56 protein-coding genes, 1 tRNA gene and 4 pseudogenes (1 of these 61 cut by a window edge) are annotated in these 54782 nt (G+C 63.5%); 37 read left to right on the forward strand and 24 right to left on the reverse strand.

What is annotated here, in order from left to right; genetic code table 11:
* Positions 1-44 precede the first annotated feature (44 nt).
* Together P6U27_RS14610 and P6U27_RS14615 are read left to right on the forward strand one after the other, a co-directional pair.
* On the forward strand, positions 45-389 hold the full coding sequence (locus tag P6U27_RS14610; protein WP_122402724.1) for a hypothetical protein: 345 nt from the start codon (positions 45-47) through the stop codon (positions 387-389).
* A gap of 120 nt (positions 390-509) precedes the next feature.
* Positions 510-797 (forward strand): twin-arginine translocation (Tat), encoded by a 288-nt coding sequence (locus P6U27_RS14615; protein ID WP_122406605.1) that lies wholly within the window; start codon positions 510-512, stop codon positions 795-797.
* A gap of 164 nt (positions 798-961) precedes the next feature.
* Here P6U27_RS14615 and P6U27_RS14620 read toward each other — a convergent pair whose 3' ends face one another.
* The 3 genes from P6U27_RS14620 to P6U27_RS14630 all read right to left on the reverse strand — a co-directional run bounded on the left by P6U27_RS14620 (position 962) and on the right by P6U27_RS14630 (position 3326).
* The gene (locus P6U27_RS14620; RefSeq protein WP_122402725.1) at positions 962-1216 is read right to left on the reverse strand and encodes a GCG_CRPN prefix-to-repeats domain-containing protein; all 255 of its coding nucleotides are present in this window, start codon (positions 1214-1216) and stop codon (positions 962-964) included.
* Positions 1217-1402: 186 nt separating this feature from the next.
* Entirely contained in the window at positions 1403-2410 is a 1008-nt protein-coding gene (locus P6U27_RS14625) for an alpha/beta fold hydrolase (RefSeq protein ID WP_122402726.1), read from the reverse strand.
* Between the two features lie 217 nt (positions 2411-2627).
* Positions 2628-3326 carry a helix-turn-helix transcriptional regulator gene (locus tag P6U27_RS14630; RefSeq protein WP_122402727.1) on the reverse strand — a complete coding sequence of 233 codons (699 nt, stop codon included), beginning with the start codon at positions 3324-3326 and terminating at the stop codon, positions 2628-2630.
* Between the two features lie 162 nt (positions 3327-3488).
* Here P6U27_RS14630 and P6U27_RS14635 point away from each other — a divergent pair.
* From P6U27_RS14635 to P6U27_RS14650, 4 genes and pseudogenes are all read left to right on the forward strand, one after another.
* A pseudogene (locus P6U27_RS14635) lies at positions 3489-4653 on the forward strand (IS110 family transposase).
* A gap of 541 nt (positions 4654-5194) precedes the next feature.
* Entirely contained in the window at positions 5195-5503 is a 309-nt protein-coding gene (locus tag P6U27_RS14640; protein WP_122402728.1) for an NIPSNAP family protein, read from the forward strand.
* A gap of 23 nt (positions 5504-5526) precedes the next feature.
* Positions 5527-5877, forward strand: coding sequence for an antibiotic biosynthesis monooxygenase (locus P6U27_RS14645; protein WP_122402729.1), 351 nt, complete (start codon positions 5527-5529; stop codon positions 5875-5877).
* 51 nt (positions 5878-5928) lie between these two features.
* Positions 5929-6738 (forward strand): oxaloacetate decarboxylase, encoded by an 810-nt coding sequence (locus tag P6U27_RS14650; RefSeq protein WP_407194259.1) that lies wholly within the window; start codon positions 5929-5931, stop codon positions 6736-6738.
* Between the two features lie 168 nt (positions 6739-6906).
* Here P6U27_RS14650 and P6U27_RS14655 read toward each other — a convergent pair whose 3' ends face one another.
* The gene (locus P6U27_RS14655; protein WP_122402731.1) at positions 6907-7299 is read right to left on the reverse strand and encodes a hypothetical protein; all 393 of its coding nucleotides are present in this window, start codon (positions 7297-7299) and stop codon (positions 6907-6909) included.
* A gap of 166 nt (positions 7300-7465) precedes the next feature.
* Here P6U27_RS14655 and P6U27_RS14660 point away from each other — a divergent pair, with 166 nt between their 5' ends.
* Positions 7466-8110, forward strand: a complete 645-nt coding sequence (locus P6U27_RS14660; protein WP_122402732.1) for a trimeric intracellular cation channel family protein — start codon at positions 7466-7468, stop codon at positions 8108-8110.
* A 33-nt stretch (positions 8111-8143) separates the two neighbouring features.
* Here the strand turns inward: P6U27_RS14660 and P6U27_RS14665 are convergent, their stop codons facing one another.
* Positions 8144-9364, reverse strand: a complete 1221-nt coding sequence (locus P6U27_RS14665) for a cytochrome c (RefSeq protein ID WP_122402733.1) — start codon at positions 9362-9364, stop codon at positions 8144-8146.
* A gap of 293 nt (positions 9365-9657) precedes the next feature.
* Between P6U27_RS14665 and P6U27_RS14670 the strand changes: the two genes are divergently transcribed.
* Positions 9658-13149, forward strand: coding sequence for an indolepyruvate ferredoxin oxidoreductase family protein (locus tag P6U27_RS14670; protein WP_129146122.1), 3492 nt, complete (start codon positions 9658-9660; stop codon positions 13147-13149).
* 531 nt (positions 13150-13680) lie between these two features.
* Here the strand turns inward: P6U27_RS14670 and P6U27_RS14675 are convergent.
* Positions 13681-14679 (reverse strand): IS110 family transposase, encoded by a 999-nt coding sequence (locus tag P6U27_RS14675; RefSeq protein ID WP_122402735.1) that lies wholly within the window; start codon positions 14677-14679, stop codon positions 13681-13683.
* The gene (locus P6U27_RS14680) at positions 14676-14957 is read right to left on the reverse strand and encodes a hypothetical protein (RefSeq protein WP_145987013.1); all 282 of its coding nucleotides are present in this window, start codon (positions 14955-14957) and stop codon (positions 14676-14678) included. Before P6U27_RS14680 ends, P6U27_RS14675 begins: the two co-directional genes overlap by 4 nt.
* Positions 14958-15058: 101 nt before the next feature.
* Here P6U27_RS14680 and P6U27_RS14685 point away from each other — a divergent pair, with 101 nt between their 5' ends.
* Complete coding sequence (locus P6U27_RS14685; RefSeq protein WP_407194260.1) at positions 15059-15643, forward strand: hypothetical protein; 585 nt, start codon at positions 15059-15061, stop codon at positions 15641-15643.
* Complete coding sequence (locus P6U27_RS14690) at positions 15640-16158, forward strand: transposase (RefSeq protein WP_407194261.1); 519 nt, start codon at positions 15640-15642, stop codon at positions 16156-16158. The genes P6U27_RS14685 and P6U27_RS14690 overlap by 4 nt, the downstream gene beginning before the upstream one ends.
* 182 nt (positions 16159-16340) lie before the next feature.
* Here the strand turns inward: P6U27_RS14690 and P6U27_RS14695 are convergent, their stop codons facing one another.
* The 4 genes from P6U27_RS14695 to P6U27_RS14710 all read right to left on the reverse strand — a co-directional run bounded on the left by P6U27_RS14695 (position 16341) and on the right by P6U27_RS14710 (position 19031).
* A complete protein-coding gene (locus P6U27_RS14695) occupies positions 16341-16583 on the reverse strand; it encodes a hypothetical protein (RefSeq protein ID WP_209296668.1) in 243 nt (80 codons plus the stop codon).
* Positions 16584-16585: 2 nt separating this feature from the next.
* Positions 16586-18235, reverse strand: a complete 1650-nt coding sequence (tnpC, locus tag P6U27_RS14700) for an IS66 family transposase (RefSeq protein WP_407121193.1) — start codon at positions 18233-18235, stop codon at positions 16586-16588.
* A gap of 45 nt (positions 18236-18280) precedes the next feature.
* A complete protein-coding gene (gene tnpB / locus P6U27_RS14705; RefSeq protein ID WP_209296670.1) occupies positions 18281-18628 on the reverse strand; it encodes an IS66 family insertion sequence element accessory protein TnpB in 348 nt (115 codons plus the stop codon).
* A gap of 79 nt (positions 18629-18707) precedes the next feature.
* Positions 18708-19031, reverse strand: coding sequence for a transposase (locus P6U27_RS14710; RefSeq protein WP_407121615.1), 324 nt, complete (start codon positions 19029-19031; stop codon positions 18708-18710).
* Positions 19032-19534: 503 nt separating this feature from the next.
* Here P6U27_RS14710 and P6U27_RS14715 point away from each other — a divergent pair.
* The 8 genes and pseudogenes from P6U27_RS14715 to P6U27_RS14750 all read left to right on the forward strand — a co-directional run bounded on the left by P6U27_RS14715 (position 19535) and on the right by P6U27_RS14750 (position 28151).
* Positions 19535-20692, forward strand: coding sequence for a thiolase domain-containing protein (locus P6U27_RS14715; protein WP_122402739.1), 1158 nt, complete (start codon positions 19535-19537; stop codon positions 20690-20692).
* Complete coding sequence (locus P6U27_RS14720; RefSeq protein ID WP_122402740.1) at positions 20692-21081, forward strand: Zn-ribbon domain-containing OB-fold protein; 390 nt, start codon at positions 20692-20694, stop codon at positions 21079-21081. Before P6U27_RS14715 ends, P6U27_RS14720 begins: the two co-directional genes overlap by 1 nt.
* Positions 21082-21227: 146 nt before the next feature.
* Complete coding sequence (locus tag P6U27_RS14725; protein WP_407194262.1) at positions 21228-22088, forward strand: MaoC/PaaZ C-terminal domain-containing protein; 861 nt, start codon at positions 21228-21230, stop codon at positions 22086-22088.
* Positions 22089-22249: 161 nt separating this feature from the next.
* Positions 22250-23128: an SDR family oxidoreductase gene (locus P6U27_RS14730; protein ID WP_122402742.1), complete on the forward strand. Its 879-nt coding sequence runs from the start codon at positions 22250-22252 to the stop codon at positions 23126-23128.
* Between the two features lie 110 nt (positions 23129-23238).
* A complete protein-coding gene (locus P6U27_RS14735) occupies positions 23239-24192 on the forward strand; it encodes a dihydrodipicolinate synthase family protein (RefSeq protein WP_122402743.1) in 954 nt (317 codons plus the stop codon).
* 4 nt (positions 24193-24196) lie between these two features.
* A complete protein-coding gene (locus P6U27_RS14740) occupies positions 24197-24994 on the forward strand; it encodes an NUDIX hydrolase (protein WP_122402744.1) in 798 nt (265 codons plus the stop codon).
* Positions 24995-25032: 38 nt separating this feature from the next.
* A pseudogene (locus P6U27_RS14745) lies at positions 25033-25341 on the forward strand (EamA family transporter); the annotation flags it as partial.
* A gap of 122 nt (positions 25342-25463) precedes the next feature.
* Positions 25464-28151: a PAS domain S-box protein gene (locus P6U27_RS14750; RefSeq protein ID WP_122402745.1), complete on the forward strand. Its 2688-nt coding sequence runs from the start codon at positions 25464-25466 to the stop codon at positions 28149-28151.
* Here the strand turns inward: P6U27_RS14750 and P6U27_RS14755 are convergent, their stop codons facing one another.
* Entirely contained in the window at positions 28152-28505 is a 354-nt protein-coding gene (locus P6U27_RS14755) for a GrlR family regulatory protein (RefSeq protein WP_162500233.1), read from the reverse strand.
* 260 nt (positions 28506-28765) lie between these two features.
* Here P6U27_RS14755 and P6U27_RS14760 point away from each other — a divergent pair, with 260 nt between their 5' ends.
* Positions 28766-29263: a hypothetical protein gene (locus P6U27_RS14760; protein ID WP_122402747.1), complete on the forward strand. Its 498-nt coding sequence runs from the start codon at positions 28766-28768 to the stop codon at positions 29261-29263.
* A gap of 58 nt (positions 29264-29321) precedes the next feature.
* Here P6U27_RS14760 and P6U27_RS14765 read toward each other — a convergent pair whose 3' ends face one another.
* Positions 29322-29708, reverse strand: a complete 387-nt coding sequence (locus P6U27_RS14765) for a VOC family protein (RefSeq protein ID WP_122402748.1) — start codon at positions 29706-29708, stop codon at positions 29322-29324.
* Between the two features lie 180 nt (positions 29709-29888).
* On the opposite strand from P6U27_RS14765, the gene P6U27_RS14770 reads away from it, so the two are divergent.
* The 3 genes from P6U27_RS14770 to P6U27_RS14780 all read left to right on the forward strand — a co-directional run bounded on the left by P6U27_RS14770 (position 29889) and on the right by P6U27_RS14780 (position 31288).
* Entirely contained in the window at positions 29889-30461 is a 573-nt protein-coding gene (locus tag P6U27_RS14770; protein WP_122402749.1) for a hypothetical protein, read from the forward strand.
* Between the two features lie 162 nt (positions 30462-30623).
* Positions 30624-31061: a hypothetical protein gene (locus P6U27_RS14775; RefSeq protein ID WP_129146377.1), complete on the forward strand. Its 438-nt coding sequence runs from the start codon at positions 30624-30626 to the stop codon at positions 31059-31061.
* Positions 31062-31211: 150 nt separating this feature from the next.
* Positions 31212-31288, forward strand: a tRNA-Arg gene (locus tag P6U27_RS14780).
* A gap of 306 nt (positions 31289-31594) precedes the next feature.
* On the opposite strand, the gene P6U27_RS14785 is transcribed toward P6U27_RS14780, so the two are convergent.
* The 3 genes and pseudogenes from P6U27_RS14785 to P6U27_RS14795 all read right to left on the reverse strand — a co-directional run bounded on the left by P6U27_RS14785 (position 31595) and on the right by P6U27_RS14795 (position 33445).
* Positions 31595-32800 (reverse strand): integrase core domain-containing protein, encoded by a 1206-nt coding sequence (locus P6U27_RS14785; protein WP_122400437.1) that lies wholly within the window; start codon positions 32798-32800, stop codon positions 31595-31597.
* Positions 32801-32908: 108 nt separating this feature from the next.
* Positions 32909-33037: pseudogene (locus P6U27_RS14790) on the reverse strand (AraC family transcriptional regulator); the annotation flags it as partial.
* 132 nt (positions 33038-33169) lie between these two features.
* Positions 33170-33445, reverse strand: a complete 276-nt coding sequence (locus P6U27_RS14795) for a hypothetical protein (RefSeq protein ID WP_122406606.1) — start codon at positions 33443-33445, stop codon at positions 33170-33172.
* Between the two features lie 227 nt (positions 33446-33672).
* Between P6U27_RS14795 and P6U27_RS14800 the strand changes: the two genes are divergently transcribed.
* Both P6U27_RS14800 and P6U27_RS14805 read left to right on the forward strand, forming a co-directional pair.
* Positions 33673-33891: a DUF3775 domain-containing protein gene (locus P6U27_RS14800; protein ID WP_376707320.1), complete on the forward strand. Its 219-nt coding sequence runs from the start codon at positions 33673-33675 to the stop codon at positions 33889-33891.
* Positions 33892-33931: 40 nt separating this feature from the next.
* Positions 33932-34393 carry a host attachment protein gene (locus P6U27_RS14805; protein ID WP_122402752.1) on the forward strand — a complete coding sequence of 154 codons (462 nt, stop codon included), beginning with the start codon at positions 33932-33934 and terminating at the stop codon, positions 34391-34393.
* A gap of 29 nt (positions 34394-34422) precedes the next feature.
* Here the strand turns inward: P6U27_RS14805 and P6U27_RS14810 are convergent, their stop codons facing one another.
* Positions 34423-34686 carry a hypothetical protein gene (locus tag P6U27_RS14810; RefSeq protein WP_407194263.1) on the reverse strand — a complete coding sequence of 88 codons (264 nt, stop codon included), beginning with the start codon at positions 34684-34686 and terminating at the stop codon, positions 34423-34425.
* Between the two features lie 305 nt (positions 34687-34991).
* Here P6U27_RS14810 and P6U27_RS14815 point away from each other — a divergent pair, with 305 nt between their 5' ends.
* From P6U27_RS14815 to P6U27_RS14825, 3 genes are all read left to right on the forward strand, one after another.
* On the forward strand, positions 34992-35438 hold the full coding sequence (locus P6U27_RS14815) for a hypothetical protein (RefSeq protein WP_122402754.1): 447 nt from the start codon (positions 34992-34994) through the stop codon (positions 35436-35438).
* Between the two features lie 97 nt (positions 35439-35535).
* Positions 35536-36408, forward strand: coding sequence for a DMT family transporter (locus tag P6U27_RS14820; RefSeq protein WP_122402755.1), 873 nt, complete (start codon positions 35536-35538; stop codon positions 36406-36408).
* Between the two features lie 91 nt (positions 36409-36499).
* The gene (locus P6U27_RS14825; RefSeq protein WP_162500234.1) at positions 36500-37246 is read left to right on the forward strand and encodes a hypothetical protein; all 747 of its coding nucleotides are present in this window, start codon (positions 36500-36502) and stop codon (positions 37244-37246) included.
* A gap of 369 nt (positions 37247-37615) precedes the next feature.
* On the opposite strand, the gene P6U27_RS14830 is transcribed toward P6U27_RS14825, so the two are convergent.
* Complete coding sequence (locus P6U27_RS14830; protein ID WP_122402757.1) at positions 37616-38275, reverse strand: peroxiredoxin; 660 nt, start codon at positions 38273-38275, stop codon at positions 37616-37618.
* A 393-nt stretch (positions 38276-38668) separates the two neighbouring features.
* On the opposite strand from P6U27_RS14830, the gene P6U27_RS14835 reads away from it, so the two are divergent.
* Positions 38669-39241, forward strand: a complete 573-nt coding sequence (locus P6U27_RS14835) for a hypothetical protein (protein WP_122402758.1) — start codon at positions 38669-38671, stop codon at positions 39239-39241.
* Between the two features lie 56 nt (positions 39242-39297).
* Here P6U27_RS14835 and P6U27_RS14840 read toward each other — a convergent pair whose 3' ends face one another.
* The gene (locus tag P6U27_RS14840) at positions 39298-41151 is read right to left on the reverse strand and encodes an alkaline phosphatase family protein (RefSeq protein ID WP_122402759.1); all 1854 of its coding nucleotides are present in this window, start codon (positions 41149-41151) and stop codon (positions 39298-39300) included.
* 563 nt (positions 41152-41714) lie between these two features.
* Between P6U27_RS14840 and P6U27_RS14845 the strand changes: the two genes are divergently transcribed.
* The gene (locus P6U27_RS14845; RefSeq protein ID WP_407194264.1) at positions 41715-43250 is read left to right on the forward strand and encodes a DDE-type integrase/transposase/recombinase; all 1536 of its coding nucleotides are present in this window, start codon (positions 41715-41717) and stop codon (positions 43248-43250) included.
* 329 nt (positions 43251-43579) lie between these two features.
* On the opposite strand, the gene P6U27_RS14850 is transcribed toward P6U27_RS14845, so the two are convergent.
* Positions 43580-44542: an IS110 family transposase gene (locus P6U27_RS14850; RefSeq protein WP_244607735.1), complete on the reverse strand. Its 963-nt coding sequence runs from the start codon at positions 44540-44542 to the stop codon at positions 43580-43582.
* A 259-nt stretch (positions 44543-44801) separates the two neighbouring features.
* On the opposite strand from P6U27_RS14850, the gene P6U27_RS14855 reads away from it, so the two are divergent.
* Both P6U27_RS14855 and P6U27_RS14860 read left to right on the forward strand, forming a co-directional pair.
* A complete protein-coding gene (locus P6U27_RS14855; RefSeq protein ID WP_122402213.1) occupies positions 44802-45902 on the forward strand; it encodes an IS4 family transposase in 1101 nt (366 codons plus the stop codon).
* A 508-nt stretch (positions 45903-46410) separates the two neighbouring features.
* The gene (locus P6U27_RS14860; protein WP_122402735.1) at positions 46411-47409 is read left to right on the forward strand and encodes an IS110 family transposase; all 999 of its coding nucleotides are present in this window, start codon (positions 46411-46413) and stop codon (positions 47407-47409) included.
* Positions 47410-48007: 598 nt separating this feature from the next.
* On the opposite strand, the gene P6U27_RS14865 is transcribed toward P6U27_RS14860, so the two are convergent.
* On the reverse strand, positions 48008-48286 hold the full coding sequence (locus tag P6U27_RS14865) for a hypothetical protein (RefSeq protein WP_122402761.1): 279 nt from the start codon (positions 48284-48286) through the stop codon (positions 48008-48010).
* 285 nt (positions 48287-48571) lie between these two features.
* On the opposite strand from P6U27_RS14865, the gene P6U27_RS14870 reads away from it, so the two are divergent.
* Positions 48572-49021, forward strand: coding sequence for a hypothetical protein (locus P6U27_RS14870; RefSeq protein ID WP_162500235.1), 450 nt, complete (start codon positions 48572-48574; stop codon positions 49019-49021).
* Positions 49022-49140: 119 nt separating this feature from the next.
* Here the strand turns inward: P6U27_RS14870 and P6U27_RS14875 are convergent, their stop codons facing one another.
* Complete coding sequence (locus tag P6U27_RS14875) at positions 49141-49983, reverse strand: GNAT family N-acetyltransferase (protein WP_122402762.1); 843 nt, start codon at positions 49981-49983, stop codon at positions 49141-49143.
* Between the two features lie 100 nt (positions 49984-50083).
* Between P6U27_RS14875 and P6U27_RS14880 the strand changes: the two genes are divergently transcribed.
* On the forward strand, positions 50084-50788 hold the full coding sequence (locus P6U27_RS14880; protein WP_122402763.1) for an SDR family oxidoreductase: 705 nt from the start codon (positions 50084-50086) through the stop codon (positions 50786-50788).
* Positions 50785-51133 (forward strand): annotated as a pseudogene (locus P6U27_RS14885) (outer membrane protein); the annotation flags it as partial. The gene P6U27_RS14880 and the pseudogene P6U27_RS14885, both read left to right, overlap by 4 nt.
* A gap of 64 nt (positions 51134-51197) precedes the next feature.
* Here the strand turns inward: P6U27_RS14885 and P6U27_RS14890 are convergent.
* Complete coding sequence (locus P6U27_RS14890) at positions 51198-52259, reverse strand: serine hydrolase (RefSeq protein ID WP_162500236.1); 1062 nt, start codon at positions 52257-52259, stop codon at positions 51198-51200.
* 283 nt (positions 52260-52542) lie between these two features.
* Here P6U27_RS14890 and P6U27_RS14895 point away from each other — a divergent pair, with 283 nt between their 5' ends.
* The 3 genes from P6U27_RS14895 (at position 52543) to P6U27_RS14905 (ending at position 54400) form a co-directional block, all read left to right on the forward strand.
* Positions 52543-52923 (forward strand): helix-turn-helix transcriptional regulator, encoded by a 381-nt coding sequence (locus tag P6U27_RS14895; RefSeq protein ID WP_122406609.1) that lies wholly within the window; start codon positions 52543-52545, stop codon positions 52921-52923.
* A gap of 2 nt (positions 52924-52925) precedes the next feature.
* Complete coding sequence (locus tag P6U27_RS14900) at positions 52926-53417, forward strand: SRPBCC family protein (protein ID WP_162500237.1); 492 nt, start codon at positions 52926-52928, stop codon at positions 53415-53417.
* A 716-nt stretch (positions 53418-54133) separates the two neighbouring features.
* Positions 54134-54400 (forward strand): hypothetical protein, encoded by a 267-nt coding sequence (locus P6U27_RS14905; RefSeq protein ID WP_122406611.1) that lies wholly within the window; start codon positions 54134-54136, stop codon positions 54398-54400.
* 10 nt (positions 54401-54410) lie between these two features.
* Here the strand turns inward: P6U27_RS14905 and P6U27_RS14910 are convergent, their stop codons facing one another.
* Positions 54411-54782: the final stretch of an IclR family transcriptional regulator gene (locus P6U27_RS14910; RefSeq protein WP_122402765.1), read on the reverse strand. 504 nt of this gene lie beyond the right edge of the window; 372 of the gene's 876 nt are visible here — the last part of the coding sequence; the start codon falls outside the window, past its right edge; the stop codon is at positions 54411-54413.

A 54782-nucleotide genomic window follows, 5' to 3' on the forward strand; every position in this document is an offset into this window, starting at 1 on the left:
GGCCGAAGCGGCTAGTCTCGCCGCAAACAATGGGAGGAAACCCGATGCCGTCAGCGTTCTTCATCGTCCGCGCCATCATCACCGATCCCGACAAGCGCGCCGCCTTCGACCGATGGTACGAGACGGAACATCTGCCCGATGCAGCGAAGGCGTTCGGCATAGCCAAGGCCTGGCGCTTCTGGAGCCTGGACGATCCTTCCCTGCACCAGGCGATGTATCAGTTCGATGACGAGGCCAAGCTGAATGCGATGCTGCAAGGTGATGCGCTACAAAGGCTCGTTGCCGACTTCAACCGCGACTGGCCCGACGTGAAGCGCTCGCGCGAGACGTTGGTGCTGGCGCAGGAGTTCGCGACGAGATCCTGTAGCCCGGATGAGGCGCAAGCGTAATCCGGGCGCTTCGCCTCTCGGCTTCATCGTGAATCTGAATATGCGATTCAGCTTCGGTTCATGTCGTCATCGCGACACTCCTTGTGCATCACTCTTACGATGATCCAAGAGGAAGAAGTCATGGAGCGCCGGAACTTTTTGAAACTTGCATTGGGGATGACGGCGGGCGCCGCCGCCTTCGCCGCGACCGCCGCGCAGGCCGCGCCGTTGTCACCGCAGCCGCTTGGTAATGCCGCCCGCACGCCGCAAGGCAGTCCCGACGTTCATCCTGCCGTCACGACCAGCGAGGAAGCCGCCAAGCTGACGCCTGAGCAGGTGCACTGGCATGGGCGCGGCCACCATTGGGGCTGGCGCCGCCGTCATTGGCGCCGGCATCACCGGCGCTGGCACCGCCGCCACTACTGGTAAGTTCGCCCCACGGCGGAAATTGAACGGGGATCGCAGCTGGCGATCCCCGTTTTGGTTCCAAGGCGCTCCAGTTCCACGGCGGATGGAATCGTCGGGAGCAATCTAAAGGAAATGGCCGCGCAAGCTTTCGCCGCGCGGCCACTCCGCAACGCAAATGGACGAGATCAGATCGGGCGGCAGCGGCCGGCGTACCAGCGGAAGCCGTAGGGGCACACGCGCGCGCGAGGCACAACGACGACCGGCGCCGGGGCGACCACCACGGGGGCGGGGCGAACGACGACCGCGCCGCGCATCGGACGGCAGCCGCCGCCATAGGGGCCGCGATACCAGCCCGGGCCGCAACCGCCGGCGGCGCTGGCCGCCTCGCTGAAACCGACGACCGCACTGGCGAGCATGACGGCCGCAAACAGGTATTTCATTGGATCTTCCTTCTTGTCCTTGAGGTCAGGCTTAGGGGCGCTTGCAGCGCAGGATGAATCAAGAGACACGATTCGACACGTTAAATCAGGGACCTGCCAACACGTCGCGAGCCAAGCCTGCCAATCACGATCTGAATGCGGCATGAACGTTCCACGCATCCTGCCTCAGACGATACGCATGTGGCGCTAGCGGCCGAGAAAGCCCAGCACCACCTCCCTGTACGTCTCCGGCGCCTCCAGGAAGACGAGATGGCCGGTGTCGGGAATGACTTCGGCCCGCGCATTCGGCATCTTCGCCGCCAGCGCCTTCGCCAGTTCGGCGTTCTGCCCCATCTTGGCCCGCAGCGCCTCCGGCGCGAGTGGTCGGCCCGGCGCGTTGTGATCGTCGGCCCCCATGATGAACAGCGTCGGCAACGCGATGAGCGGGATCTCGTGCGCCACCGGCTCTCGATAAATCATCTGGCCGGACGAGACGAAGGCGCGCAGCCAGCGCGGATAATCGGGACTGCCCTTGATGTTGAAGCGGGCATCGATGAACGGCGTGATCGCCTCAGGCGGCAGCTTGATCGCGTAATTGGTCTGGAGCTGCTTGCGATAGCCGTCGGCGGTGAGCTTGTCCTCGGTCTCCATCATCTTTTCGGTCGGCGTCGGCGGCACGTAGAGGCGGTAGTCCTCGAGGCCAATCGGCGCGGTCAGCACCAGATGGGCGAGGCGATCCGGATAGGCGCGGGCGATGCGCACGCCCAGCATGCCGCCGAGCGAATGCGCGACGATCTCGGCCTTGTCGATCTTGAGATGGTCGAGCAGCGAAATGGTGTTGCGCGCCAGATTGTCGAAATGCAGCTCGCTCTGCGGCTTGGAGGATTTGCCGAAGCCGACCTGGTCCGGCACCACGACACGAAAGCCGGCCTCGCTCAGCATCCTGATCACGGGTGCCCAATAGCTCGACGGAAAATTGCGCCCATGCAGCAGCACGACAGTGCGGCCGTTCGGCTGGGCGGCCGCCACGTCCATATAGGCCATGCTGAGCTGCTCGCCGTCGTTGACGACAGGCAAGAGGTGCACGGGGTAGGGATAGGCAAAGCCTTCGAGCGCGATGCCATAGGGTTCGCGCGGCGCGGTATCGGCGGCGTGTGTTGGGGGTGGGATTGTAACGAGGGCGGCAGCGAGCGCGGCTGGGAGGAGGCGGTTCATTCGAAATCCCGTGTTTGGCAACGTCGTTCCGGGGCGATGCGAAGCAGCGAACTCAGGTGCGCAATTGCGCACCTGAGAACCTCGAGATTCCGGGTCTGGTCCTTCGGACCATCCCGGAATGACGGTGGCCATAAAGACGTGGATGGCCGGGTCAAGCCGGGCCATAACGAGATCATCCAATCACACGCAAATGTGCGATCACAGGTGGAGTGCGTGATCAGTCCTTCCCATTCCCGAACAACGCGGCGAACTGCTTCTCGCCGGTGCGGGTGAAATTCACCACGCGGCTGCCGGGCGTGGCATCGCGGCAGGCCCATTTCAGCTCGGCGAAGCGCTGCATCAGGGCCGCGCCCAGCGTCCCGGCGAGATGGTGACGCCGCTCGCTCCAGTCGAGGCAGGCCTTGCACACCGGGCGGCGTGGGTGGCTGAGCATGTCGGGTGAGATCTGCAGATGTTTGGCAAGGAAGCGCTCGCCCTCAGTCGTGAGTTCGATGTCCTGTTTCCTCTGCCTGACCAGCTGCCGCTGGCGCAGGGAGTCCAGCATCTGCACGCCGAGATCGCCGGCGAGGTGGTCGTAGCAGATCCGCGCGCGACGCAGCGCAGGATCCTTCGGTCCGGTGCGCACGCGCATGTGGCCGGTCCGCGCGGCGAGGCCGGCAAGTCCCTCGAGCACCCCGGCGACGTCGTCGTCGGTGAGGCGATAATAGCGGTGCCGGCCCTGCTTCTCCGGCTCGACGAGGCCGCCGGCCTCGAGCTTCGAGAGATGCGAGCTCGCGGTCTGCGGTGTGATGCCGGCCTCCTGTGCCAGCTCGCTGGCAGTGAGCGCGCGGCCATTCATCAGCGCGGTGAGCATATTGGCGCGGGCGGGGTCGCCGACCAGGGAGGCGACCATGGCGATGTCGGGGCCTGATTTCATGCTTCGATGGTAGCCGAAGCATTGTGGTCAGGCAAGGGCGTAGCCTCTCACCAAGTCGTCATTGCGAGGAGCTCTTGCGACGAAGATTCCATGGGGAGTGGATAGCGACCAGGTCTGAGGCCAGACTGAGGGTTGCTGAATCCATTCAACCTGGAGACGACGATGTTGCTCGATCATCCTTCCGACGGACTGGCCGCTATCCGCACGCAGTTTGGCGCAATTTTTGTGTCATTGGAACTGAGCCGTTCGACATGGCTGGTCACTTCGCTGTCGCCCTGCAAGGGCGAGAAGATGTCCAAACGCAGCATGAAGGCCGGCGAGCTTTCGGAACTGTTGAAGCTGTTTGCGGAGCTGAAGCGCAAGGCGCAGGCGCGAACGGGTGAGAGCTATCCGCTCATCACGATCCAGGAGGCGGGGCTGGACGGGTTCTGGCTTCACCGCGCCCTGCAGCAGGAAGGCATCGAGAGCCACGTAGTCGATCCGGCCTCGATTGCGACGCCGCGCCGGCGCCGGCGGGCCAAGACGGACCGGCTGGATGGCGAGACGCTGTTGCGGACGCTGCTGGCCTACAAGCGCGGCGAGGTACGGGTCTGCGCCATGGTCGTTGCGCCCTCTCCGGCAGAGGAGGACCGCCGTAGGCTGTGCCGCGAGCGAGAGACCTTGATCGCGGAGCGGATCGAGCATGTGAACCGGATCAAGGGTCTTCTGTTCGCGCAAGGGATCTTCGACTACGCGCCGCTGCGGCGAGACCGGCGGAAGCGGCTGGAGGCCTTGCGGACGGGCGACGGGCGCGCCTTGCTGGCGCATCTGAAGGCGCAGATCAGCCGCGAACTCGACCGGCTCGAACTGCTGCTCGACCAGATCACGGCGGTGGAGCGCGAGCAGGATGCGTTGCTGGCCGCGAGCAAGGCGGCGGGGAGAAGACCGTATCGAACCCGGTGGCAATGCTGCTCGAACTGAAGAGCCTGGGCCCGAACTTCACGGCCGTTCTCTGGTCGGAGGCCTTTACCGGCAGTTCGCCAACCGCCGCCAGATTGCATCCTATGCCGGCCTTGCAGCCACGCCATGGCGCAGTGGCGGCATCGAGCGCGAGCAAGGCGTGTCGAAGGCTGGCAATCCGCGCCTGAGAACCACGATGATCCAGCTCGCCTGGCTCTGGGTACGCCACCAGCCTCAATCGGCTTTGACCCAGTGGTTCAAGGTGCACAGCCAACGCGGCCGCAAGCGCGCGATCGTGGCGCTCGCGCGCAAGCTGCTCGTGGCCCTCTGGAAGTACGTGACCGCGGGCGTGGTGATCGAGGGAGCCGAGATAAAGGCCGCCGCCTGACACCACGCTCCTCAGCCTCAAAGCCAATCCGCCGAGATTGATCAGCCTCGGCCGATCCGGGTGGACGAACCGATGGATTGCATGGCTTCAAACGCCGTAACGAAGAATGGTCTCGTCCTCTCGAGCCTGCCCGCCGCAAGCGGAATGTTGGTGCAGCCGCCGCCGCGCGGCGACCGAATGTGAGTTTGATCTGGCAAGCAAACCAGATTGCAAAAACCGGCTCGACCCTTGGATCGCCTGACGAAAAGGAGTTATCCGCCCGCTGCCCCGACTGCCAAAGCCTGATGGCGTGCTCGCTCGAGTCAAGGCCAAGTCGCTTCGCGACGGCCCTACGGGCCGACCTTGACTCGATCTGCGCGCGCCATCCTACGTGCTCCACGGTCGGGACGAAGAGCTGGCCTGCAATCGAACAAAGAGCTGAACAAACCGCCTTGACACACCAAATCCCCATGTGAGCAATCCAGAACCCTTTCCGCGGAGGGATTCCTGGATTTGCTTCGCTGCGCTCGCAATGACGATGTGGAAACAGAGGAGATCCCGCATGCCCGTCACCGTCTTCATCCGTTACCAGCTCGATCCCTTCAAGCGCTCGCAGTTCGAGGAATATGCGAAGCGCTGGCTCACCATCATCCCGAAATGCGGCGGTGACCTGATCGGCTATTTCATGCCCCATGAGGGCACCAACAACATCGCCTTCGCGCTGATCACCTTCGAGAGCCTGGCCGCCTATGAAGCCTATCGCGCGCGGCTGCGACAGGACGCCGAGGGCATGGCGAACTTCCATTTCGCCGAGGAGAACAAATTCATCCTCGCCGAAGAGCGCACCTTCCTGCGCAAGGTGGTATTGTAGCCGACCAACAGCAGGAGACGCCCATGATCGCCGTAATCTTCGAGGTCTGGCCCAAGCCGGAACACCGCCAGGACTATTTCGACCTGGCGGCCGATCTGAAGCCGCTGCTGCAGACCATCGACGGCTTCATTTCGGTCGAGCGCTTCGAGAGCCTGACCGAGAAGGGCAAGATCTTGTCGGTGTCGTTCTGGCGGGACGAGGCAGCGGTGGCGGCCTGGCGCAACACCATGGAGCACCGCCGCACCCAGGCAAAAGGCCGCGCGCAAATCTTCGCGGATTATCATTTGCGCATCGCCAGCGTGATCCGAGACTACAGCATGACCGACCGCGAGCAGGCCCCGAAGGACAGCCGCGCCGTGCACGATGCGCACTAGCGGACTTGAAACCGCGCGCCTATGTCTGCGCGGCCAACAAGGGAGAGAAACATGCATGTGACGACCGCTGACAAGCGCGCGACGTTCAGGAAGATGCACGAGAGCGGCTGCTTCATTTTGCCCAATCCGGTCGATGTCGGCAGCGCGAAAGCGTTGCAGCATCTCGGTTTCAAGGCGATTGCGTCATCGAGCGCGGGCTTTGCCTGGACCATCGGCAAGGCGGACAATCACGTCAGCGTCGAGGACGTCTGTCAGCATCTGGCAGCATTGAGTTCGGCCGTCGACATCCCCGTGAACGCCGATTTCGAGGGCGGCTTTGCGGTCGAGCCGGATAAGGTTGCCGACAATGTCGAGCGCTGTGTGCGCACCGGCGTCGCGGGCCTGTCGATCGAGGATTCCACCGGCGACAAGGACAAGCCGCTCTATGATCGCGCGCTCGCGGTCGAGCGCATCAAGGCCTTGCGCGAGGCGATCGGTGACAGCGGCACGCTGCTGGTCGGCCGCTGCGAAGCCTATCTCTGGGGCGTGACCGATCTCAAGCTCGTCATCGACCGCCTGACCGCTTATGCCGATGCCGGCGCTGACTGTCTGTACGCGCCGGGCCTGAAGAGCCGCGAGGACATCGTCGCGGTGGTGAAGGCGGTGCATCCAAAGCCGTTCAACCTTCTGATCGGCGCGTCCGGCCTGTCGCTGCGGGAGGCCGGAGATCTCGGCGTCCGGCGCATCAGCGTCGGCGGCTCGCTCGCCCGCGCTGCCTGGGGCGGCTTCATGCGCGCGGCAAAGGAGATGGCGGAGAAGGGCACGTTCGCAGAGCTCGGCAGCGGCTATCCCGGCGGTGAGCTCAACAAGATGTTCAGCTAAAGCATGATCCGGAAAAGTGCGAAGCGGTTTTCCGGAAAGATCATGCGTAAACAACAAGCTAAAGCGCGATGACGATTCATCCAAATCTCATCGCGCTTTAGGCAAGCGCATAGCTACGAAAACGAAAAGCGGCGGGATGTGAGGTCCCGCCGCTCCAGCTTGCGGCTGCTACTTCGCGCCGTCAGACGGAGTCTGCGTATCCGGGGCGGGCTTGCTCGGCGCAGCACCCGTGGTCACGCCCGGCTCGGTGTTGCTCCGCGGCGTCACGTCACGCATGCCGGGAGGGGCGGCCGGATTGGCGGACGGCGCCTGCTGCGCAGTCTGCGTTGACGGGGTATTGCCCGCCTGGTTGTTGGTGGTGGTGTTGTTCAAGCCGTAGAACACGGCGCCCAGCACCAGGGCGACCGCCACCGCAAACAGCGCGATCTTGCCGCTGGAGGCAGGGCCTTCGCCGAGCTCGGGATCGGCCTGCAGGTCGGCATCCCGGCGCACCGCGCGAGAATACTCATCGTCGGCGAGGTTCGGGCGGTACGGATCGTTGGGAAAACGGTCGTCAGCCATCGATTGGTTCTCCTCGGGTTATGACTTCGGGACAACCCTCAGCTGCGAGCTTCTGTTCCGCGCCACCCAATGCTTTCGTCGTATGTTGCTCTACTCTCGGGAATCGGGAACCTGTTCCGTCGGGAATCCCGCGCGTGAGTTCCATTGCGAGGAGGGGAACAGGGCGATGTGGAGCCTGCCGCCGACCGATACCGTGCTGCATTTCCTGTTGCTGGTTGCGGTGGCCGCACAGGGCATGACGGCTGCGCTCGCTGCCGGGCGTCGCAGCATGGATTGGTTAGGCGTCTGCTTCCTCGGCTGCATCACCGCGCTTGGCGGCGGCACGCTGCGCGATCTCTTCCTCGGACATTATCCGCTGGCCTGGGTCGCCAACCCCATTTATCTCGCGCTCGCCGGCGGCGCCGCCTTCGTCACCATTCTGATCGCGCGTCTCGTGCACCGGCTGAAGGTCGCCTTCATCGTGCTCGACGCGATCGGTCTCGTGATCTTCACCATGGCGGGCTGCGACGTTGCCTGGCAGATGGATGCGACGCTGCCCATCGTCATCGTCTCCGGCATGGTGACGGGCTGCGCCGGCGGCGTGCTCCGCGACGTGCTCTGCAACGACGTGCCGCTGCTGTTTCGCTCCGAGCTCTACGCCAGCGTCTCGGTGGTGACGGGGCTGTTCTATGCGACCGCGTTCGGCCTGCAGCTCAACGCGGAGCTCTGGACCATCCTGACCTTCGTCCTCGGCATCAGCTTCCGCCTGCTCGCGGTGCGCTACAAATGGGAGATGCCGAAGTTCGTGTTCACGGACAACGAGGAGCGGTAGCTCCATCCATGTCGTCGGGGCGGCAGCGGCGAGCTACTCCTCCTTCCTTGCCTTCGCTACCTGCGACGGCGTCACCAGCGGCGCGGCATTGCCCCAGGAATTGCGGATGTAGTTCGCCACCGCGGCGATCTCGCCGTTGGACAGATTGGCATAGCCCGGCATCTCGCCGGTGTTCGGCGCACGCGGCGTCGTCACGGTGTGGGCGCCGTCGAGGATGATGCGCAGGGTCGAGGACGGATTGATCGATTGCAGCAGCGCATTGCCCGGCAGCGGCGGATAGATTCGCGGGCTGCCCGTGCCGTCGGCCTCGTGGCAGGCGATGCAGAGCTTTGCGTAGACCGCCTGGCCGGCCTTCATCTCGGCTTCGTCCGGCGGCGTCACGATCGTCTCGCGTCGCGCCGGCGGCAGGCTTTTCAGATACAGCGCGATCGCACGAATATCGGCATCGCTCATCTTCGCCGTGGAATTGACGATCACCTCGGCCATCGGGCCGCCGGCATGGCTTTTCGCGTTGCGTCCGCTTTGCAGATACTCCGCGATATCAGCTTCGCTCCAGGATTTCAGCCCGGTGCGCGCAGCGCCATCGAGCCTTGGCGCGTACCAGCCGCCGACCTCGTTGCCCGAGAGCGCCTGGGCCTGCTTGTCGGCGCCAAAATAGTTCTTCGGCGTATGGCATGCGCCGCAATGGCCGAGACCGGTGACGAGATAGCCGCCTCTGTTCCACGCCGCGCTCTGGCTCTGATCCGGCTCGAACAGACCGGGCTTGAAATAAATGGCGTTCCAGATCCGCATCAGGCCGCGGTAGCCGAACGGCCAGCGCAGCTCCGGTGGCTTGTTGCCGCTCGCCACCGGTGCGAGCGTGCCGAGATAGGCGCGGACCGCCAGCGTGTCGTCCTTGGTCATCCGCGTGAAGTAAGGGTAGGGGAAGGCCGGATAATAGTTCGATCCATCCGGCGCGATGCCATAGCGCATGGCGCGGGTGAAGTCGGCATCCGTCCAGGCGCCGATCCCGGCATCGCGGTCCGGCGTCAGGTTCGGCGCATAGATCGCGCCGAAGGGGGTGTCGATGCGCTTGCCGCCCGCGAAGGGCCTTGCCGGATCAGCGGTGTGGCAGCCCGCGCAGCCGCCGGCCTCGACCAGCGCCTTGCCATAGGCGATCAGCTCTGGCGACGGCTCGGCGGCACGGGCCGCGCTTCCAATCGCACTGCACAACGCCAAAACCGCAAGAGCCAAGCCAGCCAGAATCGTCCGCATCGAAAGCCTCTCCTGCGACCAATCGACCCCACCTGCGTGAAAGGAGCATCAATTCATTTCGCGACGGCGGGGGTATGGTGACACAAATTGAAAATGCTCAGCGTGTTTCAGGCCACGAAATTGCGATTTTTACCCGAGGCTCCCTTTGGTCCAGATTTGTGATGCGGATCGTGAAATATCCGACATAGAGTGGCGGAAGTGGTCGGCGCGCCCTAGCTAAAAACAACGGGGATGCAACGGCTTAAGCGACGCTAAGTGACAAAGACCTGAACAGGGCGGTTAAAGAGGACAGCATGGGCATCAACCAGGGTCCGATCAGTCTCGATCAAAAATACACCCAGCAGACCGGACACGTCTTCACCACGGGCATCCAGGCCCTGGTGCGCCTGCCGATGGCCCAGATCCGGCGCGATCGCGCCAATGGCCTCAACACCGCCGGCTTCATCTCCGGCTATCGCGGCTCGCCGCTCGGCGGCTACGACCAGCAACTCTTCGCCGCCCGCAAGCATCTCGAGCAGTACAATATCAAGTTCCAGCCAGGCGTGAACGAGGACCTCGCCGCAACCGCCGTCTGGGGCTCGCAGCAGCTCAACCTCTCGCCGGGCGCCAAGTATGACGGTGTGGTCGGCATCTGGTACGGCAAGGGTCCTGGCGTCGACCGCTGCGGCGACGTGTTCCGCCACGGCAATGCCGCGGGCTCGGCCAAGAACGGCGGCGTGCTCTGCCTTGCCGGCGACGACCACGGCGCGAAATCCTCCACCGTCCCGCATCAGTCCGACCATGCCTTCATCTCGGCACTGATGCCCTATCTCTATCCGTCGAGCATCCACGAGATGATCGAGATGGGCCTGCTCGGCATCGCGATGTCGCGCTATTCCGGCTGCTGGGTCGGCATGAAGGTGATTACGGAGACGGTGGAGACCACCGCCGAGATCGACCTCACCGACGAGATGAAGCCCTTCATCATCCCCACCGATTTCGAGTTGCCGCCCGGTGGCCTCAATCTGCGCTGGCCCGACGACCGCTTCGAGCAGGACCGCCGCCTGCAGGACTACAAGGGCTTTGCCGCGATCGCCTTTGCCCGCGCCAACAAGGTCAACCGCGTCACCATGGACTCGCCGAACGCGCGTTTCGGCATCATGGCATCCGGCAAGAGCTACGAGGACGTGCGGCAGGCGCTGCGCGAGCTCGGGATCACCGAGGAGGTCGCCGCCAAAATCGGCCTTCGCCTCTACAAGATCGGCATGCCCTGGCCGCTGGAGCCGGAAGGCGTGCGCCAGTTCGCGGTCGGGCTCGAGGAGATCTTCATCGTCGAGGAACGCCGCGAGATCGTCGAGAACCAGGTCAAGCAGGAGCTGTTCAACTGGCGCGACGACGTTCGCCCGCGCATCGTCGGCAAGATGGACGAGCACGACAAGCGTTTCCTGACCTTCGCCGCCGAGCTCAGCGTCGCCTCGCTCGCGACCTCGCTCACCGAGCGACTGCTCCGGCTTAATCTCAATCCCGAGATCGCGGAGATGCTCCGCGCCAAGGCCGACTGGTTCAACGGCCGTCAGGCCACGCAAATGCAGGCGGTCGCACCCGTCTCCCGGACCCCGTATTTCTGCTCCGGCTGCCCCCACAATACATCGACGAAAGTTCCCGAAGGCAGCCGCGCGCTCGCCGGCATCGGCTGCCATTTCATGGCGCTGTGGATGGACCGCTCGACGGAGACGTTCACCCATATGGGCGGGGAGGGCGTGCCCTGGGTCGGCATCGCACCCTTCACCAACGAGAATCACATTTTCGCTAATCTTGGTGACGGCACCTATTTCCATTCGGGCATTCTCGCCATCCGCCAGGCGATCGCCTCCAAGGCCAACATCACCTACAAGATCCTCTACAACGACGCTGTGGCCATGACCGGCGGCCAGCGCCACGACGGCGATCTCTCGCCGCAGCAGATCACCCAGCAGCTCTATGCCGAAGGCATCCGCGAGCTCTATCTGGTCTCCGAAAACCCGGACGCTTATCCGGCCGATACCATCGCGCCCGGCGTCAAGAAGTATCACCGCGACGAGCTCGACAACGTCATGAAGATGTGCCGCGAGTTCAAGGGCACCTCCGCGATCGTGTTCGTGCAGACCTGTGCCGCCGAGAAGCGCCGTCGCCGCAAACGCGGGCTGATGGAGGACCCGGCGCGGCGCGTCATGATCAATCCGGCCGTCTGCGAAGGCTGCGGCGACTGTTCGGTGCAGTCGAACTGCATCTCGGTCGAGCCGCTGGAGACCGAGTTCGGCCGCAAGCGCGCCATCAACCAGTCATCCTGCAACAAGGACTATTCCTGCCTGAAAGGATTCTGTCCGTCTTTCGTCACCATCGATGGCGGCGCGCCGCGCCACCGCGCGCCCGCCGAACTCGTTGAGATCGGCGAGCTGCCCGAGCCGACATCGCGCCCGACACTCGACAAGCCCTATAACATCGCGGTCGGCGGTGTCGGCGGCACCGGCGTGCTCACCATCGGCGCGCTGCTCGGCATGGCCGCGCATATCGAGGGCAAGGCCTCGATGATCCTGGACATGTCGGGCCTCGCGCAAAAGGGCGGGGCGGTGCTCAGCCATGTCCGCCTGTCGGATCATCCGGCGGAAGTCACCTGCTCGCGCATCGTCACCGGCACCGCCGATCTCGTGCTCGCGGCCGACGAGGTGGTGGCGGTCGCCAAGGACACCATCACGCTCTGCGACACCAGCCGCACCCGCGGCATCATCAACAGCCACGTCATCCCCACCGCCGATTTCATCCTCAATCGCGATTTCAACTTCCAGACCCGCAAGCTCAATGCGGTGCTGGAGACGGCGCTGCACAAGGATTCCGTCTTCTTCGACTTCACCAAGCCGGCCGAGCAGCTGCTCGGTGATGCCATCGCCACTAACATGATGATGATGGGCTATGCCTATCAGAAGGGTCTCTTGCCGCTCTCTGCGGAAGCGATCGAGCAGGCGATCGAGGTCAACGGCGTCTCGATCAAGATGAACAAGGAAGCCTTCCGCCTCGGCCGCCTCGCGGTTGCCGATCCCAAGCGTCTTGCCGACATGCTGAAGGGAACGGACGAGGTGGCTGCGCCGAAGACGCTGGATGCCATGACGCTGGACGAGGTGATCGAGCATCGCGCCAAGCATCTCACCGCCTACCAGAATACCCGTCTCGCCAAGCGCTATCGCAAGCTGGTCGGTCAGGTCCGCGACGCCGCCGCGAAGGGCGGTTACGGCGATGCGCTGCCGCGTGCGGTCGCGGTGAACTACGCCAAGCTGCTGGCCTACAAGGACGAATACGAGGTCGCGCGCCTCTTCACCGACGGCGCCTTCGAGCAGCAGCTCCGCGACCAGTTCGAGGGCGATTTCAAGTTCAGCTTCAACCTGGCGCCGCCGATCCTGGCGTCCGGCGTCGACGCGCTCGGCCGCCCGAAGAAGCGCGCCTTCGGCCCATGGATGCTGAACGTCTTCCGCGTGCTGGCAAGGTTCAAATTCCTGCGCGGCACGCCGTTCGACATTTTCGGCCGCAGCGCCGACCGCAAGCTCGAGCGCGATCTGATCGCCGGCTACGAGAAGGACGTCGCCACTGTGCTCGGCCTGTTGTCGCCGGTCACGATCGATACCGCGGTCGAACTGCTCTCATTGCCCGACCGCATCCGCGGCTACGGCCCGGTGAAGGAGAAGGCGGTGAACGACGCCAAGGCCCGCTACGCCCAGCTCGCCGCCGATCTCGCAAACCCGCCGCCGGCGCCTCGGCAGATCGCGGCGGAGTAGGAAGGTCTCGCAGGGTGGGCAAAGGCGCAAGCGCCGTGCCCGCCACCTGCCATTGATCACGAAGAAGACGTGGGCACGCTTCCGTTTTGCCCACCCTGCGACACCATGCCTTGTGCTGCCCGCCGGGCAAAACACCCATACCGTAGGTCAATCGTAACCGCAAAAATATTCCACTTTACCGAAATTCGGAATTGTCGTAACCCTCGCTCACCTCATCCCGGTCAGAGGGGCGTATCGCGATCGTCACGAAACGCGGGGTGAGCGGCGGTGGACGTGGACTGCGTCACGCGAGCAATTGTCTCGCGGCACGACGGGCGCGGTCTCGCGTACGGCAAAATCGTGTGGTCCTGACGCCCGGGGTCTGTGCGTCAAGTCTTGCGATCGCTCGCAAGGCGACGGGGGCAATAGTGCATCGCTCCCCGGGGAGCAACTGTGTTGAAGTAGCCCGGCGATCGGCCGGCCTCAAGGCTGGCGCTGGCGCGCCACCGCCTCCGGCGGCTTCCGGCCTTGACCCCGTCCGCTCGCCGGTCTTCAGGGCGTGCAAGCGCTCGGCGGAAGCCGAGCGGAGTTGCTCACTTCGTACCGGCCGGCGTCCCATTTCTCGCCGCGTGCGATCATGACGTTCAGGATCACGATCAGCTTGCGCATGCAGGCGGTGAGCGCAACCTTCGGCTCCTTGCCTTTGGCGATCAGGCGATCGTAAAAGGCCTTGAGCACGGGGTTATGCCGGGTCGCGGCTCCCATGGACGCCATGTAGAAGACGTTGCGGACCTTGCGGCGTCCGCCCTGGATATGACGGACGCCCCGACGTTTGCCGCTGTCGTCGTCATAAGGCGCAGCACCCAGCAGGGCCGCGGCCACTTTGTTGCCTATCTGGCCGAGTTCCGGCATCGCCCCGATCAGTCCGGCGGATGTGCCCCCGGCAAGACCTGGTACGCTCTCGATGATCTCGGCGAGTTCGGCAAAACGCGGTGTGGTCTTGATCAGGGCTGCGATCGCTGCTTCCAGCTTGGCAATTTCGGCGGCGAGCCGCTTCAGCAGGCGATTTTGCATCTTCTGCACGACGTCAGGAGTGGAATGCTCCGTCCTGTTTCGCAAGCTCGTCTGCACGTCAATCAGAGCCTGGCGCGCACTCACGATCTGCGCCAGCTTCTCGCGTGCCGCATCGTAGGCTTGCCCCCTTGCCTCAATGAAGGTCTCGGCGAACCAGGCAATCATCTCCGCATCGATCGGATCGTTCTTGGCGAGCTGTCCAGCCGATTTGGCGAAGTTGCGCACCCGCTTTGGATCCACCACCAAGCCTTCGATACCATCCTGGCGTAGCACCTTGGCCCACTCCCGCTCATAACCACCGGAAGCCTCCATGGCGGCTTTGCCGACCTTGTGCTTGCGAAGCCAGCGGATCAGCGCTCGCCGACCTTCTGGGCTGCTCGCGAACGTCTGCCGTTGTGACAATGAGCGAATGCACACATCCACCTTGTCCTTGGCCACGTCGATGCCAGCGACAAGGACGTCGTTTTGTGCCATCATCTACTCTCTTCCTTGCTCGGTTCGGGCTCGAAGCCCATGCAACTGTTCGGGTTGAGGAAGACCACCGGATCTGTCCCTCGCTCCCCGACAGGCTCAAGGCCTTTGAGCACGAACGGGCTCAGATCCAGCGACGGGCGGTTTTGCGAGAACCGCCCGTTCGCACATTCTGGCAGATTTTCTGGACACAAGAGCATGACATAAGCCGTAAAGCCACTGCGCAGGGAAGGCCGGATGTTTGGCTTCACCTGTATGCCGCTGTGCATCTGTTCTTCGCGCATTCGCGCACAGCGGACCGTGGGTGCCCGGCCGGCACCCGGTCTTCCCCATAGGCGTTAAGTTTGTTCTTGAGTGTTGGAATCACACGTGATTCCAAGGCGGGATGGCAGACGAATCGCTTCTGAACGAGGACTGGACGAGAGTGGTTACGCAGCTCGGCGGGGCTGCGCAGCTTGAAATAAGTGCGCGCCAGACGAAGGCTTTCGTGCGGCGGCGCCAAATTCCAGATGCGGTGGCGTTACTTCGGCTGATGCTGGCCTATTGTCTGGGTGAAAGAGGGTTGAGATCGACAGCCGCGTGGGCCGCTTCTGTTGGCCTTGCCGACCTCAGCAGCGTGGCGTTGTTCTATCGCCTGCGTCAATGTGGCGATTGGTTTGCAGTGCTGGTGGAGGGCTTGCTCGCTGCGGCAGCCCCGAAAGCGAGCCGAGGCCGCCTGATCCGCATTATCGATGCGACGACAGTGCCTCAGGCAGGACCGGCTGCGCGCAGGAACAGTGAGCTTTGGCGCGTTCATAGTGCATTCGATCTGCCATATGAGCGCTTTGGTCACTTCGAGCTGACAGATCAGCAAGAAGGCGAAACGTTTGACCGGATACCGGTGGTCAAGAACGAGATCCGCATTGCTGACCGCGCTTATCTACAACCTGACCGCATCGCCGCTGTGCGCGACGCCGGGCAGACGTTTTGATCCGAGCGGGCTGGAAGAACGCACGTTGGCTTGATGCCAAAGGCCTTCCGTTCGATCTGATGGCCCAATTGCGTGCGGCGAAGGCGCACGGACTGATCGATCGGAGGATTTGGATCAAACGCAAGGACGGTGCGCCTCTGGCTATGCGTCTGGTCGCAGTCAAGAAGCCCGCCGGTGCAGTCGCGGCTTCGCGCCGTAAAGCCCGGCGCGACGCACAAGACGAAAACCGCGTCATCTCCAAAGAAACTCTGGAAGCCGCGGATTGGGTCATTCTGGTCACGTCGCTCGCGCGGGACGAGTTCTCCACCAAGGATGTACTCGCGCTCTATCGACTGCGATGGCGCATCGAACTTGGCTTCAAGCGACTGAAGAGTCTGATTGGTCTCAAGACGCCACCTGGAACCGATCCGCGCTCCGCCAAGCCCTACTTGCTGGCACACCTCTTGATCATCCTGCTGCTCGAGCCGCTTGCCCGCGACTTCGAGGACTCTCCCCGCTGGACGCAGGCCGCCTGACGGCACCTGGCGCTTGGCGTGTTTTGCAACAACTCGTTGCATCCTTGCTACAAGCGATCATTCCACAACCAACCATCCGTTGCTTTCGCCGCAGAAAGCGAGCGCTTGGGCGGCACCTGCGCGAGCCTCCTCGAAAACGTCCGTATCAATGTATCCATCCGGGCTAGACCGCGGACAGGAGCTCACCGATCCCAGCGCTTGAGGAGCTCGGGGTCGTCCTTGTGCATCCTGATGAGCTCGGTCAGGTTCTCGATGCCGAAGTCGGTGAACGCCATGACCTGGTCGTCACCTATGCCGTAAACCCAGATGACGCCATCCTCAGTGTCCATTCCGTTGGCCACGTCCCAGAGCCAGTCCTCGTCTTCGCCGAGGTCTTTTGCGACGCGAGCGATGGTGAAGACGGCGTGAACCTTGTTGACGTGCATGGCTACGCCGCCGGGGCGGAGGACCTCGGCGCAGGAGGCGTCCAGTTCCAGGGCAGCAACTCGCGCAGGCGGTTCTGCGGCATGTCGGCGATGCGCGCGAAGACGTCGGCAAGCCAGGCTTTCGGGTCGATGTCGTTGAGACGCGCCGTCATGAGAAGCGTGGCCATCACGGCAGCCCGCTCGGCGCCGCGATCAGAACCGGCGAACAGCCATGCCTTTCTTCCCAGAGCAAAACCGCGCAACGCTCGCTCCGCTGCATTGTTCGTCATGCAGATCCGTCCGTCGTGGACAAGGCGGGCAAAGCCCTCCCAGCGGTTGAGCAGATAGTTGATCGGCTTAATCACGTTGGACGAGCGTGAGAGCCGGGCAGATTCCGCTCGGAGCCAAGCCTCAAGGTCGGTCAGCAGTGGCGCGCTTCTCTCCCGGCGGATCTGCAGCCGCTCCTCAGCGCTCAGCCCATAGATGTCGCGCTCGATCTCGAACAATTGGTCAATCCGACGAACCGCTTCCAGCGCAATGGGCGAGATCGCGGTCGCCGATCTTCCGCGGCGAGCGTTCTGGGCGATGTCGGCAAGTTCGAAGAACGCCCTCCGTCCATGTGCCCAACAGAAGGCGGGCGTGGCCGGCAACGCCTTGCGTCCGGGATCGAAGAGAGCGTTGAACCCGCTATAGGCATCGGCCTGCAGGATGCCAGCGAAGTTCTGAAGATGCCGCGCGGGATGCTCGCCGCGCCGATCACGTGAGGCGTAGAACAGCGCCGCCGGTGGATCTCGCCCGCCGAATGGCCGATCGTCGCGAACATAGGTCCAAATCCGGCCGGTATCTGCTTTCCCTTTCGCCAGGATCGGTATCTTGGTGTCGTCACCGTGGAGCCTGTCGGCGGAGAGCACATAGGCTTCGATCAGTTCAAAGAGCGGCCTGACCGCAAAGGCTCCTGCGCCCACCTGGTCCGCCAGCGTCGAGACCGACAGGTCGATCCCCTCGCATTTGAAGCGCTGGCTCTGTCGGTTCAACGGCTGATGCTGACCAAATTTGTCGTACAGGATCGTCGCCAGAAGCTGCGGTCCGATATAGCCCCGGGCTGTGGCATGGAACGGCGCCGGCGGCTGCGTGATCGCCTCGCAATCCCGACAACTGAACTTCTCCCGGACTGTGTCGATCACCTTGAACCGGCGTGGGATCTCCTCCAGTGTCGAGGTCACGCTTTCGCCGAGCTTCGACAGCCGCGTCGACCCGCAGCAGGGGCATTGCGTCGGAGCCGGCAGGATGACGCGTTCTCGCTCGATGTCGTCGGGGAAGGGCTGACGCACCGGCCGCTTGCGCTCAAACGAACGCACCGTCTGCGTCTTCTCGGCCGCCTTCTCGGCGGCCAGCTCATCCTCGGTCGCCCCCGCCTCGAGTTCCTCAAGCTCTAGCTCCAGCTGATCGAGCAGCCGCGCCGACCGCTCGGAGCGTGCGCCATATATCGTGCGTCGTAGCTTCTCGATCTCGAGCTTGAGGTGGGCAATCAGCGCTTCGGTGCTCGATTGCTTCGCCTGGGCATTGGCCGCTTCAGCAAGCCTGGCTTCCGCCGCAAGCCTGGCAGCGCGCTCGGCCAGGATCATTGCATGCGCGGCGACAAGATCGGGCGGCAGGTCGGCGCTGGAGTCCATAGCCAGATGGAATCACATTCGCGGCCAAACTCAAATAACAAAGTCTCAGCCCACACTGGTCGGACGCCAGGACTCCTGGGGATTGCGCCAGTCGATGCCGGACAACAGATAGCTCATCTGCGCCTGCGAGATCGACACTACGCCGTCCGCCAGCGACGGCCAGACAAAACGACCTCTCTCGAGTTTTTTCGTAAACAGGCATGCTCCCTGGCCGTCATGCCAGATCACTTTCAATAGATCGCCTCTGCGTCCGCGGAAGCAGAACAAATGACCACTCAGCGGATCGCGGCGCAGCACCTCTTGCACCTGCAGTGACAATGAGGCGAAGCCTTTACGCATGTCGGTGTGGCCCGTCGCCAGCCACACCCGAACTCCCGTAGGAACCGGAATCATCGCGGATCCAAAACCTCGATGATCCGGCGAAGCGCCTCAACGTCAACGCCCGCATCAACAATGACCCGCCGCCTGCCGGTTAGCTCGATCTCGATCCGACGCTCCGTCGAATGTACGGTCGCGCTCTCCGATGACGCCGCCACCGACGCCGCGGGCACCCCTCGGCCACAACTGCCCTGACAAAGCCAGCCTCGGATTTGGTCCCCGTCGCCGCGAAGGCTCTTCGCCAGGTCACCAATAGAGAACGCGACAAGCCGTACCGCCGGGCTGTCGCCGCAACCAGGCGCGGCTCGGATAGGCTCTCCAAAACAATCCGCGCCTTCTCTTCCTCAGACCAACGCCGCCGCCGGCCCGTATCAACCACTTCCAGTCGATTCAACGTACTGATCGTATGGCTGTCCATACGTACAGTTCTCAACCATCAGGCCAGCCCGCCGCAAGGCGTCTCTCCTCGGAGGCTTACGTATCAATCGATGCTCGCGCTACCTTAACGCCTATGCGGTCTTCCCTGCGCCCTCTGTTTGGAGGGGGAGCAAGACGGGAGCAAAACTCGGGCGACGTGAGCCGCGAGGCTGCGGGCGTGTGTCTGCGATTGAGCTGTGAGGGGAAAGAGCGATCCGCGAACTCCGTCATGGCGAGCGCAGCGAAGCAATCCAGAATCCTTCCGCGGAGGGACTCTGGATTGCTTCGTCGCCACCGCAAAATTGCTTCGCAATTTGTCGCGGGCTCCTCGCAATGACGACGCGGCACGCAGGTTCGCCTCCCATCCGGGGCCCGGATTTCGGATGTGCCCCAGTTGCGCCGACCCGCTGCCCTCTCGCGCGACGGAATATTTCCACGCTTGCCAATCAGGCCACCGCGGTTCAGAAAAAAGAGCCAAGAAGAAACGCGAGCGGAGACTCTGTTTTGACCATCAAGGGCAAAGCCTACATTGCCGGGATCTACGAACACCCGACCCGGCATGCGCCGGACAAATCCACCGCCCAGCTCCACGCCGAGGTCGCCAAGGGAGCGATCGAGGATGCCGGGATAAGCAAGGACGATGTCGACGGCTATTTCTGCGCGGGCGATGCGCCCGGCGGCGCCTGGCCGATGGTCGATTATCTCGGCCTGAACACCAAGAAGCTCCGCCACGTCGATTCCACCGAGACCGGCGGCTGCTCCTACATCATCCATCTCGGCCATGCGGCGGAGGCGATCGCGGCGGGCAAGTGCTCGATCGCGCTGATCACGTTGGCCGGCAAGCCGCGCACCGGCGTGATGCCGCCGCGCGCCGCCGGAGCCGAGGTCGATTTCGAGTCTGCCTACGGCGCAACGACGCACAATGCTTACGGCATGTGTGCCATGCGTCATATGCACGACTATGGCACCACCTCGGAGCAGCTCGCCTGGATCAAGGTCGCAGCCTCGCATCACGCGCAATACAATCCGCATGCGATGCTCAAGGACGTCGTCACGGTCGAGGACGTGCTGAACTCGCCAATGATCTCCGATCCCCTGCATCGCATGGATTGCTGCGTCGTTTCCGACGGCGGCGGTGCGCTGATCGTGACCACGCCGGAGATCGCGAAGAGCCTGAAGAAGCCGCTGGTCAGGTTGATCGGTCATGGCGAAGCCATGAAGGGCCCGCGCGGCGGCAAGGATCTCGATCTCACTTACTCCGCGGGCGTCTGGTCCGGCCCGCGTGCGTTCGAGGAAGCCGGGATCACGCCGAAGGACATCAAATACGCCTCGATCTACGACAGCTTCACCATCACGGTGCTGATGCAGCTCGAGGACCTCGGCTTCTGCAAGAAGGGCGAGGGCGGCAAGTTCGTCGCCGACGGGAACCTGATCTCGGGTGTCGGCAAGCTGCCGTTCAACACCGATGGCGGCGGCCTCTGCAGCAACCATCCGGTCAACCGCGGCGGCATGACCAAGATCCTCGAGGCTGTGCGGCAGCTGCGCGGCGAGGCGCATCCGAAGGTGCAGGTCAAGAACTGCGATCTCGCCATCGCCCACGGCACCGGCGGCCTTTTGGGCGTTCGCCATGCCGCCTCGACGGCCATTCTGGAGCGCGTGTGATGAGCGAAGTGAAAAAGTATCCGGCCCCCGTGACGAACCCCGAAACCGCCGCGTTCTGGGACGCGGCGAAAGAGGGCAAGTTCATGATCAAGCGCTGCACCGCCTGCGGCGAAGCGCATTACTTCCCGCGCTCGATCTGCCCGTTCTGCTACTCCGACAAGACGGTGTGGGAGCAGGCGTCCGGTGAGGGCACGATCTACACCTACAGCCTGATGCGGAAGTCGCCGACCGGGCCTTACGCCATCGGCTACGTCACGCTGAAGGAGGGGCCATCGGTGCAGACCAATTTCGTCGACTGCGATCTCGAGAAGCTCAAGATCGGCCAGAAGGTGAAGGTGGTGTTCAAGCCAACGGATGGCGCACCGCTGCCTTTCTTCACGGTGGCATAGGACGGTCCTCATCCTGAGGAGCTTGCGAAGCAAAGCGTCTCGAAGGATGGCCACGACAAAGAAGCGTTTCGGGCATCCTCATGGTTCGAGACGGCGCAAGAGCGCCTCCTCACCATGAGGATGAGAACCAGAGGAAACCAGAGAAAATGTCCGCCAGATACGAAGAACTCAAAGGCCTGAAAAACCTCGGCCAGAAATATGCCTACACCGACCGCGAGGTCATGCTCTATGCCTACGGCATCGGACTCGGCGCCGATCCCATGGACGAGAAGGAGCTCGCCTTCGTCAACGAGGGCACGCTGACGCCGCGGCCGCTGAAGGTGGTGCCGACGTTCGCCTCCGTCGCTGCCTGGGGTTCGGGCCCTGGCGAGATGAACCTCAACCGCGTCATGGTGGTGGACGGCGAGCGCGACATCACCTTCCACCAGCCGCTGCCGGTCACCGCCAACATCACTGCCGACTCCTCCGTGCTCGAGGTCTACGACAAGGGCAAGGACAAGGGCGTCGTCATCAGCCATCAAACCGTGCTGAAGAACGAGAAGGGCGAGAAGCTCGCGACGCTCGTTGCTTCGCGTTTCGCGCGCGGCGACGGCGGCTTCGGTGGCCCGAACTTGACCCAGCCCGATCCGCACAGGATCCCGTCGCGCAGCCCGGACAAGACCATCGACATCACGACGCGTCCGGATCAGGCACTCGTCTATCGCCTCTGCGGCGACCGTAACCCGCTGCATTCAGATCCGGAGTTTGCGAAGAAGGCCGGCTTCCCGCGCCCGATCCTGCACGGCATGTGCACCTACGGCATCACCTGCCGCGGCGTGCTCCAGACCTATGCCGACTACGACCCTTCTGCCTTCCGCCAGCACGTCGCGCGGTTCTCTTCGCCGGTCTATCCCGGCGAGACCGTGACCATGGATCTCTGGAAAGACGGCAACGTGATCTCGTTCGAAGCCAAGGTGAAGTCGCGCAGCGTCACCGTGATCAAGAACGGCAAGACGGTGCTGGGTTAGCCGCTCTCGTGCCCCGGAAGCAGCGCAGCGCTCCTTGGCAGTGCGTGCAGAGCCGGGGCCCATAGGCTGCGACCAACAAACTGGGTCCCGGCTCTGCGACGCAGCGTTTCACGCTGCATCGCGTCCGGGACACGAAGAACAACAAACAGGGAGAAGCCACCATGGGACTACTCGACGGCAAGGTTGCGCTGATCACCGGCGCGGGCGGCGGGCTCGGTGAGGCCTACGCAAAACTGTTTGCGCGGGAAGGGGCCTCCATCGTCGTCAACGACCTCGGCGGGCCCCGCGACGGCTCCGGCGCCGACACCTCGATGGCCCAGAAGGTGGTGGACGCGATCAAGGCCGACGGCGGCAAGGCGGTTGCCAATGGCGCCGACATCTCCACCATGGAGGGCGGCCAGTCGGTGTTCGACGATGCCATCAAGCACTTTGGCCGCGCCGACATCCTGGTCAACAACGCCGGCATTTTGCGCGACCAGACCTTCGCAAAAGCCTCGGAGGCCGACTGGGACAAGGTCATCAAGGTCCACCTCAAGGGCACCTTTTGTTGCACCCTGCCGGTGTTTCGCTGGATGCGGGAAAATGGCGGCGGCGTCATCGTCAACACCTCCTCGACATCAGGGCTGATCGGCAATTTCGGCCAGACCAATTACGGCGCGGCCAAGGGTGGCATCTGGGGCCTGTCCAACGTGCTGGCGATCGAGGGCCGGAAGTACAACATCCGGATCTGGACGCTGGCCCCGGGCGCCCTGACCCGTATGACCGCAGACCTGCCCCGCTATAAGGAGAACCCCGGCGCGGCGCTGGGGCCGGACGGCATCGCGCCGGCCGTGCTATACATGGTCAGCGACTTGTCGGGCGACCAGACCGGCAAGGTGCTGGGCGTGTCCGGGCCGCGCGGCGTGCGTGAAATGCGGATGATGGAAATGGAAGGCTGGAAGCCGCCGCACTCGGGCTGGAAGGCCCAGGACATCGTCGATCATGCCAAGGAGATCTTCTTCTCCGAGGAGCAGATCAAGATGGGGGCGAGGCGGTTTTAGCTTTTCTGTCATTCCGGGGCGTGCGAAGCACGAACTAAGGTGCGCAATTGCGCACCAGGGTTCGGCTCTGCGAGCCGCCCCGGAATGACGACAGATGAAAGAGGCACTAGATGAAACTCACCGCCGATGCCAAGGGCACCTTCGCAATCGCGCCGACGCCGTTCCACGACGATGGCCGGATCGACGAGCGCTCGATCGACCGCCTGACCGACTTCTACGAGGAGGTCGGCTGCGACGGCGTCACGGTGCTCGGCATCATGGGTGAGGCCCCCAAGCTCGATGCCGCCGAGGCCGAGCAGGTGGCCGTGCGCTTCGTCAAGCGTGCCAAGAAGATGCAGGTGATCGTCGGCGTCTCCGCGCCGGGCTTTGCCACCATGCGCTCGCTGGCGAAGGCCTCGATGGATGCCGGCGCGGCCGGCGTGATGATCGCGCCGCCGCTCTCGCTTCGCACCGACGATCAGATCGTCGGCTATTTCAAGCAGGCGGCGGAAGCGATCGGCCCCGACGTGCCCTGGGTGCTCCAGGACTATCCGCTGACGCTCTCGGTGGTGTTCACGCCTGCCGTGATCCGCAAGATCGTCATGGACAATCCGAACTGCGTGATGCTCAAGCACGAGGACTGGCCGGGCCTGGAGAAGATCTCGGCGGTCCGCAATTTCCAGAAGGACGGCTCGCTTCGCCCGCTCTCGATCCTCTGCGGCAATGGCGGCCTGTTCCTGGATTTCGAGATGGAGCGCGGCGCCGACGGCGCCATGACTGGTTACGCCTTTCCCGAGCTTCTCATCGACGTCGTGCGCCTGTCGAAGCAAGGCAAGCGCGATACTGCGCACGATCTGTTCGACGCGCACCTGCCGCTGATCCGCTACGAACAGCAGCCCGGCGCCGGCCTTGCTGTGCGCAAATACGTGCTGCAGAAGCGCGGCGTCATCGCCTCCAGCGCCCAGCGCAAGCCCGGCGCGACCATCACGGCGGCGGCAAAGGCCGAGGTCGAGTACCTGCTGTCGCGCGTTGCCCGTGTCGACAAACGCGCCAATCTCGGCCCGCAATCCAGCGCCGCAGGTTAGTTGAATGGCCGAGACATCAACATCACGTCCGGCATCGACGATCCTCCTGCTGCGCGACGGCGCGGCACAGGAAATCGAGGTCTTCATGATGGTTCGCCATCATCAGATCGAGTTCAACTCGGGCGCGCTGGTGTTTCCCGGCGGCAGCGTCGATGCTGGCGACAAGGAGATCGTCGCCCGCTCCGACCTCTATTCGGGCGGCGAGGGATTGAGCGAAGCGGACCGCGGTTTTCGGATCGCCGCGATCCGCGAGACGTTTGAGGAAAGCGGCATCCTCTTGGCGCGGTCCAAGGACACGGGCACGCCAATCGATGCCAAGCGCGCCGGCGAGATCGCCGATGCGCACCGCGTTGCGCTCAACGAGCACAAGATCAGCTTCCTCAGCATCCTCGCGGACAATGGCCTCCAGCTCGCGCTCGACACGCTCGTGCCTTACGCGCACTGGATCACGCCGGAAGGCATGCCGAAGCGTTTCGACACCTGGTTCTTCCTGGCCGCCGCACCGCCGGACCAGCTCGGTGCCCACGACGGGCGCGAATCCACCGATTCGATCTGGGTCTCGCCGCGCGAGGCGGTGGCGGGTGGCGAGAGCGGCCGCTTCAAGCTGCCGTTTCCAACCACACGCAATTTGATCCGCCTCGCCAAGCAGCCGAACGTGAGCGCGGCGCTGGAGCACGCCCGCGGCCTGTCGATCGTCACGGTGATGCCGATCATGACCAAGACCGACACCGGCCGCCAGCTCCGGATCCCCCGCGAGGCCGGCTATGATGGCGAGGTGTTCGAGGTCGGCGCGGTCGGCTAAGACACTTCGACACGCAACGAACTATTGGTGCCTGCGAGGCCGCGCTGGTCGTCGAGCAACCCTGGATGCTGTCGCCTTCGCTGAGCTCAGTGCTGGCGCTGTCCGCGCTCGCGGTGTTCTCGACCGCAGCAGCGTTCGCGATCTACTTCCGCCTGATCCAGACCCTGGGCTCGGTCGGCACCACCGTGCAGGCTTACTTGCGGGTGCCCATCGGGGTCGCCATCAGCGTCGCCTTCCTCGGCGAGACCTTGAGCCGGACCGCCTGGACCGGCTCGGCCTGCGTCGTCGTGGGCGTCGCCGCCATGACCATCCCGGCCCGCAGGGCAGCCGGCGTCAAACTGTCGTAAGGCAGAGGCTGAAGAGGGCGGCGGCCCCGATATTAAGGATATTCCGCGTCCCGAGCCATGTTCCCCCCGGGCGGCAATACGTCGTATATTGGGTCTCCAGTAGCCCGGTCCTCAAACCACCAATGTCCGCCGAATTGACGCCGCTCCCTGAGAAAAGGCGAACATTCTCGCTCTCCATCGGTCAGCTCACCTTCGGCAGCTTTCTGTTGGTGCTGGCGGTGATCATCGTCACCTCGACCGCAAGCGTGATCGCGATCCGGCACATCGACACGACCTTCGCCGAGTTGCAGCGGCTGCAGAGCGTCGGCGACCTCGCCGAGGACATCGACCGCCGCATGAACGAGCTGCGGCTCGCCGCGCGCGATTTCGTCACAGATCCCGGCGCCGGCATCCAGTTCCAGCAGGTGGGCGAGGCGGCCTCGACGCTGAGTGACATCCTGAAGAAGACCCGCATCGAGCTCGCACCCGAGCAGCAGGACATGATCGACGGGGTCACCGAGCGGCTTGCGACCTATCGCAACGGCCTCGAGCGGATCTCGACGCTGATCGACCGCCGCGGCCAGCTGCTCGCCGGCCTGCCGCCGCTGCGCGACCGGTTCGACGCGGCGGTCGCAGCCACCGCGGACCGCGAGCTGGCCTCGCGCCTGTCAGAGGCGCAGAGCCGGATCGCGCTCGGATTGCTCGCGCGTAACCCGTCGGCGGCCGAGCAGGCCGCACAGGGCATGCGCGCGATGGATATCACCGATCCCAAGCTCAAGGTGGCGGTGAATGATTATGCCGAGGCGATCATGGCGGTCGCCGTCCGCGAGCGTCAGATCGCCGATATCGACCGCGAGGTGCTCGGCACCGAGGGCCGGCTGATCGGTCGCGTCACCGAATTGTTGCGCGAGGTCAGCGCCCGCCGCGGGCACGTGCTGTCGCGCGATTTTGCCCGCACGCTGACGGAGGCGCGATGGCAGAGCATCGTCCTCGGTACGGTCGGCGTGCTGATCGGCATCGGCGCTGCGTTGTTCGTTGTGCGCAGGACGGTGCGTCCGCTCGCCCAGATCGCGCGATCCATTCGCGCGCTTGCGGCCGGCCGGAAAGACACGTCAATTCCGTCCGCCGATCTCGAAAACGAGATCGGCGACATCGCACGGGCGGCCGAAGTGTTCCGCCGCGCGCTGGAGGAGGCCGACACGGCGCGCGAAGCGGCCGTGCGCGCGCTCACCGAGCAGCGTCTCGCCGAGGAGAGCTACCGAAAACTGTTCGAGGGCTCGGTCGACGGCATCTATGTGACGACGCCGGCCGGTGACCTCCTCAACGCCAATCCGGCCCTGGCGCGAATGATGGGCTATGACAGCCCGCAGCACCTTATCGACAGCATCAACGACATCGCCCACACGGTCTATGTCCATCCCGAGGCGCGCGCCGAATACCAGCGGCTGATGGCGCGCGACGGCATGGTCCGCGAATTCGAGTATCAGGTGCGCCAGCGCAGCGGCAACATCCTCTGGCTCTCCGACAGCGCCACGGGCGTGCGCGACGAGCAGGGCAACATCGTCCGCTACGAGGGTACGCTGCGCGACATCACCGACCAGAAACGCGCGGAAGACGCCATCGCCGAAGGCCGGCGCCTGCTCCAGCAGGTTATCGACACCGTGCCCGCGGTGATCAACGTCAAGGATCGCAATCTGCGCTACGTGCTGATGAACCGCTACATGGCGGGCATCTTCGGCATCGAGCCCGGTGACGCGCTCGGCCGGACCACAGCCGACCTGATGGCGCGCTATGGTGCGGCCAAGTCCGACGAGAACGACAAGAGGGTGCTCAAGCTGCGCAAAGGGCTCGGCTTCTACGAGGAGGAGTACCAGGATGCCTCCGGCAACATGCGGCAATGGCTGGTCAACAAGCTGCCGCTGCTCGATGCCGAGGGCGAGATCGAGCGGATCGTGACCGTTGCGCTCGACATCGGCGAGCGCAAACGCGGCGAGCAGGAGATGCGCAAGGCCAAGGAAGCCGCCGAAACCGCGCTGCGCAATCTGCGCGAGACGCAGGCCTCGCTGATCGAGGCGGAGAAGCTCGCCGCGCTTGGGCGGCTCGTCGCCGGTGTCGCCCACGAGGTCAACAATCCCGTCGGCATCAGCCTCACGGTCGCCTCCGCGCTGGAGCGCAAGACCGCGATATTCACTGCCGAAGTCGAGCGCGGCGAGCTTCGGCGCTCCACGCTCAACGACTTCCTCAACACCAGCCGCGATGCGTCCTCGCAGCTCGTCTCCAATCTCAACCGCGCCGCTGAGCTGATCCAGTCGTTCAAGCAGGTCGCCGCCGATCGCAATTATTCGGATCAGCGCACCTTCGATCTCGGCGACCTCACCGAGCAGGTGGTGATGAGCCTGCGGCCGGGCCTGCGCAAACACAATCTGACGCTCAATGTCGAGTGTCAGCCGGACCTGACCATGAACAGCTATCCCGGTCCGTACGGCCAGGTGCTGACCAATCTGTTCCTCAATTCGGTCGCGCACGCCTTCCCGGACGGTCGGCCGGGGACCATCGACATCCAGGTGCGCGAGTCCGGCAAGGACAATGTCGAGATCATCTTCTCTGACAATGGTTGCGGCATGTCGCTCGATGTCCGCCGCCGCGCCTTTGATCCGTTCTTCACGACACGGCGCGACCAGGGCGGCACCGGCCTCGGCCTGCACATCGTCTACAGCATCGTCACCAATCGGCTCGGCGGGCGACTCGATCTCGTTTCCGAACCGGGCGGCGGCACCCGTATCCAGATCATCCTGCCGCGCGTAGCGCCGCTCGAACAGGCGGCGGAATAATCAGTCGACGTCGGCGAGCTTGTGCAGCGTCGCGCCGAAAATCAGGCTGGCCTTGCCGACCAGCGCCGTGCCCGTCATCTCCGCGCGCGTATCCGTATGGGTGCCGCTGACGCCGATGCCGACCGGAGCAGGGCCGCCGAACAGCGGATTGTCGTCGCCCCGAGGCGACGTGTGCCGTTGCACCAGCATCTCGCCTTTGAAGGTGTTGTTGTCCTTCACCGTGTAGCTGCCGGTGTAATAGAGGTAGGCATCGCCGCCAAGAATCTTGCCGTCCCGGAAGAGAATCACGCCGCTGCCCTTGCCGACTCGACCATCGAGCAAGGTCACGTGAATTGAATAGAGGCCGTTCTTCATAACGTCCCGTAGGCCGGCCGCCATCGCCCAACGGCGTCACCGGTCCGCTTTTTATGCCAAAGCCGATCCCCTCGCGCAACGCGGCAGTTTGCCGGTCGGTTGCGAGAGCCTGCAGCGCGAGCCGTAGTTGTCCCGGCTTGTGCGTGAGGTCGTCATGGCCCTCTGATGGTGAGGCGAGGGCCGCCGTTACGAATCAGAGTTGGCCCGCGAAATGCATAACCATTGTTGCACTGGCCGCGGGGTGCTGGAGCAAGACGAACGTGACCAACTGGATCGATTCCGGCGGCGATGAGCCGCGTCTGTACAGTGCGCTTCCCACGAATTGCAGGAGCGAGCAACGGCGGATTGGCGGTGCGATACGCCGACGAAACTTGACGAGGCTGACGTCCACCTTGGCCTTGATTGCGCTCGCGGCCCCGTTTGGGCACGCGCGCGACCGTGGGCAGTTCGTCAACACCAATGCCGAATTGAAGGCATGGTTCGACAGTCTGCGCAGCGGCAAGGGACCTTGCTGCTCCGATGCCGACGGCTCGGCGCTCCAGGACTCCGACTGGGACAGCAAGAATGGACACTATCGCGTCCGCATCCCGCGCTATGGCTACGCGCTCGATGGTCAGCAGCAGGAGCTCGTCTGGGTCGACGTGCCCGAAGAGGCCGTGATCTCCGAGCCGAACCGGGTGGGGCGCACCATGGTCTGGCCGATCTACGGCTACATGGGCGTCACCATCCGCTGCTTTATGCCCGGTAGCATGACTTAGCCGCCGGGGGCTCACGTCGCCCCGGTGGCATGCCTGAGACGGCCCACGCCGCGTCACGTCAGGTGTATTTCTTGTCGCGCTCGAGCAGCTCGATGGAGATGCCTTCGGGGCCACGGATGAAGCAGATGCGCACGCCCGGCCGGATGGTCGTCGGCTCGCGTGTGAATGTGACGCCCCTGGCCTTGATCTCGGCGGCGACGGCGTCGATGTCCTTCACCGTCAGACCAAAATGGTCGAGACCCTGATGCGGATGTGGAGGTGGCGGGTTGACGGCATTATCGCCGTCCAGCGACGCCAAGAAGATCCTGGCGCCGCCGAGGTTCACCTCGAGCCGGCCTGGCGCGCGCACGATTTCACCACCGAGGATATCCCGGAGCCAGGCCGCCGTGGTCTCCGGATCGGGGCTGCGCAGATGGACGTGATCCCAAGTAACGGCGAATGGCATTTCGTATTCTCCCAGCCGGGTCGTTCGATGTTGCGGCGTATGTTAGTGGCCACGGCCGATGGTCGCTATGGCCTTGCCGACTCGCATGAAGCGCGGGAACCTTAATTCGTCCGCCGGATTAAGGTAAGCAGTGACCGGGTCCGTCGTTGATGGCGTTCGGCCGCGATCGGTGATGCAACCATGAGTGCCAGGCTCGACCGGATCGGATTGGGGCGCTTCGCGAGGGCCGGCGAACGACTGGCGCGAGCCGTAACGATCGCGAGCGTCTCGTTCGGCCGTAGCCTTCTGTGGCTGCTGGCGGCAATTATCGTCGGCTGCGGCATCTGGATGCTGCTGCCTCTTTCCAAAGGCAACAGTGCCGAGCCGGCGAGGCCGGAACTGGCGGCTGTTGAGACCGCTCCCGCAGGCGATACGTCCGCAGTGGCGTCGCCGGCGTCCGAAGCTCAGGTACCGGTCGCAGCAGAACTCGGTCGTCTCAGGATTTCATCGCAGACTTGGCGCCGCGGCGGCCTTGGCTCCAAAGTCCTGGTGACGTTCACGCTGCGAAACGACAATGACTATGCCGTAAAAGATATCGAGGTCGTCTGCGCCTTTACGCGGCGGGACGGCAGTCATCTTACCGACCGGAGCCGCGTGCTGGTGGATCCGGTCAGCATGAAGAGCCGCAAGACATTTGTGCATATCCCCATCGGCTTCGTTAACGTGAATGCCGATCAAGCGAAATGTTCGCTGGTTGCAGCACGTCGCGCTTAACTGCGGCGTGTTCCGGTAGCGGAAAAGTTACCCTCGTGGTCCTTGGCCGAAAAACCATGCATCGCCATTTGAACCGAACGGCTGGGGCCAGGAACCAATTGAAGGATCGCCTGTTGAGGCGGAGAGAGCCCACGCGGGGATGCGGGGGGCGGAGCGCGGCCGATGCCCATCTTTAGGTATTTCATTTTTGTCGGTGGAGCCTTGCTCGCACTGCTGTTCATGGCGGATTTCGTTTTCCCGGCGGCGCCCGTAGCGCAAGCCGTCGCGACCGCAAGCAACGAGCAGCCTCTGATCCGAATCCGGTCCGACCGTCATCTGCCTGAGCGCGTCGTGCTCGACACCAGCCAGCCGACGATTGCCGCACCCGCGGCAAGGACCGCCGCTGTTGCGGCTGCGCCCCAGCCGCCGGTACAGGAGGGTCTGTCGCCGGCGTTGGCCGAGATGTCGGCCAAGACGCGGGTTTCTCAGGCTCAAGCTTCTCCGGTGCACGCTCAGCCCAGGCGCAAGATCGTCAGGGCGCGTCCGGCGCCGCAGCCCGGTCGTCCCATGATGCTGGTCGCTCAGCAACCGCATTTCGGCCTCTTCAACACCACCTGGTGACGGCGTCGTCGACCCACCTCGATGGAGGCGGGAAGGGCTTTTTATTGGCCGGCCACTCTGCTAATTCGAACCGATCCGAACGCCGTCCGGTGCGCTGGTTCGTCGCCAGCGCCGGTCGGACGAATCTCGGTGGCCCGTTGCCGGGCCAGGGCGCTCGTAGCTCAGCTGGATAGAGCATCGGATTTCGATTCCGAGGGTCGGAGGTTCGAATCCTTCCGAGCGCGCCAGTCCTCAATTTGTCCGGCCCGGAGACATGGGTAACGAAACGTACCTAAGAGATGGGTGACAACCTCGTGCCGATCGGGTTGTCGCGGGGTTTCAAAGTCATCTGCTCCAAGTTCGCTTCAAATTGAGATGGCCTGCAATCTGCTGCATTTCAGCGTGACGCATTCATGGCACGGCTATTTTTGCTCGGCTCGCGCTATCGCCGTCAACCCCGCGCGTGCCGCGCCCTTCGGGCTTCGGGGTTGACCGCGACAGCGGAGCCAAGCAAGTGGCCTTCCATGCCAAGAATGCACAAGAGCGCGTCTCCGTCAGGGCGCCGTGGTCGTGGCGGGGACATCGGTGATGGGCCTCGGACCGAACGGGTTGTCGAGAGGTTGCAAGGTCTTCTGTTCGAGATCGAAATAGCCGAGATCGTAATGCATGAAGCTGACGAGCCAGATGCCCTCGTCGACCTCCTTGATGCCGAGCTTCTGGCCAGCCAGGACGGTTGAGATGTTGATCCTCTTGCGATGCAGGCAGAGGCGGCCGCAGGCAGTGACGACGACGTCGCGGTCGTGGAAGGGATAGCTCAACTCCGGCAGGCCGGCATAGGCCCGCGCTGAGGCCGTGTAGACCTCGGCAGGGCACTTCATGCCGAGCGCCTCGTGGGGGCGCTCGGTATTGAACTCGTGCACGAAGGCATCGAAGCGCTCCTGCTGTTGCAGGCTGTTGAAGCCAGGCGGCCTGGTGGCCTCCTTCTTGAGGGTGAGGTGCATGCGCTCGTGCCGGCCATTTTGTTGCGGATGACCTGGCTTGATGCGCTCGATGGCGATACCGAGGCGGAGCCACCATACCGAGAGCTTGGAAAGATTGAACAAGGCATTGGGACTGGCAAACGGCACGCCATTGTCGGACCGAATGGCAAGCGGCAGGCCGCGCTCGCGGAACAGGCGCTCGAAGGCGGTCATGGCAGGCTCCTCGCGCGTGGAGTCGAGCGCCTCGCACAGCAGCAGGAAGCGCGCGGCATGATCGCTGACGGTCAGCGGGAAGCAGTAATGGCTGTTGCCAAGCTTGAACTCGCCTTTGAAGTCGGCGCACCAGACATCGTTCGGGGCAGTCCCTTGCGATAGCGACGTGCCGCGCGCGCGATGGCGCGGCCCGCCGCCCCGCCTGACCAGGCCGTGGCGATCGAGCACCGCATGAATGGTGCTTTTGGCCGGCACCCGGACATCGCCGTCGAGCCGTCGCACCAGGAGTTCGCGGATCTTGCGGGCCCCCCAATGCGGCTTCTCGGCCTTGAGCTGGACAATCAGCGTCTCGATCTGGGCCGGCAGTTGATTGGCGTAGCGAACCGGCCGCCTGGAGCGGTCGCTCAGCGCCTCCAGGCCATGTTCCTTGTAGCGATCGAAAATCTTGTAGCCGGTCTTACGGGAGATGCCGAACTCCCGGCAGACATCCGTCATGGCTTCCCCGTCCAACAGGCGGGCGACAAAGCGAAGGCGCTCCTCCATTACCGAACTCGCTTTCCACGGCATCCACACCTCCCGCAGAACAAAAGCGGAAAGTGTAACCCATGTGCCCGGTACGTTCTGTCACCTATGTCTCGGGCCGCTCAATTGTGTCCGGCCCGGAGACATGGGTAACGAAACGTAGCCGCCGACAGTCCGGATTGAAACGTCAAACTCGCGGGCGAGATCGGCCGTATGGATCGGAGCCGTCGGATAGGTCGCGACGTAGTCGTCGATGCCCTGCACGAGCTTGATCGCGCGCTCGCACGCTTCGTTATTTTGGAACGACAGTGTCGGCTGATCTCATCTTTGATCTAGATCAGATCTGAGGGCTCCAGGCCGGTGGCGGCCGCAGGACTCGCAAAAGCGAAGGGGCCCAGCGGGCCCCTTCAAACGTCACCAGCGGCGATAGCCGTAATGGCCATAATAGCGCGGACCGTAATAGCGCGGCCCATAATACCGCGGGCCGTAATATGGCCGTGGCCCGTAATACCCATAGTAGTTCGGGCGCCACCAGCACTGTCCCCAGGCGTCGCAGACCATGCGGACCTGCTCGACGCCGGAGGCCTGCGGTCTGGCAGGTGCAGGCGCGATGGGCATGGCGGATGCCGCCGACGTTGCCGCGAGGCCGCCGAACAGGGACGCGGCGACGAGGCCAGTCTTGAAATTCATGATGTCTTCCTCCGCTTGCACGATGCAGACTATCGAAGCTGTTCTGCTCAAATTGTGGCGGAACCGAAATGTAATACTGATGAACAAACCTTCAGCCAGCTGGTCGGCCCTGATCCCAGCCCGCCAGCTGGCGTAGGCTGCAGGGCCAGGCGGTCTCTTAGACCTTGATCTTGCGCAATTCGCAAGTTTGCCTTGGCTCTAAGTGTTGCCGACCTGGCGGCGGCGTAGTGCCTGCTGCCGAGCAAGGTGAGCTGGATGCGCTGACATGGCTCGGCCGCGGCGACGGCGATCTCTCCGATTGGCGCGAACTGCGCGCTCAGGCCGCGCAGGCGCACAACCAGCGCACTGCCTCCTACCCGATCGGCACGCCAATGCCCGCCGACTATTTGGAAGAGGCGATGACGCAGTTCGGCAAGTCCTTCGAGGAATTCGGAGAACAGCTCTGAGGCCGGATGCGGCGTCTGCAAGCGTCAAGGAGAAGTTGTGATGGACAAGATGAGAATGGAAAAGGGTGACTGGCTGGTCGTGTGCGACGGGCGCAAGGCGCTCATTCTGGAAAACCTCGGCGACGAGATGTTTCCGAACCTCCACACCAGAGAAGTGCACGAGCAGTCCAACCCCTCGACCGCCGCGCAAGGCAGCGATGCGCCAGGCCGGGTGCACCCGGCGGCCGGCGGGTCGCGCAGCTCGGTCGAGCAGACCGATTGGCACGACGAGGCCGAGCGCGCCTTCTTGCGGGGATTGGCCGGCCGGCTCGATACTGCGGTCAGCTCCGGCGAGACCAAGGCCCTGACCTTGGTCGCCTCACCGCGCGCGCTCGGCATGATCCGCGCCGACTATTCGGATCTGGTGCGCAAAGCGCTTCAGGGCGAGATCAGCAAGGACCTCGTCAAGCTGCCGGTCTACGAGATCGAGAAGCAATTGCTGCGGTCTGGCGCCGCGAAATAGGGACGCCCGCGGAAGGGACGCGCGGCGCCTCAGTAGCAGGGGTGCCGCCGGCCGTCCTGGCCGATATAGGCGGCCGCGCCGCGGTAGCAGTGGTTGGTCGACGGACCGTCGTAATAGGCGAAGGTGCCGGGGGTGATGCCGGGTCCGTAATTGTGCAGATAGCTGATCGGGTAGGGCAGCGGGTTGGCGTAGGAGCGGTGGTACCGGTGATGTCCGCGTGCCTCCGCGAGGCCAGGGGCCAGGACTGCAGCCATCAGGGCCGCAACCGCGGCTACAAGCGTCAACTTGCTCATCTCGATTCTCCGGAACCCGCTCGAATAAGTCAGTCATTTATATATAGCAATTTCGGGCAGTCAGGCACCGCTCCGAAGGCCCGAAATCATGACCAGTCCCGCAGATTTCCGGACAGGTGTGACAGAGTTGCCGGACATGCGGTCGAAAGCTGCCCATTTTTGGCCTTTTCGGGATGCTTAACGAATTCCCCACACAAGTATGACCAAAGACTATTCGGTTGAGAATCCTGTCGTCGGCGCCAGGGATCATATTGAGGGGTCCTTCGAGCCGATCCATTCCTGAAGGCCATCGCCGTCACCTCGCCATGCGCATCACGCTTCTGAGCCTGCTGTTGCTCTGCCTCGCCGCTGCCGCGCCAGCACGCGCCGAGCTGCACATTACCCGCGACCATGGCGGCTACGTCGAGGAGTACAAGGCCAAGTACAAGCGCGTGCGCGAGAAGGGCGAGCGCGTCATCATCGACGGCATCTGCAATTCGGCCTGCACGCTCGTGCTCGGCATCGTGCCGATGAACAAGATCTGCGTGACGCCGCGCGCCAGCCTCGGCTTCCATCAGGCCTATTACGACAAGGCCTTCACCTTCGGCATCAAGGTCACCAGCGCCGAGGGCACCTCCGATCTCATGTCCTACTACCCCGACACGGTGAAGGACTGGATTCGTCGCAATGGCGGGCTCACCACCGACATGAAGAAGATCAAGAACGGCGTCGAACTCTGGAGGATCGTCAATCCCTGTCCGGAAGAGTGGTGAACGGCTGAGCTAGGCCGCTGTCGTCCGTCGCAGCGCAGCATCATCAGGACGAAATTCGCATTGCCGCATAGCCGCCGGTGAGGCAATGAGGGCGGCAATGAATCATAATCAAGAAGCCCTGACCGCCCGCGCCGCGCCGATCCTGTTCGTGCTGCTCTGGAGTACCGGCTTCATCGGCACCAAATACGTCGTCAACAACGCCGATCCGTTGACCTATCTCGCCATCCGCATGGCGATCGTGGTCGGCTTGATGGCGATCATCGCAGCCATCGCGCGGCCGAAATGGCCTGATCGCGCCGGCATTGCACACAGCGCGGTCGCCGGCATCCTGGTCCACGGCTTCTATCTCGGCGGCACCGCGATTGCGATCGCGCATTCGATTCCAGCCGGCCTTTCGGCCCTGATTCCGGGCCTGCAGCCGATCCTGACTTCGACCATCGCCAATCGGTGGCTTGGCGAGAAGGTGACGCCGGTGCAATGGGCTGGCCTCGTGCTCGGACTCGGCGGCGTCGTGCTGATCCTGCACAACCGTCCGATGACCGGCGAGGCCGGGCTCGGTTGGCTCGCCTCGGTGGTCTCTCTGATCAGCATCACGCTCGGCACGCTCTACCAGCGCCGTTACTGCAATCACATCGACTGGCGCGCTGGCAATCTCGTGCAATACCTATCCGTCACCATTTTCTTCGCAATCGGCGCCTTCCTGTTCGAAGATCGCGTGGTGCACTGGACGCGGGAATTCGTGCTGGCGCTCGCCTGGCTCGCCGTGGCGCTCTCGATTGGCTCTATCGGGCTATTGTACTGGCTGATCCGCCATGCCGCCGCAACCTCGGTCGCGAGCCTGTTCTACCTGGTGCCGGCCGTGACGGCGCTGATGGCCTATCTGCTGTTCGGCGAAAAGCTCGACGCGATTGCCATTGCCGGAATGGCGCTCTGTGCCGCAGCGGTCTTTGTGGTCAATCGACGCTCATAGCAGTTTCCAGCACTCACACCCCTGACGTGTGTTGACCATTGCGTGCTAGAGTGGAGCATTCAACCCATTTCTTTTCAGCACGGTGATGTCCATGACGAAAGCACGGCGTGCACTGCTCGGCAGGTCTATGAAGCCGGTCCGGATTGCCTGTATCAACTACGCAGAGGAGATGATGAGCGACCGAATGATGGGAAGGCTCACGGCGGCGCTCCAGAAATGCTACGACGAGCATTTCCTCCCCGTGTGGGGCTATCCCGTCGATCTCGACGTCACCCGCAAGCCGAAGCCGACGGACTGGCAGCTGGTCTATTTCGACGACGCCACCCACGAGAACTTCCTCGGCCGGCACGAGCTGACGCATCAGGGACAGCCGATATCGAAGATATTCCTGAAGACGCTCGGCGAGGACGAGCCGGTCAGCCTCGCCGCATCGCACGAGCTGTTCGAGATGGTGCTCGACCCCATGGCCAATCTGTGGGCCGACAAGACCCGGCACACCCAATATGCCTACGAGGTTTGCGACGCCGTGGAGGAGGAGTCGTTCATCGTCAGCGGCTTTCCGATGTCGAACTTCGTCTATCCGTCCTGGTTCGAGCCCTTCGAACATCCCCGCGGCACCAAGTTCGATCATATGGGGTCGCTCAAGGCGCCTTTCACGATGACCGAGGGCGGCTATGTGATCAAGAAGGTCAACGGCAAACGGGTGATCAAGCAGTTCGGCTCACCGGAAAAGCGGAAGCGCTTCAACGCCGAGGACCGGCGCGGCCATCGCAGTGAATTCCGCGATCCCAAGGGCAAGCACCATCCGGGCCGGCGCGCAGCGAAGCGACGAGGGTAGGCGTCTCCGGAGCCGTCTCCGGGCGCGCCCGCACCGCCTGCCAGGGCTGGCGGATCGGCTTCGCAGGTAAGCCTTCAGGGGGTCCTCGTTTACGTTTGGGAAAGTATTGCGGCAATGCGAACGGCCGCTTATGCGGCCGTGAGCCGATTGCACGAATATGCAGGAATTACGGGGGGCCGGCCGAGAGCCTGCATTTGAAGGCCTTGGTGGAGAGCTTCCTCGACCGCGTGTACGCGGCGCAATTCAGCCCGGTCATTCCGGGGCGGTCCGTAGGACCGAACCCGGAATCTCGAGATCCCCCGGTGCGCGATTGCGCACCTGAGGTCTGGTCCTTCGACTTTGGCGGCCGTTATACGCGACCGCCAAAAGTCACTTCGGCTGCGGCACGATGCGAATGTAGGGCTTCGGCTCCTTCCAGCCCTGCGGGTAGATCGTCTTGGCCTCGTCATTGGAGACCGAGCCCGCAATGATGACGTCTTCGCCCTGGGTCCAGTCGGCCGGCGTCGCGACGCGATGCTTGGCGGTGAGCTGCAGCGAGTCGATGGCGCGCAGGATCTCCTGGAAGTTCCGCCCGGTGGTCATCGGGTAGACCAGCACCAGCTTGATCTTCTTGTCCGGCCCGATGACGAAGACGTTGCGGACGGTCTGGTTGTCGGCCGGCGTGCGGGTGAGGGGATCGCCCGAGGTCGAGGCGGGCAGCATGCCGTAGAGCTTGGAGACGTTGAAATCGGTGTCGCCGATCATCGGATAGTTCGGCGCTGCGCCTTGGGTCTCCTTGATGTCCTCCGACCATTTGGAATGACGGTCGACCGGATCGACCGAGAGGCCCATCAGCTTGACGCCGCGCTTGTCGAACTCCGGCTTCAATTTGGCGAGAGCGCCAAGCTCAGTCGTACAAACCGGCGTGAAGTCCTTCGGGTGCGAGAACAAGAGTGCCCAGCTGTTGCCGATCCAGTCATGGAACTTGATCTTCCCTTCGGTAGTCTCGGCTTCGAAGTCGGGGGCGGTGGCGCCGATCGGAAGTGTCATGGTTCTACCTCATCATATTGAATTTGCTTGTGAATTAATGTCTGGCCGTCGTACCCAGTATAATGGCTTGGCGAGGCCAAGTGAACGCCAAGTGAACCGGCTCAAGTAAAATGTGAATTCCATCTTTGAACAGCCGATTTCCTAGCACCTTTCTGTTACAGCGGCGCCTGCGACGAAACATCTCCACGGGAGCCGCACGGGACTCGATTGCCCCGATAATGCCTTTTATCACTTCCATCACGCCCGCCCGGCGCGTCCTAGAACCAAATTGGTCCTGACCGCGACCAATTGGCAACCATCTAGAGAAGTCGCGATCCCCATATCGAATCGTTAACCACCCCTTTACGCCGGTATGAAAATGCTGGCCGATCAGAAGAAGTCTGGAAGTGCACTATGTCTGCCGCTGCGCCTAAGCCTACCGAGTCGTCGTCTCTAGAACCGTCCTGCCGCGACACCGCGGCCCATGCGCTGAGCATTGTGCGCGACGGCGTGATCACGGGCGAAGGCCCAACGACCAAGGGAAGGGTACATTTCTCCCGTTCGCTCGATGCCGACGACGCCGCCTGGTGCATGCGTATCCTGACCGCGACCGCCGTCAACGACCAGCCCGTCAGCCGCGCCGAGGCCGAAGTTCTGTTCGAGATCAACGAGGCCGCGACCGAACGGACTGACGGTGGCCGGTTCGACGACCTGCTCGCCAAGGCCGTTGCCCATTATGCCGCCAGCGCCTCGGGCCTGAAGGTGCCGCCGCGCAGCGTCGCGCTGTCCGCCGACACCGAGATCGAGAGCTGGGCGCCGTCCTATGCCTCCAAGGTCAACAGCGAGATGCTGGAGTGGATTGCCCGCCAGATGCGCGGCAAGCGCCAGAGCAACCGGCGCCTCATGGCGATGGTGGCGACCTTCCTGGGCGCCACCGCGCTGCCTCTGGCGGGCCAATTGCCGAACGTGTTCGACATCGGGATGTAAGAGACTGGGCATGTAAGATCTTGTGCGTCACTCGATGACGCGCGGGAACGGCGGGGTCATTTCCCCGCCGTTTTTTGTTTGACGGCGTCAGGCTCGAGTCCCAGCGTGCGCCCGGGAAAACCGGCGGCATCGAAATAGCGCTGGCTGCCGACGCGCTGGAAGTTCAGCACGGTCATCAGGCCGCCCTCGGCGGGCTTGGACTTCAGCGTGCCAACATAGGCCTTCGGTACGATGCCGTTGGGCATGGCCTCCGACATCACGCGGCCGATCAGGCCACCATTATGCGAGCCGCGCAGGCCCATGAGCTGGGCGGCCGTCATGCCGACGTCGGCATTGCTGACCGGAATCTCGTCGACATAGCCAGCTTTGAAGTCCGGCCCGATCGCGGCCATGAAGTTCATGGTGTCGCCCCGGCTGAAGCTGCCATGCATGCCCTGGCCCTGGCGCAGCACGGTGTCGGCCACCTGGACCGAGCAGTTGGTCGGCGCCTCGCCGCAATCGCTGGCATAGGAGCGGAAGTTGACGACGATCGACGGCGTCGGCGTCGCCGCCTTGCCACGCAGATTGATGCTCGACAGCGGCAGCGTCCCGGGGAAGCGGCCGAGCGAGTCCTCGACGAACAGGCCGGAGACGTAGTCCTGCTCGAGCAGCGCCTTGATGGTCTTCGCGGCGAGCTTCTTGTCCATGTTGGGGAGGTAGATCAGGTCGGAGCCGCCATTGGTGGCGACGACGAGATCGGGCTTCTCCGGATCCTTGCCGAGCACGCCGTTGCCGGCCTTGGGATGCTTGTTGCCCTCGATCTTCGCGTTCTTGTCGTTGGGATCGAACAGGGGCAGGTCGAGCGCCTTGGCGAGGTCGAGCGCCAAAAAGCCCATCGGCAGAAAGTCCTTCGGCGTGTCGTCATAGCTGATCTTGGCCGAGGGGCTGGTCTTGCTTTCCTTGGATATGGTCGAGAAGCCGTGGTCGGCCTGGATCATGATGTTGGTGCTGGCGGCGAGCCCGAGCTCGTCCAGCGCCTTGCGGATCGTGGCGAGGTTGTTGTCGGCGTTCTTGATACTCGCCATCGAGCTCGGGCCGTTGATGCCGGGCATGATCTGGTTGAGGCTGTCGCCCTGGTTGTGCTGGGTGCCGTCCGGGTCGCGCGACCAGAACACCAGCACGAACGGCTTGTTGCGCGCCTTGAACATCGGCAGCACCACCTTGGTGGCGACGTCGGCGAAATAAGCCTGCTGCGCGACGTTGGCGACCGTGGTGCCCGGCGTCTTGGCATCTCCCGCCTTGGAATTGTCGCCGCGCGGCGGCGTGGCGAGCGGCAGGCCGGCCTTGGTCAGCGCGTCCTTCACCTCATCCGACAGCGCCACACCATTCTTGCCGCCGGTGGAATCGTCGAACACGACCGAATGCAGGCCCGCCTTCTCGGGCTTGTCGGTGTGGTCGAACTGGTAGGTCGGGCCGACCTTGCCGATCGCGGCGGTGCTGAAGCCCTTGTCGCGGGCCATCTTCAGGATGGTCTCTTCGTTGAGGTAGTCGCCCCTAAAATGCTCGTCGATGTCACCGAGCACGGCATCGTTCTCGATGAACGGGACCACGGTGTCGCCGGCCGGCGCCGAGGTGTAGCCGGTCCAGATCGTGTTGGAGAACACGCCGGTGTCGCCGAGATAGTGGCCGGTCGACATTGCCGAGCCGTTGGCCATGGTGAAGGTCGGGAAGAGGGAGTGCGGGTTCTTGAAGTTGACGCCCTTGTCGCGGACCTCGGCCATTGCAGGGGCCGTCTCCGGCGTCACCTTCAGCGCGCGCAGGCCGTCCGGAATGAACAGGATCAAATTGCGGGGCGTGTTGTTCTGGGCCGAGGCAAGTCCGGTGGACAGGACCGTCAGCCCGGCGGACAGCAACACCAGTGAACGGCGCATCAAATCTCTCCCTGCGATGAGGCGGCTCGGCCGCGATCGCGGCTCCCAGCTTCGTTTAGTTTCGCTGCATGACGGTTTTGTTACAAGCCCTGTTGGGGATGCAATAGGGCTGGGAGGGGATGACGTTGATCTGGTGTCCCAGACGCGCTGCAGCGCGCAAGCGTCGCGGCGCAGAGCCGGGACCCAGCAGGCCGCGGCATTTGCTGCAGCATGGGCTCCGGCTCTGCAGTGCAGCGCTAGAGGGGCGCTGCGCTGCGTCCGGGGCACGAGGCCTGAATCTTCGCGAACGGCTGCCTCAACATCGTCATTGCGAGCGGAGCAATCCAGAAATGCATCCGCGAAAAGACTCTGCATTGCTTCGCTCCGCGCAATGACGGAGCAAGTGGCGCCGGCGTCGCTCTGCGGCCGGCATCTGAATTGTAGACACGCCTTCGCATCCTCGCGGCTCATCTCGCCCGAGCTTTGCTTCGTCGCCTCACCCCGCATTGCCTCAGTAAAAATGTTACCGGACAACTTCCCTGTCGTGTCTGGGGCGGAGCTGCCGAATCAGTTCGGTGGCGGGTATGGCAGGGAAGATCAGCATGCGCGCAAAGCGCGAGATCACATCAGCGCTGGTGGAGCGTTATCGGGCGAGCGGACGGCTCGAGAAGGCACGGATCCTGGACGAGCTGTGTGCCGTTACGGGATGGCATCGCAAGCACGCTATCCGAGCACTGTCGGTGGACGGGGCATCGGGATCGGCCGTGCCGCGGCGACGGAGCCGGACCTACGGAGCTTCCATTCGCGTTGCACTGATTGTGCTATGGGACGCCTCTGACCGGCTCTGCAGTAAGCGGCTCGTCGCGATGATCCCGTTTTTGCTTCCGGCTCTTGAACGGCACGGCAGATTGAAGCTTTCTGCCGATGAGAGGTCGAAGGTTTTGAAGGTGAGCGCGGCGACGATCGATCGCCTGCTGAGCGACGTAAAGATCGCAGCAGCCGGAGGACGCCGACGGCGGGCGGGCTTTTCCAGTGCCGTACGGCGGCAAGTCCCGGTGCGTACATTCAATGACTGGGGATCACCTCCGCCGGGGTACTGCGAAGCGGATCTGGTTGCGCACGGCGGCATGTCCGTATCCGGCGCGTTCATTCAGACGCTAACAATGGTGGATATCGCAACGGGGTGGACCGAATGCTTTCCGCTCGTCGTGCGTGAAGCAGCTCTTGTGGTCGAAGCTCTCGAGCGCGCGCAGAACCTATTTCCCTGGCCCGTTCGGGGGCTCGATTTTGACAACGACAGCGCCTTCATGAACGACATGGTCGTGTCGTGGTGCCGTTCTCACGATGTCGAAGTCACTCGTTCCAGGGCCTACAAGAAGAACGATCAGGCATTCGTTGAACAAAAGAACGGAGCTATCGTTCGCCGCCTGGTGGGCTACGGGCGGTTTGAAGGCATTGATGCTGCTCGCTCATTAGCTCGCCTGTTTGCGGCGGCACGGCTGCACATCAATTTCTTCCAGCCCTCGTTTAAGCTGAAGGAGAAGCACCGCGAAGGTGCCAAGATGATCAAGCGCTATCTTCCTCCCGCTACGCCGTACGAAAGAGCATTGGTCCACCCGAGGCTCAATGAGGCATTCAAAGGTCGGCTGCGGGAGATTTACCGGACGCTTGATCCGGTGGCATTGCTGGCACAGATGCGGGACGCTCAGAATGAGCTGGGTAAGCGCGTCGATCAACGGGCTGGAAAGCCAGCGATGACTGTCGCGCAGGGGCATGGCGACTTAGCGGCCTTTGCCCGAGAGCTCGGCGATGGTTGGAAACAGGGTGAGCAGCGGGGCATTCATCGTCGTCGCTATGTGCGGCGCAAGCCTGTGCCACGTCGGCCATCGATGCTCGACCCCTACATTCCCATCATCGAGGAATGGCTCGCCGCGGCTCCGCACTTGTCCGCGGTCGATCTTCTCTCCCGGCTGGAAGCGCATGCGCCCGGTCGGTTCAGCGGCCATCAGCGGCGCACGGTGCAGCGATTGGTGAAGAATTGGCGATCAAAGGCCGCTCGACAGCTCATCAGCAGCACAGAGATCACACTATCGGTCCAAGCTTCGCGCCTTCGTATTTAATCCTGACAGGTTCTTTCGCCGAAGCACCGCAAGCCGCTCGCTCGCTACGGCGCTCTGGAGGGCGCGCTTCGCGAGCGGCTTGCTCCGACTCGCGGCAGCCGATCCAGAAAGACACCAGGGTGCGCTTCAGTAACATTGTCATCTGAGGCAATATGCACCCTCAATTGAAAGAGCAACTGTGGCGAAGTAGCCCGGCGATCGGCCGGCCTCAAGGCTGGCGCTGGCGCGCCCCCGCCTGCGGCGGCTGACGGCCTTGACCCCGTCCGCTCACCGGTCTGTTGGCTTTGCATGCGCTCGGCCGAGGTCCGAGCGCGAGATAGGCGCGCTCGTCAGGCCACCCTGTATTTCTTCGGATCCCACGTCTCGCCGCGCGCGATCATGGTGTTGAGGATGATGATCAGCTTGCGCATGCAGGCGACGATCGCGACCTTTGGCGGCTTGCCCTTGGCAATCAGCCGTTCGTAGAAGGCCTTGAACACCGGATTGTTCAGCGTTGCGGCACCGACACAGGGCATGTAGAGGGCATTTCGCACCCAGCGGCGGCCACCCTTGATGCAGCGTTCACCTCGACGTTTGCCGCTATCATCGTCATAAGGAGCAACGCCCATCAACGCGGCGGCAACTTCGTCGCTCACCTGCCCCAGCTCCGGTAGTCCTCCAAGCAGCGCCATTGCGGTCCCCTCAGCAAAGCCTGGTACGCTCTGGATGATCTCGGCGCGTTTGGCAAAGTCCGGCGTTGTCTTGATCGTCGCCGCGATCGCGGTCTCGAGCGCGGCGATTTCGTCAGCCAGCTTCTTAAGAAGACGCGCGCGAGCCTTCTGAACAAGGGCCGGCGCCTCATGCTCCTTCTGCATTTCCAGGCGAGCCCTGACGTCAAGCAGGCCTTGGCGTCCCTTCACCAGTGCCTTCATCTCCTCGTGAGCGGGATTGTCGACTTGGCTGGGAGCCTCGCCGAATGTCTCGGCGAACCAGGAGATCATCTCCGCGTCGATCTTGTCATTTTTCGCAAGGCGTCCCGCCGATTCCGCAAAGTGGCGAACCCGTTTGGGATCGACGATCCGTACTTCCAGCCCTGCTTGGCGCAACGCCTTGGCCCATACCCGCTCGTAGCCGCCGCTTGCCTCCATCACTGCCTTGCCGACCTGATGCTTGCGAAGCCATGCAATCAAGCTCCGTCGCCCCGCCGCGGTTGTTGGGCAAGTCTTCCGTTCCGTTACGGTCCGAATGCACGCATCAATCTTGTCTTTAGCGACATCGATGCCGACGACAACCAGATCGTCTTGTGTCATCATCCACTCCCTTCCTTGCCTGGTACGGGCTCGCAGCCCTTGCAACTGTTCGGGTTCAGGAAGACACCGGAGCTGTCCCTTGCTCTTTAGCAGGCTCTGTCGCCTTTGGGCGCAACGGGCTCAGTTCCGGCAACGGGCGGTTCTGATCCAACCGCCCGTTGCCACATTCTGGCAGATTTCGGGGACACAAGGGCGCAGGGAAGACCGCATAGGCGTTAAGTTTGTTCTTGAGTGTTGGAATCACACGTGATTCCAAGGCGGGATGGCAGACGAATCGCTTCTGAACGAGGACTGGACGAGAGTGGTTACGCAGCTCGGCGGGGCTGCGCAGCTTGAAATAAGTGCGCGCCAGACGAAGGCTTTCGTGCGGCGGCGCCAAATTCCAGATGCGGTGGCGTTACTTCGGCTGATGCTGGCCTATTGTCTGGGTGAAAGAGGGTTGAGATCGACAGCCGCGTGGGCCGCTTCTGTTGGCCTTGCCGACCTCAGCAGCGTGGCGTTGTTCTATCGCCTGCGTCAATGTGGCGATTGGTTTGCAGTGCTGGTGGAGGGCTTGCTCGCTGCGGCAGCCCCGAAAGCGAGCCGAGGCCGCCTGATCCGCATTATCGATGCGACGACAGTGCCTCAGGCAGGACCGGCTGCGCGCAGGAACAGTGAGCTTTGGCGCGTTCATAGTGCATTCGATCTGCCATATGAGCGCTTTGGTCACTTCGAGCTGACAGATCAGCAAGAAGGCGAAACGTTTGACCGGATACCGGTGGTCAAGAACGAGATCCGCATTGCTGACCGCGCTTATCTACAACCTGACCGCATCGCCGCTGTGCGCGACGCCGGGGCAGACGTTTTGATCCGAGCGGGCTGGAAGAACGCACGTTGGCTTGATGCCAAAGGCCTTCCGTTCGATCTGATGGCCCAATTGCGTGCGGCGAAGGCGCACGGACTGATCGATCGGAGGATTTGGATCAAACGCAAGGACGGTGCGCCTCTGGCTATGCGTCTGGTCGCAGTCAAGAAGCCCGCCGGTGCAGTCGCGGCTTCGCGCCGTAAAGCCCGGCGCGACGCACAAGACGAAAACCGCGTCATCTCCAAAGAAACTCTGGAAGCCGCGGATTGGGTCATTCTGGTCACGTCGCTCGCGCGGGACGAGTTCTCCACCAAGGATGTACTCGCGCTCTATCGACTGCGATGGCGCATCGAACTTGGCTTCAAGCGACTGAAGAGTCTGATTGGTCTCAAGACGCCACCTGGAACCGATCCGCGCTCCGCCAAGCCCTACTTGCTGGCACACCTCTTGATCATCCTGCTGCTCGAGCCGCTTGCCCGCGACTTCGAGGACTCTCCCCGCTGGACGCAGGCCGCCTGACGGCACCTGGCGCTTGGCGTGTTTTGCAACAACTCGTTGCATCCTTGCTACAAGCGATCATTCCACAACCAACCATCCGTTGCTTTCGCCGCAGAAAGCGAGCGCTTGGGCGGCACCTGCGCGAGCCTCCTCGAAAACGTCCGTATCAATCGATGCTCGCGCTACCTTAACGCCTATGGGGAAGACCGGGAGCCGGTTGGCTCCCATCGACCGCCATGCCAAGAGCAGATTGCGTATGCTTCATGCACGGCGGAGAAACAGGGCAACCGGAGACATCCCGGCCTTCCCTGCGCAGTGGTTTGACGGCTTATGTCGTGCTCTTGTGTCCAGAAAATCTGCCAGAATGTGCGAACGGGCGGTTCTCGCAAAACCGCCCGTCGCTGGATCTGAGCCCGTTCGTGCTCAAAGGCCTTGAGCCTGTCGGGGAGCGAGGGACAGATCCGGTGGTCTTCCTCAACCCGAACAGTTGCATGGGCTTCGAGCCCGAACCGAGCAAGGAAGAGAGTAGATGATGGCACAAAACGACGTCCTTGTCGCTGGCATCGACGTGGCCAAGGACAAGGTGGATGTGTGCATTCGCTCATTGTCACAACGGCAGACGTTCGCGAGCAGCCCAGAAGGTCGGCGAGCGCTGATCCGCTGGCTTCGCAAGCACAAGGTCGGCAAAGCCGCCATGGAGGCTTCCGGTGGTTATGAGCGGGAGTGGGCCAAGGTGCTACGCCAGGATGGTATCGAAGGCTTGGTGGTGGATCCAAAGCGGGTGCGCAACTTCGCCAAATCGGCTGGACAGCTCGCCAAGAACGATCCGATCGATGCGGAGATGATTGCCTGGTTCGCCGAGACCTTCATTGAGGCAAGGGGGCAAGCCTACGATGCGGCACGCGAGAAGCTGGCGCAGATCGTGAGTGCGCGCCAGGCTCTGATTGACGTGCAGACGAGCTTGCGAAACAGGACGGAGCATTCCACTCCTGACGTCGTGCAGAAGATGCAAAATCGCCTGCTGAAGCGGCTCGCCGCCGAAATTGCCAAGCTGGAAGCAGCGATCGCAGCCCTGATCAAGACCACACCGCGTTTTGCCGAACTCGCCGAGATCATCGAGAGCGTACCAGGTCTTGCCGGGGGCACATCCGCCGGACTGATCGGGGCGATGCCGGAACTCGGCCAGATAGGCAACAAAGTGGCCGCGGCCCTGCTGGGTGCTGCGCCTTATGACGACGACAGCGGCAAACGTCGGGGCGTCCGTCATATCCAGGGCGGACGCCGCAAGGTCCGCAACGTCTTCTACATGGCGTCCATGGGAGCCGCGACCCGGCATAACCCCGTGCTCAAGGCCTTTTACGATCGCCTGATCGCCAAAGGCAAGGAGCCGAAGGTTGCGCTCACCGCCTGCATGCGCAAGCTGATCGTGATCCTGAACGTCATGATCGCACGCGGCGAGAAATGGGACGCCGGCCGGTACGAAGTGAGCAACTCCGCTCGGCTTCCGCCGAGCGCTTGCACGCCCTGAAGACCGGCGAGCGGACGGGGTCAAGGCCGGAAGCCGCCGGAGGCGGTGGCGCGCCAGCGCCAGCCTTGAGGCCGGCCGATCGCCGGGCTACTTCAACACAGTTGCTCCTCGGGGAGCGATGCACTATTGCCCCCGTCGCCTTGCGGATGGCTGATGCACGTGCCCGGTCGGGCCGCCACATCACCGCAACACTTGGCGCACAGACCCCGGGCGCCAGGACCACACGATTTTGCCGTACGCGAACCGCACCCGTCGTTGGCGCGAGGTCTTCGCTCACGGTTGCCCGCCCTGCAAAACCCTTCGCGCCGGTGCAACCCACGTCCACCGCCGTCCGGCCCGCGTTCGTGACGATCGCGATACGCCCCTCTTCCTTGGGCCGGATTGCGGCGAGACATACGTCGTTTCCGAATTTCGGTAAAGCGGAATATTTTTGGCCGGGTGCGTTGACCCATGGCTCGCGTGTTTTGCCCGACGGTCAACGCAAGGGATTGTGGCCGGGCTGTTCGATAAGGTGCGGCCGGCTGCGCAAGCAGCAGGACCGCTGACGCACGAAAGCCCACCATCCATTGCGGGCGGTGGGCCTTCGAGGCAGACGATCTTACCAGCGATAGCTGCCGGTCAGCGTGCCGTTGTTGTTGCCGTCAGGGCCGACATCGCCCTGCGTCGAGCTCGGGGTTGAATGGTTGGTGCCATTGAACGCACCGTAGGGCCTCGCGACGTCAGGATAGTACGCGCGCGGTTGAACCGGTTCGTAAGGGGCCGTGCGGTCCCAGCCCGCGCGCGGTCCATACCAGTCGTAGCCCTGCGCCGAGGCGGCCGCGGTGCCCGCGATGAGCGATGCCGCGATCAGGCAGAGGAGTTTTGACTTGTTCTGCATTGGAGATGCTCCTTGCTTGTGTTGAGGCCAACGGTTGCACTGCGGGAGCGTTCCGGCAGTATGGGCCGGTGAGCGATCAACTCCGATCAACTGGATATGAAGCGCCTGCCGCGGAACGAAGTGGCTGAAATGAGACGCGAATTCCGGGCATTCTGCTGCACGTTGCTTCCAGTTAACCGCGTGCCTTAACCAATAATTAATTATACGTTTGCGGGTGGGCGACAGCCCGGCCTAGCCTCTCGCGGGGAGCCGCTATCGCAAAGCCGAACGAGTGTGGTGCGTATCATGATTGTCAGATCACATGGGGCGTTGTTCGCCTCGCTCAGCGCAGCCGCGCTGCTCCTTAGCTCCAGCGACAGTTTTGCCAGACCGGCTGGCGCCGCGGCGCCCGGCGTCGTGACCGCCGCGCCGCCGGCTGCAACACGTCCGCCGATCGGGTCGGGCGCCCGGTTCCACCGCCGCAGCGCGCCCTGGGTCTATTGGCCGGGCGGCGGCGGATTCTTCTACGACGGCGCTGCTTCTTACAGCCAGCCCTTCGTCGATGCCGGCCAGCCGCTCTCCACCGACGTGCGTTACACCTACACCTACGATGTTCCCTGGGACTGGACGCACCGCTATCCGCCGAACGTCGTGCCGTCCGACCGGCCCTATGTACCGAGCTGCCCGACGGAGCAGGTGACGGTGCCCGGCCGCGGCGGCAGCGAGCACACCGTCAACATCATGCGCTGCTACTGAGCGGCGGGTTCCGCTCAGCTAAAGCGCGATGAGATTTGGATGAATCGTCATCGCGCTTTAGCTTGTTGTTTACGCATGATCTTTCCGGAAAACCGCTTCGCACTTTTCCGGATCATGCCTTAGCCCAGCTCGAAGCTGGTCACGCCGAAGATGCGGTCGATGCGCAGCGGCGGGATCGGCCCCGTGTACATCCGTGCCGTCTCGAATACCGGCTTGAGGCCGAGCTGCTCGGCGAGCGCGACGGCGCCAGGATTGACGGCGGGGACATCGAGGAAGACCTCGCCGCCGCCTGCGCTTCCCAGCAGAGCCTGCACGACCGCCTCCGCGGCCGCGCGATCGTCGGCGACGAGCGGGCCGATCTTGCAGCCCGTCCGGCACGGACGAATGAGGCCCCACGCGGCGAGCCTGCCATCGCGCAGCAACGCGCGGCCGACGTGACCGGGTGTGTTGATCCAGGCGCGCAGGAAGGCGCTGCGCCTGGCCGGGAAGACGGTGGCGTCATCGGCTTCAACAATGGCAAACGGGATCTCGTCGAGGCCGACGACCTCGGCAGACGATCTCGGTGGCGCGGTCACGACGCCGCCATAGCGGATATTGGCGTAAGCCAGCTGGAAGCCGGACTTTCTGTAATTCTCCTGCTGCGCGACGACACCATCGAGCCCGATGACGCGCGTGCCCGCATGCGCGATCGCCGCGTTCCAGATGCGCAGGCCATGGCCCGCACCGCGAAAGGGCTCGCGCACGATGTAGAAGCCGAGGAAGGCGAAGCGGTCGCCGTAATTGACACAGGAGACGGTCGCGACCGGCTCGCCGTCGATCTCGCCGACGAAGAAGCCTTGCGCATCGGGTATCGCGAAGCAGGCGGCGTCGGCAAGGCCTGGATTCCAGCCCTCTGCCGCGGCCCAGTCGATGGCGATTGTGATCTTCTCGGGGCGCAAATTGCGGATCTGCAAATCGCTCATGACGAACGCTCTCGGCGATGGACCTGACGGCAAGTCCGGCGGTAGAAGGCCTCATGATAGGCGGGGCCTGCGGCTCGCCTCAACACGGGGATGATTGATCATGGCAGCAGAGAAGGTTGCGCTCGTTACCGCCGGCGGCAGCGGCATGGGGGCGGGGGCTGCGCGACGGCTGGCAGCGGACGGGTTTCGCGTCGCGATTCTGTCGTCCTCGGGCAAGGGCGAGGCATTGGCTGCCGAGCTCGGCGGCATCGGCGTCACCGGCTCGAACCAGTCGAACGACGATCTGAAGCGCCTCGTCGACGCTGCGATGGCGAAGTGGGGACGGATCGACGTGCTCGTCAACAGCGCCGGGCACGGGCCGCGTGCGCCCATCACCGAGATCACCGACGAGCAGTGGCACACCGGACTCGACACGTATCTGCTGAACGTGATCCGTCCGACCCGGCTGGTGACGCCACTGATGCAGGCGCAGAAGGGCGGCGCCATCATCAACATCTCGACGGCCTGGGCGTTCGAGCCGAGCGCGATGTTCCCGACCTCAGCGGTGTTCCGCGCCGGTCTTGCCGCTTTCACCAAGATATTCACCGACACCTACGCCGCGGACAATATTCGCATGAACAATGTCCTGCCGGGCTGGATCGACAGCCTGCCGCAGCAGGACGCGCGGCGCGACAGCGTGCCGATGAAGCGCTACGGCAAGGTCGAGGAGATCGCGGCGACGATCTCGTTCCTGGCGTCCGACGGCGCAGCCTACATCACTGGCCAGAACATCCGCGTTGACGGCGGACTGACACGCTCGGTCTGACATACGCAACTTCGAATCGCATTGGCGCGGCCGCCGAGGTGAAGGGCAATTTCAACCTCACCGACACCTTCGCGGCCAGCGACGGAATCTAGGGCGATCCGCGATACACGCGTCGGCTGGACCGCGGGCGTCGGCACCGAATATGCCTTCGGCGGCGGCTGGTCGCTCAAGGCCGAATATCTCTATGTCGATCTCGGCCGCAGTACCCTGAACAGCACCAATCTGGTCGCGGGTGTGACATCATACCCCGGGAACGTCTACACCCACTCGGTCGACATCAAGTCGAACATCGTGCGCGTCGGCGTGAATCACAAGTTCGGTGGACCCGTCGTCGCCAGGTACTGAGCTTCATCCCGTTCCGGACCTGGCGTGGCAAGCCCCGGCTCGGCCGGGCTTTCCGTTTTGACGCTCAGCCGCCGTGCGGCGCGATCAGCTGCGCCAGCGCGGGCAGGATCTTGTAGCGCGCGATCTCGTGCGGGTACTCGCCGCGATTGGCGAGCAGGACGATGCCGATCCGCCGCGCCGGCACGAGACCGATATAGCCGGAGGCATTGTTGAGGCCGCCAGGCTTGTCGACGACGGTGACACCGGGCAGGCGCACCGTCTCCCAGGCCATCGCTTGCCCGAACCTGTCGTCGACGCGAAAAGCCTCACGCTGCGCCAGCCGCAGTGCTTCGCGCAGATGCGGATCGATCGCTCGGCCATCGACGCAGGCCGCTACGAATGTCGCGAGGTCGCGCGCCGAGGAGAACATCTGGCCGGTGCCGGGGAAGTCGAAATAGCTCTGCTGGTCGCCGATCGGACCGATCGCCATGCCTTGATCCGAATAGCCCTGGACCGCACGCTGCATCCAGTCCGCGTCCATGATGGCGCGATTGTCCTCGCCGCGTTCGGGGACGCAGGTTGCGGTCATGCCGAGCGGTCCGAGGATACGCTGTTGGAACAGGGGCGCGATCGGCATGCCATAGCGGCGCTCGAGCACGAGTTGAAGCAGAACGTAGCCGGCATGGGTGTAGACGCGCTGTCGGCCGGGGGCGACGCCGGGGGCCGGTGCGAACGCGTTCAGCATCCCGATGAACTGCGCGCGATCGTACTGCTCGTTCGGCCATGGCGGATGGTCGGTCGGCAGCAGCAGCCCCGAGGTGTGTGCGACGAGCTCGCCGACAGTGACGCGGCGGATGTACTCGCCGGTCAGCTCGGGAAGGTATTTCGGCAGGCGATCGTCAAGGCGCAGTTCGCCGCGCAGCGTGCCGAGCGCCACGAGTGTCGCCTCGAACGGCTTTCGCAATGAGGCGAGATTGAACAGCGTATCCGGCGTCACCGGTCGTTTGGCGGCATCATCGGCAAAGCCATAGGTGAAGAACTCGAAATGGCGGCCGGCATAAAGAGCGGCGGCGAGCCCGCCTGCATGGTCCGGCGTTGCGGTCGGCGCCAACTCGTTCGCGACGATGTCGCGCATCTGCGCGATCATGTCGGAATCCGCGAAGGCGCGGTGCGACCCGCCCAACGCGATCGCCAATGGAACGAGCGCAGCCCGGGCGAGAGCCCGGCGAGTGAGATGATACGGTTGAGTGACAATAGGCGGCACGTGTCTCGACGAACGATCATACGCCCCGAGCCTGTCTTTAACGGGAAATGCCCCGCGTCCCAATTCACGATTGCGCGTTGTGGGTTCCGCAGCGTGGGCTGAAATTACTTAGCTCACGAGCTAACAATTGTTTGACACGGCGCGAACCCGCTCTATAGTTAGCTCCATGGCTAACCAATCCTCCCGCCTCGACCGGATTTTCGCAGCGCTCGCCGACCCCACGCGGCGGGCGATCGTGATGCGGCTGTGTGCGGGCGAGGCGTCGGTCGGCGAACTCGCTGATCCCTTCGACATGGCGCTGCCGAGCTTCATGAAGCACATCCACGCGCTGGAGACGAGCGGGCTCGTTTTGTCGGAGAAATCCGGCCGCGTGCGCACCTGTCGCCTCAGCCCGGATGCGCTTGTCGGCGCGGAGGATTGGTTCCAGCAGCAGCGCGCGGTCTGGGAGGCGCGGCTCGACCGGTTCGAGGACTACGTGATGAAGCTCAAGAAGGAGAGGGCGGGCGCCAAGCGGCCGTCCCGAACAACCAAACGGAAAGGTTCCTGATAATGACGAGTTCTGCCAATCCCGCTCTGTCGCAATGGTCGCTCGACCGCGAGATCGTGATGTCGCGCGTGATCGACGCGCCGCGCGATCTGGTGTTCGAGGCGTGGTCCGACCCGAAGCATCTGCCGCAATGGTTCGGTCCGAAGGGATTCAAGGTCGAGACCTTCGAGATCGACGTGCGCGTCGGCGGCGTCTGGCGCTTCAACATGATCGGTCCCGATGGCACGGTCTATCCGAACCGCATGCGCTTCCGCCGCATCGAGCGGCCGTCGCTGATGGAGATGGATCATGGCCTCGACCAGGATGACGATCCCGGCATGTTCCGCTTCACCGTCACCTTTGCCGAGCAGAGCAACGGCAAGACCGTGCTGATGATGCGCCAGCTGGCCTCGAGCAACGAGCAGCGCGACGGCATGATCGGCTTCGGTGCCGTCGAATACGGCTACCAGACGCTGGATAAGCTGGCGGCGTATGTGGCGGGGATGAAGGGATGAGACGAGCTGATCGTTCGGGGGATCGCCGCTTCGCATCATCCCCGAACGACGGATGACCACCCTGAACGCGCTCAAGATTCATCCTTCAGCAGCTCGAAAAATGGATGCGGCTCCGGCGGAGAGGATTCGCCGGGGCCGCATTCGCGCGCGGCCTTCGGTCGTGATCGACGTTCGATGCAGCCTGTCGATGGTGCGGCTAGCGCCGAGGGACGTTGCCGCTAGACGGCGGAGTCATCTCGTTGCGCATGCCCCTAGGGCTGGAAGCGCCTTGTCCGCCGCGCTCAACATGGCTGATGTCGCCACCGCCGCCAGTTCCTGAAGTTCCGGCGCCACCATCACCCGAGGATGCGCCGGTTCCGGCTCCTGCGGCGCCGGCGCTACCTGCACCTGCACCTGCGCCTCCAGCCGCACCTGCGCCCGCACCGGCGCCGCCACCGGCTCCGCCGCCGGCGCCGCCCGCACCTTGCGCGAATGCTCCGCCCGAAGCCGCGGCTAGTATCGCAGCTGTGATGATTGTCAGAATCGTCTTGCGCATGTCGTTTCTCCGTGAGGTTCAAGACGGACCAATCACGCGCGTCGCCAACCGTTCCTGCGCTTGCCGATGTGAAGGCGCGGCAATGTCGTCAGATCGCCCGGTCCGAAAATCGGAACACTGGCGCCGGAGTCCGTCCCGCGCCGCCGGTAGGAACGATCGTGGCCCTCCGGCTTTGCCGATGATGACGCACATCATGTTCAGCGACTACCGCAATCCCGCCGCGGAGCAGGCTTACGAGATCGCCTGGGACTTTCTCGTGCGTACGGGCGCCATCTGCGACGAATTCGAGGCCTGCGTGTTCCTGGCGCAGCGTATCACGAGGATGGTCGAGGAGGGGCAGACGAACCGGATCCGCATGGCCAACCGCGCGATCTCCGAATATCAGCGCCATGTCGGCGAACGCGACGACTTCATCCGCAGCGGCGGCCGCCGTGCCGGAAGACAATGAACCCCAAGGTTCATGTCCTCTTGCTTTGCTTGCGTGTCTCAACCGCCGGTCCCTCCTGCCCGACGATGGTGCGGATACCGTCAGCGAGCGCCGCGATGCGCGGACCGATCTCGCCCTCGAGTTGTCCTGGCTGCAGCCGGAACGCGGGGATGCCGCAATTGATCGAGAACGACTGCTTCGATTCGCGCACATGAAACAGCGGCGCAGCGACCGCATGGATCGAAGCCATGTACTCGCCCAAGCAGGAGCAGAAGCCGCGGCTTTTGCATTGTGCAATCCCGGCGCGGTATTTGTCGCGAAAGGCCGACCATAGCCCGGCGTCTTCGGCGGCGATGTTCCGTTCCAGCCGGTCTGCATCGGCCGGCGGCAAGGTCGCCGCCGC

Source organism: Bradyrhizobium sp. STM 3566, from assembly GCF_045571445.1.
GTDB lineage: Bacteria > Pseudomonadota > Alphaproteobacteria > Rhizobiales > Xanthobacteraceae > Bradyrhizobium > Bradyrhizobium vignae.

Excerpts from the sequence above, each read along its gene's own strand:
- P6U27_RS14610 (WP_122402724.1), top strand. The coding sequence starts at position 45 with ATGCCGTCAGCGTTCTTCATCGTCCGCGCCATCATCACCGATCCCGAC.
- P6U27_RS14615 (WP_122406605.1), top strand. The coding sequence starts at position 510 with ATGGAGCGCCGGAACTTTTTGAAACTTGCATTGGGGATGACGGCGGGC.
- P6U27_RS14620 (WP_122402725.1), bottom strand. The coding sequence starts at position 1,216 with ATGAAATACCTGTTTGCGGCCGTCATGCTCGCCAGTGCGGTCGTCGGT.
- P6U27_RS14625 (WP_122402726.1), bottom strand. The coding sequence starts at position 2,410 with ATGAACCGCCTCCTCCCAGCCGCGCTCGCTGCCGCCCTCGTTACAATC.
- P6U27_RS14630 (WP_122402727.1), bottom strand. The coding sequence starts at position 3,326 with ATGAAATCAGGCCCCGACATCGCCATGGTCGCCTCCCTGGTCGGCGAC.
- P6U27_RS14640 (WP_122402728.1), top strand. The coding sequence starts at position 5,195 with ATGCCCGTCACCGTCTTCATCCGTTACCAGCTCGATCCCTTCAAGCGC.
- P6U27_RS14645 (WP_122402729.1), top strand. The coding sequence starts at position 5,527 with ATGATCGCCGTAATCTTCGAGGTCTGGCCCAAGCCGGAACACCGCCAG.
- P6U27_RS14650 (WP_407194259.1), top strand. The coding sequence starts at position 5,929 with ATGCATGTGACGACCGCTGACAAGCGCGCGACGTTCAGGAAGATGCAC.
- P6U27_RS14655 (WP_122402731.1), bottom strand. The coding sequence starts at position 7,299 with ATGGCTGACGACCGTTTTCCCAACGATCCGTACCGCCCGAACCTCGCC.
- P6U27_RS14660 (WP_122402732.1), top strand. The coding sequence starts at position 7,466 with ATGTGGAGCCTGCCGCCGACCGATACCGTGCTGCATTTCCTGTTGCTG.
- P6U27_RS14665 (WP_122402733.1), bottom strand. The coding sequence starts at position 9,364 with ATGCGGACGATTCTGGCTGGCTTGGCTCTTGCGGTTTTGGCGTTGTGC.
- P6U27_RS14670 (WP_129146122.1), top strand. The coding sequence starts at position 9,658 with ATGGGCATCAACCAGGGTCCGATCAGTCTCGATCAAAAATACACCCAG.
- P6U27_RS14675 (WP_122402735.1), bottom strand. The coding sequence starts at position 14,679 with ATGATGGCACAAAACGACGTCCTTGTCGCTGGCATCGACGTGGCCAAG.
- P6U27_RS14680 (WP_145987013.1), bottom strand. The coding sequence starts at position 14,957 with ATGCGCGAAGAACAGATGCACAGCGGCATACAGGTGAAGCCAAACATC.
- P6U27_RS14685 (WP_407194260.1), top strand. The coding sequence starts at position 15,059 with ATGGCAGACGAATCGCTTCTGAACGAGGACTGGACGAGAGTGGTTACG.
- P6U27_RS14695 (WP_209296668.1), bottom strand. The coding sequence starts at position 16,583 with ATGCACGTCAACAAGGTTCACGCCGTCTTCACCATCGCTCGCGTCGCA.
- tnpC (WP_407121193.1), bottom strand. The coding sequence starts at position 18,235 with ATGGACTCCAGCGCCGACCTGCCGCCCGATCTTGTCGCCGCGCATGCA.
- tnpB (WP_209296670.1), bottom strand. The coding sequence starts at position 18,628 with ATGATTCCGGTTCCTACGGGAGTTCGGGTGTGGCTGGCGACGGGCCAC.
- P6U27_RS14710 (WP_407121615.1), bottom strand. The coding sequence starts at position 19,031 with ATGGACAGCCATACGATCAGTACGTTGAATCGACTGGAAGTGGTTGAT.
- P6U27_RS14720 (WP_122402740.1), top strand. The coding sequence starts at position 20,692 with ATGAGCGAAGTGAAAAAGTATCCGGCCCCCGTGACGAACCCCGAAACC.
- P6U27_RS14725 (WP_407194262.1), top strand. The coding sequence starts at position 21,228 with ATGTCCGCCAGATACGAAGAACTCAAAGGCCTGAAAAACCTCGGCCAG.
- P6U27_RS14730 (WP_122402742.1), top strand. The coding sequence starts at position 22,250 with ATGGGACTACTCGACGGCAAGGTTGCGCTGATCACCGGCGCGGGCGGC.
- P6U27_RS14735 (WP_122402743.1), top strand. The coding sequence starts at position 23,239 with ATGAAACTCACCGCCGATGCCAAGGGCACCTTCGCAATCGCGCCGACG.
- P6U27_RS14740 (WP_122402744.1), top strand. The coding sequence starts at position 24,197 with ATGGCCGAGACATCAACATCACGTCCGGCATCGACGATCCTCCTGCTG.
- P6U27_RS14750 (WP_122402745.1), top strand. The coding sequence starts at position 25,464 with ATGTCCGCCGAATTGACGCCGCTCCCTGAGAAAAGGCGAACATTCTCG.
- P6U27_RS14755 (WP_162500233.1), bottom strand. The coding sequence starts at position 28,505 with ATGAAGAACGGCCTCTATTCAATTCACGTGACCTTGCTCGATGGTCGA.
- P6U27_RS14765 (WP_122402748.1), bottom strand. The coding sequence starts at position 29,708 with ATGCCATTCGCCGTTACTTGGGATCACGTCCATCTGCGCAGCCCCGAT.
- P6U27_RS14770 (WP_122402749.1), top strand. The coding sequence starts at position 29,889 with ATGAGTGCCAGGCTCGACCGGATCGGATTGGGGCGCTTCGCGAGGGCC.
- P6U27_RS14775 (WP_129146377.1), top strand. The coding sequence starts at position 30,624 with ATGCCCATCTTTAGGTATTTCATTTTTGTCGGTGGAGCCTTGCTCGCA.
- P6U27_RS14785 (WP_122400437.1), bottom strand. The coding sequence starts at position 32,800 with ATGCCGTGGAAAGCGAGTTCGGTAATGGAGGAGCGCCTTCGCTTTGTC.
- P6U27_RS14795 (WP_122406606.1), bottom strand. The coding sequence starts at position 33,445 with ATGAATTTCAAGACTGGCCTCGTCGCCGCGTCCCTGTTCGGCGGCCTC.
- P6U27_RS14805 (WP_122402752.1), top strand. The coding sequence starts at position 33,932 with ATGGACAAGATGAGAATGGAAAAGGGTGACTGGCTGGTCGTGTGCGAC.
- P6U27_RS14810 (WP_407194263.1), bottom strand. The coding sequence starts at position 34,686 with ATGAGCAAGTTGACGCTTGTAGCCGCGGTTGCGGCCCTGATGGCTGCA.
- P6U27_RS14815 (WP_122402754.1), top strand. The coding sequence starts at position 34,992 with ATGCGCATCACGCTTCTGAGCCTGCTGTTGCTCTGCCTCGCCGCTGCC.
- P6U27_RS14820 (WP_122402755.1), top strand. The coding sequence starts at position 35,536 with ATGAATCATAATCAAGAAGCCCTGACCGCCCGCGCCGCGCCGATCCTG.
- P6U27_RS14825 (WP_162500234.1), top strand. The coding sequence starts at position 36,500 with ATGACGAAAGCACGGCGTGCACTGCTCGGCAGGTCTATGAAGCCGGTC.
- P6U27_RS14830 (WP_122402757.1), bottom strand. The coding sequence starts at position 38,275 with ATGACACTTCCGATCGGCGCCACCGCCCCCGACTTCGAAGCCGAGACT.
- P6U27_RS14835 (WP_122402758.1), top strand. The coding sequence starts at position 38,669 with ATGTCTGCCGCTGCGCCTAAGCCTACCGAGTCGTCGTCTCTAGAACCG.
- P6U27_RS14840 (WP_122402759.1), bottom strand. The coding sequence starts at position 41,151 with ATGCGCCGTTCACTGGTGTTGCTGTCCGCCGGGCTGACGGTCCTGTCC.
- P6U27_RS14845 (WP_407194264.1), top strand. The coding sequence starts at position 41,715 with ATGGCAGGGAAGATCAGCATGCGCGCAAAGCGCGAGATCACATCAGCG.
- P6U27_RS14850 (WP_244607735.1), bottom strand. The coding sequence starts at position 44,542 with ATGATGACACAAGACGATCTGGTTGTCGTCGGCATCGATGTCGCTAAA.
- P6U27_RS14855 (WP_122402213.1), top strand. The coding sequence starts at position 44,802 with ATGGCAGACGAATCGCTTCTGAACGAGGACTGGACGAGAGTGGTTACG.
- P6U27_RS14860 (WP_122402735.1), top strand. The coding sequence starts at position 46,411 with ATGATGGCACAAAACGACGTCCTTGTCGCTGGCATCGACGTGGCCAAG.
- P6U27_RS14865 (WP_122402761.1), bottom strand. The coding sequence starts at position 48,286 with ATGCAGAACAAGTCAAAACTCCTCTGCCTGATCGCGGCATCGCTCATC.
- P6U27_RS14870 (WP_162500235.1), top strand. The coding sequence starts at position 48,572 with ATGATTGTCAGATCACATGGGGCGTTGTTCGCCTCGCTCAGCGCAGCC.
- P6U27_RS14875 (WP_122402762.1), bottom strand. The coding sequence starts at position 49,983 with ATGAGCGATTTGCAGATCCGCAATTTGCGCCCCGAGAAGATCACAATC.
- P6U27_RS14880 (WP_122402763.1), top strand. The coding sequence starts at position 50,084 with ATGGCAGCAGAGAAGGTTGCGCTCGTTACCGCCGGCGGCAGCGGCATG.
- P6U27_RS14890 (WP_162500236.1), bottom strand. The coding sequence starts at position 52,259 with ATGATCGCGCAGATGCGCGACATCGTCGCGAACGAGTTGGCGCCGACC.
- P6U27_RS14895 (WP_122406609.1), top strand. The coding sequence starts at position 52,543 with ATGGCTAACCAATCCTCCCGCCTCGACCGGATTTTCGCAGCGCTCGCC.
- P6U27_RS14900 (WP_162500237.1), top strand. The coding sequence starts at position 52,926 with ATGACGAGTTCTGCCAATCCCGCTCTGTCGCAATGGTCGCTCGACCGC.
- P6U27_RS14905 (WP_122406611.1), top strand. The coding sequence starts at position 54,134 with ATGACGCACATCATGTTCAGCGACTACCGCAATCCCGCCGCGGAGCAG.